56 protein-coding genes and 1 riboswitch (1 of these 57 running past the window's edge) are annotated in these 55,910 nt (G+C 61.8%); of the genes, 34 read left to right on the plus strand and 22 right to left on the minus strand.

Translation table 11 applies throughout. The annotated features are described in order from the left end of the window. Both DT23_RS05790 and DT23_RS05795 read right to left on the minus strand, forming a co-directional pair. Positions 1–663 (minus strand): endonuclease/exonuclease/phosphatase family protein (locus DT23_RS05790; RefSeq protein ID WP_038129305.1); only part of this gene is annotated, 663 nt, incomplete at its 3' end. Positions 664–689: 26 nt separating this feature from the next. Next, positions 690–2,120 (minus strand): protein adenylyltransferase SelO, encoded by a 1,431-nt coding sequence (locus tag DT23_RS05795; protein ID WP_038129308.1) that lies wholly within the window; start codon positions 2,118–2,120, stop codon positions 690–692. Positions 2,121–2,245: 125 nt separating this feature from the next. Between DT23_RS05795 and DT23_RS05800 the strand changes: the two genes are divergently transcribed. Further along, positions 2,246–2,608 (plus strand): hypothetical protein, encoded by a 363-nt coding sequence (locus DT23_RS05800; protein WP_038129312.1) that lies wholly within the window; start codon positions 2,246–2,248, stop codon positions 2,606–2,608. 26 nt (positions 2,609–2,634) lie between these two features. Here DT23_RS05800 and DT23_RS05805 read toward each other — a convergent pair whose 3' ends face one another. Then, complete coding sequence (locus DT23_RS05805) at positions 2,635–3,570, minus strand: nucleoside hydrolase (RefSeq protein ID WP_038129315.1); 936 nt, start codon at positions 3,568–3,570, stop codon at positions 2,635–2,637. Between the two features lie 140 nt (positions 3,571–3,710). On the opposite strand from DT23_RS05805, the gene DT23_RS05810 reads away from it, so the two are divergent. Then, positions 3,711–4,487, plus strand: a complete 777-nt coding sequence (locus DT23_RS05810) for a hypothetical protein (protein ID WP_038129350.1) — start codon at positions 3,711–3,713, stop codon at positions 4,485–4,487. Positions 4,488–4,493: 6 nt separating this feature from the next. Here DT23_RS05810 and DT23_RS05815 read toward each other — a convergent pair whose 3' ends face one another. Beyond that, positions 4,494–5,504 carry a Fe(3+) ABC transporter substrate-binding protein gene (locus DT23_RS05815; protein ID WP_038129352.1) on the minus strand — a complete coding sequence of 337 codons (1,011 nt, stop codon included), beginning with the start codon at positions 5,502–5,504 and terminating at the stop codon, positions 4,494–4,496. Positions 5,505–5,669: 165 nt separating this feature from the next. Then, positions 5,670–7,559 carry an ABC-F family ATP-binding cassette domain-containing protein gene (locus tag DT23_RS05820; RefSeq protein WP_038129442.1) on the minus strand — a complete coding sequence of 630 codons (1,890 nt, stop codon included), beginning with the start codon at positions 7,557–7,559 and terminating at the stop codon, positions 5,670–5,672. A gap of 231 nt (positions 7,560–7,790) precedes the next feature. On the opposite strand from DT23_RS05820, the gene ndk reads away from it, so the two are divergent. Next, the gene (gene ndk, locus DT23_RS05825; protein WP_038129353.1) at positions 7,791–8,213 is read left to right on the plus strand and encodes a nucleoside-diphosphate kinase; all 423 of its coding nucleotides are present in this window, start codon (positions 7,791–7,793) and stop codon (positions 8,211–8,213) included. Here the strand turns inward: ndk and DT23_RS05830 are convergent, their stop codons facing one another. The 3 genes from DT23_RS05830 to DT23_RS05835 all read right to left on the minus strand — a co-directional run bounded on the left by DT23_RS05830 (position 8,214) and on the right by DT23_RS05835 (position 9,562). Next, positions 8,214–8,561, minus strand: a complete 348-nt coding sequence (locus DT23_RS05830) for a TfoX/Sxy family DNA transformation protein (protein ID WP_038129354.1) — start codon at positions 8,559–8,561, stop codon at positions 8,214–8,216. It abuts the gene before it with no gap. A 151-nt stretch (positions 8,562–8,712) separates the two neighbouring features. After that, positions 8,713–8,847 carry a hypothetical protein gene (locus tag DT23_RS20150; protein ID WP_276202212.1) on the minus strand — a complete coding sequence of 45 codons (135 nt, stop codon included), beginning with the start codon at positions 8,845–8,847 and terminating at the stop codon, positions 8,713–8,715. A 226-nt stretch (positions 8,848–9,073) separates the two neighbouring features. Beyond that, complete coding sequence (locus DT23_RS05835; RefSeq protein ID WP_038129355.1) at positions 9,074–9,562, minus strand: RrF2 family transcriptional regulator; 489 nt, start codon at positions 9,560–9,562, stop codon at positions 9,074–9,076. A 180-nt stretch (positions 9,563–9,742) separates the two neighbouring features. On the opposite strand from DT23_RS05835, the gene DT23_RS05840 reads away from it, so the two are divergent. From DT23_RS05840 to DT23_RS05850, 3 genes are read left to right on the plus strand one after another with little or no spacing between them, the layout of a single operon-like run. After that, a complete protein-coding gene (locus DT23_RS05840) occupies positions 9,743–11,104 on the plus strand; it encodes an NAD(P)/FAD-dependent oxidoreductase (RefSeq protein ID WP_038129356.1) in 1,362 nt (453 codons plus the stop codon). Positions 11,105–11,114: 10 nt separating this feature from the next. Next, complete coding sequence (locus tag DT23_RS05845; protein ID WP_038129357.1) at positions 11,115–11,489, plus strand: DUF5368 domain-containing protein; 375 nt, start codon at positions 11,115–11,117, stop codon at positions 11,487–11,489. Then, positions 11,486–12,499 carry an SLAC1 anion channel family protein gene (locus DT23_RS05850; protein WP_051697075.1) on the plus strand — a complete coding sequence of 338 codons (1,014 nt, stop codon included), beginning with the start codon at positions 11,486–11,488 and terminating at the stop codon, positions 12,497–12,499. The genes DT23_RS05845 and DT23_RS05850 overlap by 4 nt, the downstream gene beginning before the upstream one ends. 159 nt (positions 12,500–12,658) lie before the next feature. On the opposite strand, the gene DT23_RS05855 is transcribed toward DT23_RS05850, so the two are convergent. Then, positions 12,659–13,714: a cytochrome-c peroxidase gene (locus tag DT23_RS05855; RefSeq protein WP_038129358.1), complete on the minus strand. Its 1,056-nt coding sequence runs from the start codon at positions 13,712–13,714 to the stop codon at positions 12,659–12,661. Between the two features lie 192 nt (positions 13,715–13,906). On the opposite strand from DT23_RS05855, the gene speB reads away from it, so the two are divergent. The 10 genes from speB (at position 13,907) to DT23_RS05905 (ending at position 24,735) form a co-directional block, all read left to right on the plus strand. Further along, complete coding sequence (speB, locus tag DT23_RS05860; RefSeq protein WP_038129359.1) at positions 13,907–14,878, plus strand: agmatinase; 972 nt, start codon at positions 13,907–13,909, stop codon at positions 14,876–14,878. Then, complete coding sequence (locus DT23_RS05865) at positions 14,875–15,300, plus strand: DUF1499 domain-containing protein (RefSeq protein WP_038129363.1); 426 nt, start codon at positions 14,875–14,877, stop codon at positions 15,298–15,300. Before speB ends, DT23_RS05865 begins: the two co-directional genes overlap by 4 nt. Positions 15,301–15,411: 111 nt before the next feature. Further along, positions 15,412–16,458 carry a DUF475 domain-containing protein gene (locus DT23_RS05870; RefSeq protein WP_038129365.1) on the plus strand — a complete coding sequence of 349 codons (1,047 nt, stop codon included), beginning with the start codon at positions 15,412–15,414 and terminating at the stop codon, positions 16,456–16,458. A gap of 29 nt (positions 16,459–16,487) precedes the next feature. Beyond that, positions 16,488–16,688, plus strand: a riboswitch (cobalamin riboswitch). 137 nt (positions 16,689–16,825) lie between these two features. Beyond that, positions 16,826–18,769 (plus strand): TonB-dependent receptor plug domain-containing protein, encoded by a 1,944-nt coding sequence (locus DT23_RS05875; protein ID WP_038129367.1) that lies wholly within the window; start codon positions 16,826–16,828, stop codon positions 18,767–18,769. Further along, positions 18,756–19,625, plus strand: coding sequence for an ABC transporter substrate-binding protein (locus DT23_RS05880; protein WP_162177184.1), 870 nt, complete (start codon positions 18,756–18,758; stop codon positions 19,623–19,625). The genes DT23_RS05875 and DT23_RS05880 overlap by 14 nt, the downstream gene beginning before the upstream one ends. Beyond that, entirely contained in the window at positions 19,622–20,605 is a 984-nt protein-coding gene (locus tag DT23_RS05885; RefSeq protein WP_038129376.1) for a FecCD family ABC transporter permease, read from the plus strand. The genes DT23_RS05880 and DT23_RS05885 overlap by 4 nt, the downstream gene beginning before the upstream one ends. Beyond that, positions 20,605–21,351 carry an ABC transporter ATP-binding protein gene (locus tag DT23_RS05890; RefSeq protein ID WP_081846952.1) on the plus strand — a complete coding sequence of 249 codons (747 nt, stop codon included), beginning with the start codon at positions 20,605–20,607 and terminating at the stop codon, positions 21,349–21,351. The genes DT23_RS05885 and DT23_RS05890 overlap by 1 nt, the downstream gene beginning before the upstream one ends. Then, complete coding sequence (locus DT23_RS05895; RefSeq protein ID WP_038129381.1) at positions 21,351–22,133, plus strand: cobalamin-binding protein; 783 nt, start codon at positions 21,351–21,353, stop codon at positions 22,131–22,133. Before DT23_RS05890 ends, DT23_RS05895 begins: the two co-directional genes overlap by 1 nt. Before the next feature lie 69 nt (positions 22,134–22,202). Continuing rightward, complete coding sequence (locus DT23_RS05900; RefSeq protein ID WP_038129385.1) at positions 22,203–23,816, plus strand: FMN-binding glutamate synthase family protein; 1,614 nt, start codon at positions 22,203–22,205, stop codon at positions 23,814–23,816. A 274-nt stretch (positions 23,817–24,090) separates the two neighbouring features. Continuing rightward, positions 24,091–24,735, plus strand: coding sequence for a hypothetical protein (locus DT23_RS05905; RefSeq protein ID WP_051697076.1), 645 nt, complete (start codon positions 24,091–24,093; stop codon positions 24,733–24,735). 166 nt (positions 24,736–24,901) lie between these two features. Here DT23_RS05905 and DT23_RS05910 read toward each other — a convergent pair whose 3' ends face one another. Together DT23_RS05910 and DT23_RS05915 are read right to left on the minus strand one after the other, a co-directional pair. Further along, positions 24,902–26,116, minus strand: coding sequence for a DUF1501 domain-containing protein (locus DT23_RS05910; RefSeq protein WP_038129386.1), 1,215 nt, complete (start codon positions 26,114–26,116; stop codon positions 24,902–24,904). A gap of 10 nt (positions 26,117–26,126) precedes the next feature. Next, positions 26,127–27,506, minus strand: a complete 1,380-nt coding sequence (locus DT23_RS05915; RefSeq protein ID WP_038129388.1) for a DUF1800 domain-containing protein — start codon at positions 27,504–27,506, stop codon at positions 26,127–26,129. Between the two features lie 230 nt (positions 27,507–27,736). On the opposite strand from DT23_RS05915, the gene DT23_RS05920 reads away from it, so the two are divergent. The 4 genes from DT23_RS05920 (at position 27,737) to DT23_RS05940 (ending at position 30,574) form a co-directional block, all read left to right on the plus strand. Further along, on the plus strand, positions 27,737–28,252 hold the full coding sequence (locus DT23_RS05920) for a YeeE/YedE thiosulfate transporter family protein (protein WP_038129392.1): 516 nt from the start codon (positions 27,737–27,739) through the stop codon (positions 28,250–28,252). Then, positions 28,249–28,893, plus strand: a complete 645-nt coding sequence (locus DT23_RS05925) for a DUF6691 family protein (protein WP_051697077.1) — start codon at positions 28,249–28,251, stop codon at positions 28,891–28,893. Before DT23_RS05920 ends, DT23_RS05925 begins: the two co-directional genes overlap by 4 nt. A gap of 48 nt (positions 28,894–28,941) precedes the next feature. Then, on the plus strand, positions 28,942–29,742 hold the full coding sequence (locus DT23_RS18445; protein WP_051697078.1) for a protein tyrosine phosphatase family protein: 801 nt from the start codon (positions 28,942–28,944) through the stop codon (positions 29,740–29,742). Positions 29,743–29,827: 85 nt separating this feature from the next. Next, positions 29,828–30,574, plus strand: coding sequence for a DUF6969 family protein (locus DT23_RS05940; RefSeq protein ID WP_038129393.1), 747 nt, complete (start codon positions 29,828–29,830; stop codon positions 30,572–30,574). Here the strand turns inward: DT23_RS05940 and DT23_RS05945 are convergent. Next, positions 30,571–30,885 carry a TM2 domain-containing protein gene (locus DT23_RS05945; RefSeq protein WP_038129394.1) on the minus strand — a complete coding sequence of 105 codons (315 nt, stop codon included), beginning with the start codon at positions 30,883–30,885 and terminating at the stop codon, positions 30,571–30,573. The two genes, DT23_RS05940 and DT23_RS05945, sit on opposite strands and share 4 nt — an antisense overlap. Before the next feature lie 114 nt (positions 30,886–30,999). Between DT23_RS05945 and DT23_RS05950 the strand changes: the two genes are divergently transcribed. Continuing rightward, positions 31,000–31,800, plus strand: a complete 801-nt coding sequence (locus DT23_RS05950) for a heme-dependent oxidative N-demethylase family protein (protein WP_051697079.1) — start codon at positions 31,000–31,002, stop codon at positions 31,798–31,800. A gap of 628 nt (positions 31,801–32,428) precedes the next feature. Here the strand turns inward: DT23_RS05950 and acnA are convergent. Further along, complete coding sequence (gene acnA / locus DT23_RS05955) at positions 32,429–35,179, minus strand: aconitate hydratase AcnA (protein ID WP_038129450.1); 2,751 nt, start codon at positions 35,177–35,179, stop codon at positions 32,429–32,431. A gap of 268 nt (positions 35,180–35,447) precedes the next feature. Here acnA and DT23_RS05960 point away from each other — a divergent pair, with 268 nt between their 5' ends. Then, positions 35,448–36,320 carry a DUF1223 domain-containing protein gene (locus tag DT23_RS05960; RefSeq protein ID WP_240473557.1) on the plus strand — a complete coding sequence of 291 codons (873 nt, stop codon included), beginning with the start codon at positions 35,448–35,450 and terminating at the stop codon, positions 36,318–36,320. A gap of 6 nt (positions 36,321–36,326) precedes the next feature. Here the strand turns inward: DT23_RS05960 and DT23_RS05965 are convergent, their stop codons facing one another. The 3 genes from DT23_RS05965 to tkt are packed head-to-tail and all read right to left on the minus strand — an operon-like array spanning position 36,327 to position 40,143. Then, positions 36,327–37,196 carry a lysophospholipid acyltransferase family protein gene (locus DT23_RS05965; protein WP_038129398.1) on the minus strand — a complete coding sequence of 290 codons (870 nt, stop codon included), beginning with the start codon at positions 37,194–37,196 and terminating at the stop codon, positions 36,327–36,329. Beyond that, positions 37,193–38,083 (minus strand): DMT family transporter, encoded by an 891-nt coding sequence (locus DT23_RS05970; protein ID WP_162177186.1) that lies wholly within the window; start codon positions 38,081–38,083, stop codon positions 37,193–37,195. The genes DT23_RS05965 and DT23_RS05970 overlap by 4 nt, the downstream gene beginning before the upstream one ends. A gap of 41 nt (positions 38,084–38,124) precedes the next feature. Continuing rightward, positions 38,125–40,143, minus strand: a complete 2,019-nt coding sequence (gene tkt, locus DT23_RS05975; protein ID WP_038129400.1) for a transketolase — start codon at positions 40,141–40,143, stop codon at positions 38,125–38,127. 196 nt (positions 40,144–40,339) lie between these two features. Between tkt and DT23_RS05980 the strand changes: the two genes are divergently transcribed. The 3 genes from DT23_RS05980 to DT23_RS05990 are packed head-to-tail and all read left to right on the plus strand — an operon-like array spanning position 40,340 to position 41,698. Further along, entirely contained in the window at positions 40,340–40,933 is a 594-nt protein-coding gene (locus tag DT23_RS05980) for a hypothetical protein (RefSeq protein WP_156023869.1), read from the plus strand. Beyond that, positions 40,926–41,303 (plus strand): cell division protein ZapA, encoded by a 378-nt coding sequence (locus tag DT23_RS05985; protein WP_038129406.1) that lies wholly within the window; start codon positions 40,926–40,928, stop codon positions 41,301–41,303. Before DT23_RS05980 ends, DT23_RS05985 begins: the two co-directional genes overlap by 8 nt. After that, positions 41,300–41,698 carry an MliC family protein gene (locus tag DT23_RS05990; RefSeq protein ID WP_051697081.1) on the plus strand — a complete coding sequence of 133 codons (399 nt, stop codon included), beginning with the start codon at positions 41,300–41,302 and terminating at the stop codon, positions 41,696–41,698. The genes DT23_RS05985 and DT23_RS05990 overlap by 4 nt, the downstream gene beginning before the upstream one ends. Positions 41,699–42,032: 334 nt before the next feature. On the opposite strand, the gene purF is transcribed toward DT23_RS05990, so the two are convergent. The 5 genes from purF to DT23_RS06015 all read right to left on the minus strand — a co-directional run bounded on the left by purF (position 42,033) and on the right by DT23_RS06015 (position 47,062). Next, entirely contained in the window at positions 42,033–43,511 is a 1,479-nt protein-coding gene (gene purF, locus DT23_RS05995; protein WP_038129409.1) for an amidophosphoribosyltransferase, read from the minus strand. Positions 43,512–43,618: 107 nt separating this feature from the next. Further along, positions 43,619–44,233 carry a CvpA family protein gene (locus DT23_RS06000; RefSeq protein ID WP_038129411.1) on the minus strand — a complete coding sequence of 205 codons (615 nt, stop codon included), beginning with the start codon at positions 44,231–44,233 and terminating at the stop codon, positions 43,619–43,621. A gap of 22 nt (positions 44,234–44,255) precedes the next feature. Continuing rightward, entirely contained in the window at positions 44,256–45,620 is a 1,365-nt protein-coding gene (gene radA, locus DT23_RS06005) for a DNA repair protein RadA (RefSeq protein WP_038129412.1), read from the minus strand. A gap of 27 nt (positions 45,621–45,647) precedes the next feature. Next, complete coding sequence (locus tag DT23_RS06010) at positions 45,648–46,463, minus strand: alpha/beta fold hydrolase (RefSeq protein ID WP_051697082.1); 816 nt, start codon at positions 46,461–46,463, stop codon at positions 45,648–45,650. Next, the gene (locus DT23_RS06015) at positions 46,463–47,062 is read right to left on the minus strand and encodes a 2-hydroxychromene-2-carboxylate isomerase (protein ID WP_038129414.1); all 600 of its coding nucleotides are present in this window, start codon (positions 47,060–47,062) and stop codon (positions 46,463–46,465) included. Before DT23_RS06015 ends, DT23_RS06010 begins: the two co-directional genes overlap by 1 nt. 114 nt (positions 47,063–47,176) lie before the next feature. On the opposite strand from DT23_RS06015, the gene DT23_RS06020 reads away from it, so the two are divergent. The 6 genes from DT23_RS06020 (at position 47,177) to DT23_RS06045 (ending at position 52,759) form a co-directional block, all read left to right on the plus strand. Next, positions 47,177–48,196, plus strand: coding sequence for a ribose-phosphate pyrophosphokinase (locus DT23_RS06020; protein ID WP_038129416.1), 1,020 nt, complete (start codon positions 47,177–47,179; stop codon positions 48,194–48,196). 385 nt (positions 48,197–48,581) lie between these two features. After that, complete coding sequence (locus DT23_RS06025) at positions 48,582–48,908, plus strand: hypothetical protein (protein WP_156023870.1); 327 nt, start codon at positions 48,582–48,584, stop codon at positions 48,906–48,908. 31 nt (positions 48,909–48,939) lie between these two features. Then, entirely contained in the window at positions 48,940–49,797 is an 858-nt protein-coding gene (locus DT23_RS06030; RefSeq protein WP_038129418.1) for a DMT family transporter, read from the plus strand. A gap of 156 nt (positions 49,798–49,953) precedes the next feature. Then, the gene (gene rpsD, locus DT23_RS06035; RefSeq protein WP_038129419.1) at positions 49,954–50,574 is read left to right on the plus strand and encodes a 30S ribosomal protein S4; all 621 of its coding nucleotides are present in this window, start codon (positions 49,954–49,956) and stop codon (positions 50,572–50,574) included. 164 nt (positions 50,575–50,738) lie between these two features. Next, a complete protein-coding gene (hisC, locus tag DT23_RS06040) occupies positions 50,739–51,839 on the plus strand; it encodes a histidinol-phosphate transaminase (protein WP_038129427.1) in 1,101 nt (366 codons plus the stop codon). Further along, complete coding sequence (locus DT23_RS06045; protein WP_038129430.1) at positions 51,836–52,759, plus strand: prephenate/arogenate dehydrogenase family protein; 924 nt, start codon at positions 51,836–51,838, stop codon at positions 52,757–52,759. Before hisC ends, DT23_RS06045 begins: the two co-directional genes overlap by 4 nt. 44 nt (positions 52,760–52,803) lie before the next feature. Here DT23_RS06045 and DT23_RS06050 read toward each other — a convergent pair whose 3' ends face one another. Next, the gene (locus DT23_RS06050; RefSeq protein WP_038129433.1) at positions 52,804–53,859 is read right to left on the minus strand and encodes a DUF2125 domain-containing protein; all 1,056 of its coding nucleotides are present in this window, start codon (positions 53,857–53,859) and stop codon (positions 52,804–52,806) included. Between the two features lie 51 nt (positions 53,860–53,910). Here DT23_RS06050 and DT23_RS06055 point away from each other — a divergent pair, with 51 nt between their 5' ends. The 3 genes in view from DT23_RS06055 to DT23_RS06065 are tightly spaced (at most 59 nt apart) and all read left to right on the plus strand, a layout consistent with a single transcriptional unit that may run on beyond the window. Continuing rightward, positions 53,911–54,459, plus strand: coding sequence for a gamma-glutamylcyclotransferase (locus DT23_RS06055; protein WP_038129436.1), 549 nt, complete (start codon positions 53,911–53,913; stop codon positions 54,457–54,459). A gap of 59 nt (positions 54,460–54,518) precedes the next feature. Further along, positions 54,519–55,715 (plus strand): hypothetical protein, encoded by a 1,197-nt coding sequence (locus DT23_RS06060; protein WP_038129438.1) that lies wholly within the window; start codon positions 54,519–54,521, stop codon positions 55,713–55,715. 3 nt (positions 55,716–55,718) lie between these two features. After that, on the plus strand, positions 55,719–55,910 hold the 5' portion of the coding sequence (locus DT23_RS06065) for a peptidoglycan -binding protein (protein WP_038129439.1). It continues 1,200 nt past the right edge of the window; only the first 192 of its 1,392 coding nucleotides appear in the window; it begins with the start codon at positions 55,719–55,721; its stop codon lies off the right edge, out of view.

Here is a 55,910-nt window from a genome sequence, read left to right on the forward strand (position 1 = left end):
ATGATCCGAGGCCACGCGCGCCAGAGGCGTATCCAGCACCCCCGCACGCACGACAAGCAAGCCCGGTGCTGTGACGACCCTGTCCAGCCGCCCGAACGGTGCGCGCGCGGGATAGCTTGCACCGGGGGCGTGGACGTGAAAGCCGGTCAGCGTCTCAAAGCCGCGCTCGTTGCGCCATTCGTTAAAGTCGCCAATCGCCAGCGCGGGATGAGGGTGCGCGGCCCGCATCAGCTGCGCGATGCGCGTCCATTGCGCGCGCCGATCCGTGCGCCTTAAGCCCAGATGTGCCCCTACCAGCGTGAACGGCCCGCCATTATCAGGGGCGATTTTCACCGCCAGCGCGCCGCGCGGCTCCAGACCAGGCAGGGTGATTGCCTCGACCCCCAGCACCCGCGTGCCGCGCCGCACCAGCACGACCTGACCATGCCAGCCCAAACTGTCGGGGCCGGTGCGGGGCATATCGTGACGCTCGAAATCGGTCTCGGTGTCAATCAGCTTTTGCGCCAGCGCGGCGGGGCGCGTGCCCATGCGGCGATCCACCTCTTGCAGCGCGATCACGTCGGCTTGCAGGGCGTTGATCACGGCGATGATGCGCTCGGGATCGCGCCGCCCATCCGAGCCGACGCATTTGTGCAGATTATATGAGGCGATACGAAGTGTCATTTTATCAATACGTTACAAGTTAAATCTCAGGTGCCGCAGAAGGTGCGCGAGACGCGTTCTTTAGGGCGTGGCGCGGTTTCATATTTCAGGAAACGCGCATCGGAGACAAACGGGTCCGCAAGGGCGGCGTTGAGATTGTGAAAGGGGTCGTAGTCTCCGGCTAATGCAGCCTCGATCATCGCCTCCACCTGATGATTGCGCGCAATGCGTTGCGGGTTGGCGCGCGCCATTACGGCTCGGGGATCAGGTTCATCTTGCAACCGTGCGCGCCAGTCCTCGGCCCATTGATCAAAGGCAAGGCTTTCGGTGAACTCAGTACGGGCTGCATCAGGATCGCGCCACAATGCGCTGAAAACACGCGTGAAATCGGCCTGCTCTGTCGCCATGCGTTCCAGCAGGGAATGGATCAGCGGCAGGTCGTCTTCGCTTGCATCGGCCAGCCCGATCTTGGCCCCGAACCGCTTCAGCCAAGCCGCCTGATAGATCGGAATAAAGCTGTCAACGGCGGCACTGGCGGCCTCAATCGCGGCGTCTTTCTCGCCCATCAGCGGCAGCAGGCTGGTGGCCAGTTGCGCGAGGTTCCAGATCGCGATTTGGGGTTGCTGGCCAAAGGCATAGCGCCCGAACTGGTCGATCGAGGAAAACACCTTGCGCGGATGGTATTCATCGAGAAAGGCGCAGGGGCCATAGTCAATCGTCTCACCGGAAATCGCCATATTATCGGTGTTCATCACGCCATGCACGAAGCCAAACGACATCCACGCCGCGATCAGTTCGCCTTGCGCCGCCGCGACTGCGCGCAATAGGCCAAGTGGTCCGTCCGCGTCAGGATAATGGCGCGTTATCGCATAGTTACACAGCGTCTCTAATGCATCCGTATCGCCGCGCGCGGCGAAATACTGGAACGTGCCGACGCGCATATGGCTTGCCGCGACGCGCGTCAGAATTGCGCCGGGGCGCTGCCGGCCATCGCGCGACACGGTTGCGCCCGTGGTCACGGCAGCCAGCGCGCGGGTGGTGGGCACGCCAAGCGCGGCCATCGCCTCGGACAGCACGTATTCGCGCAGAACCGGCCCGATCCACGCCCGCCCATCCGAGCGCCCGCGTGAGAACGCCGTGCGCCCCGAGCCCTTGAGCGCGAGATCAAAGCGCGCCCCGTCCGGTGCCACGACCTCGCCTAGCAGTACCGCGCGCCCATCGCCAAGACGCGGCACGAAGCCGCCGAACTGGTGCCCCGCATAGGCCTGCGCAATCGGCTCGGCCCCCTCAGGCATCGCGTTGCCCGCCAGCATTGCCAGCCCCTCGGGGCCTGCCAGCCAATCGCCATCCAGCCCCAGCCGCGCCGCCAGATCCCGGTTCAACGCGACAAGCGCGGGGTCGGGCACCGGATCGGCGGGTTGGGGTTCGAAAAATCCGGCAGGCAGTCGGGCGTAGCTATTGTCGAAACTGAGGGTCATGCGCGCTCCTTTCTCCAGATATAGGTCGGGCGCGGGATGATCCCAATCCCTCTTTGCCCTGCCATGTCATCTTTAACCTTCCGTGCCCCGTCGCAAGGAACGGGGTTGCGTGCTAGGGTGGATGCATGTCCCGTCGCACGCTCAAAAGGTTTCGCCAGATCACGCCGCCCCTTTTTGCGTCGCTGGTTCTGGCCGGTTGCACCGAAGCAAACCATATCGGCAACCCGCTGACGCTGCCCATTCGCGCCATAGCGTCGGGGGCCGAGAACGCGGCTTACAGCCACAAGCGCGGTGTTGTGAAAACGTGGATCACCCGGAATGAGGCGGGGATGCGGGCAGAGAGGTTTGACGGCCCCGTCACGCAATCCTTGCTGGAAACGCTGCCCGCTGCCGCCCGCAATCAAGCGCGCCAAGACCTGAAAGAGGCCGCCCCGCATGCCGATTTCCCCGAGCGCGCCACCGTAATCATCATGGTGCATCGCGACTGAGCTGGACGGTGCCCGCCCGCGCGATCTCACAACCGCCCGATGCGTTCAACCAGCAGCGCGTAAAACCCCGCCGCGTCGATATCGCCGATGAACAAAGCGTTGGGCGCACGGTCGGTGACGCGCCACCAATCGGCCACTGTCATGCCCATCGTTAACTCGGACTGGGTTTCGATCTCGACATTGATATGGCGCCCGGTGAACAGATCGGGGGCGAGCAGATAGGCGATCACGCAAGGGTCATGCAGCGGCGCGCCCTCGGATCCGTATTTCGCCATATCGAAGCGCTCGAAGAAATCGGTCCAGCTTGCAACCGCGTGCCCCACCTGCGTGCCCATCGCGCGAAACGCCTCGACACGGGCGCGCGAGGTCAGCGCCTTATGCGTCACATCCAGCGGCATCACCACAATCGGAACGCCTGATTTAAACACGATGTCAGCGGCTTGTGGGTCGACGTGAATATTGAATTCTGCCGCTGGCGTGGTGTTGCCGACCTCGAAATAAGCCCCGCCCATCAGCACGATCTCGGCCACGCGGTCCTTGATGTCGGGGGCGCGTTCAAAGGCGGTCGCGATATTGGTCAGCGGTCCAAGCGGGCATAATGTGACCGTGCCTGCAGGGGCCTCGCGCAGGGTCTCGATCAGGAAATCGACGGCGTGTTGATCTTGCAATGCCATCGCAGGCTCGGGCAGTTCGATCCCGTCCAACCCGCTTTTGCCATGCACATTTTCGGCGGTGACCAACATGCGCGCCATCGGGCGATCACAGCCGGCAAAGACGCGCATATCGGGCCGCCCGGCCAGTTCGCACACCTTGCGCGCATTCAGCGAAGTCAGCGCCAGCGGCACATTGCCCGCCACGCAGGTAATGCCAAGCACCTCCAGCTCGGGGCTGGCCAGTGCCAGCAAAATAGCGACCGCGTCGTCTTGGCCGGGATCGGTGTCGATGATGATCTTGCGCGTCATGATGTCCCTCTCGATTTCGCGCCAAGATGGGACAGGGCGCGGGCGTTGTCCATCCGCCGTGAAAGCAACCTTAAGGGGGCACGTTTTCGCCATATTGCGCCGCTAATTTTAAAGCCAACCAGACAAACTGGAGGCAGAGCATGACCCGTCGCCATCATCTTTTCATCGCATCCCCCGCCTCGGGCGCGCTCGGGGCGCATGTTGCGCGCACCTTGGCAAGCGGGCAGAAAGACCTGGCCAAAGCGGGCTATGGCGCGGCCGTGCTGGGGCCGCACCGGAGCGGGCAGATTCATCTGGACGCTGCGCTGATTGGTCAGGCGGAATGCGGGCTGTTTCACTTCTTTGGCGATGCGCGCGCGCGGGCGACGCGGTTTGCGCAGCGGCTAAGCGCGCCGGTTGGGCGTGTCGTGATCCAGACCCTGCCTTACGATCAATATTACCCGATGATGTGGCGCCAACTGGCCGTGACGCGCGCGCTCAATCCCTTTGCGGGGGCGACAACGCGGTTGGTCGAACGTCCGCGCGGTTGGGCGCAGGTTATCGAGGATCTGCATGCCGCGCTACAGCCGCAAGAGATCGTTGTGCTGCCCGCGCCCGTTCTTGTCGATGAGGCGCTGGCCGCCCTCGTTCCCGGCGCGCGCCTTGATGCGCGCACGCCCGCGCTGGCTGATCACTCCGATAGCGAAATTGCTATGATGCAGCGCTTGTTGCGCGCCAATGTCACACTGGCCCCGCAGCAGATGCACCGCCTCAGCAAGTTTCACGCCCGCCAACCCCAAGGCGCGCCGCTGGCCGGGTTTGACGTGCTGGAGACGATGAAACTGCGCCAACGTTATAGCTGCGATATGGACCAGATCGCCGCGATGGCGCGCACGCGCATCGGCGCCGATCTGGAGTTTGCAATCGCTGCGCAATAACGCGCTTTAGCCGTCGAAATCGACCTGATCGATCAGTTTCAGCGCGGCGGGACGAAGCTGCGCGATCTCTTCAAGCGACAGGGTATCGGGGGTCAATTCGCCCCAGCTTGCCACCAGATCCGAGCGTTTCACATCAGCCTTGACCGGGAATTCGTGATTGGTCTCGGCATAGATCTCCTGCGCTGCGTCCGAGACCAGAAATTCCATCAATTTCAACGCGTCGGCCTTATTCGGCGCGGATTGCGTCATCGCCACGCCCGAGATGTTGACATGCGTGCCACCGCCCTCAAACACCGGGAATTCAAGGCGCACCGCGTTGGCCCATTCCTGCTGTTCGGGATCGGCCAGCATCTGGCCCATGTAATAGGTATTGCCCAGCGAGATATCGCATTCGCCTGCCCAGATCGACTTGACCTGCGCGCGATCATTGCCCTCGGGCTTCTTGGCGAGATTGGCCTTGAGGCCTTCGAGCCAAGTCTTGGTCGCCTCCTCGCCGTGATGGGCCAGATAGGCCGCGGTGAGGGCGACGTTGTAATCATTGGTGAAAGAGCGGGTGCAGATCCGGCCCTTCCATTTCGGATCGGCGAGATCCTCATAGGTGGTCACCTCGCCCGGCGCGACGCGATCCTTCGAGGCATAGACGATGCGCGCCCGCGTGCTCAGCGCGAACCACTGGTTGTTCGGATCGCGCAGATTGGCGGGGATTGCCGCGATCAGGACAGGGTCGTCGACGGGCTGGGTCACGCCCGCATCCACCACCTCTTTGACGCGCGCGATATCGACCGTCAGCACCAGATCGGCGGGGCTGCGTTTGCCCTCGGCGCGCAGGCGTTCCAGCATGCCCTTATCAACGAAGGCGGTGTTCACCTTGATGCCGGTTTGCGCGGTGAAGGCGTCAAACAGCGGGGCGATCAGCTCGGGTTGGCGATGCGAATAGACGTTCACATCTGCCAGCGCGGGGCTGGCGATCAGGGCAGCCAAAGGCAGGGTCAAAGTCAGGGGTAGGGGCGTTTTCATGTCTCTCTCCTGTGACGTGGTTCGCGGTCAGAGGTAAAAGGCGATCACGGTTTCGTCAATAGTTGAGCGAAACAATCGGAAATAAATTTTGGATACGAAAAAACGCCCGGCGCGCAAGGGGCGTCGGGCGTGAACTGGTGTTTTGAAGGCAAGGCGGCTGCGCGGTCAGCTTTTCTCCGCTGCCTCGAAGTTTTCCAGCGCTTCAAGCCATAGCGCCTCGGCGCGGGTCATCGCGGTGCGCAGCTCGGCGTGTTTCTTTGACCAACGCTCGGCCTCGGCTGCGCGGGCGGTGGCGTAAAGCTTGGGATCGGCCATGATCGCGTCCAGCTTTTCCATCATCTCGGCTAGCTTGGCCACGCGCGCCTCGCTTTCGCGCAGCGCCTTTTTCAGGTTTTGACGTGCATCGCGCGCGGGCTTTGGCGCGCTTGGCGTGGGCGCTGCGGCGGGCGTGGCTTTCTGCGTCTGTTTGGCCGGTTTCTGTTTGCCTGCCGGGGCGGGCGGGGCCAGCAATTCGGCGCGATAGCTGTCAAGATCGCCACTATAAGGTGCGACGCCGCCATCTTTGACCAGCCACAGCCGATCCGCCACCAAGCTAAGCAAATGCATGTCGTGGCTGACCAAAATCACCGCGCCGGAATATTCGGTCAACGCCGAGACCAGCGCCTCGCGGCTTTCGATATCAAGGTGGTTGGTCGGCTCGTCCAAAATCAGCAGATGGGGCGCATCAAGCGTCGCCAGCAGCAGCGACAGCCGCGCCTTTTGCCCGCCCGAGAGCTTGCCCACGGCGGTTTCCGCCTGATCGGCGCGCAGACCAAAGCCCGCCAGCCGCGCGCGCAGTTTCGCTTGCGCCTCATCCGGGCGCTGGCTGCGCAGGTGCTGCAGGGGCGTTTCATCAAGATGCAACTCGTCCACCTGATGCTGCGCGAAATAGCCGATGCGCAGCTTGGACGACCGGGTGATCTTGCCCTCCATCGCCGTCAGCTTATCGGCCAGAAATTTAGAAAGCGTTGATTTGCCCTCGCCATTGCGCCCGAGCAGCGCGATGCGGTCGTCCTGATCGATGCGCAGATCCAGCCGCTTGAGGATCGCAGGGCCACCATAGCCGACCGCCGCGCCCTCCATCGTGATGATCGGCGGGCTCAGCTGTTCGGGCTCGGGGAAGCTGAACACCTGTTGCGCGGCTTCTTCGGGCGCGGTGATCGGCACCATCTTTTCGAGCATCTTCACGCGGGCTTGGGCCTGTTTGGCCTTGCTGGCCTTGGCGCGAAAGCGATCCACGAAGCTTTGCAGATGGGCGCGCCGGGTGTCTTGTTTCTTGGCCTGTGCGGCTTGGGCCTCACGGCGAAGCGCACGGGTGCGCGCAAACGTGTCATAGCCGCCCTGATACAGCGTGAGCTGGCGCTCTTCGAGATGCAGGATCGCGCCGACCGCGCGGTTGAGCAAATCGCGGTCGTGCGAAATCACGATGACGGTGTGGGGGTAGCGGGCGAGATATTGCTCCAGCCAAAGCGCACCTTCCAGATCGAGATAGTTCGTCGGTTCGTCCAGTAGCAGCAGGTCAGGCTGGGCAAACAGCACCCCCGCCAGCGCCACGCGCATCCGCCAACCGCCCGAGAAATCGGAACAGGGGCGGGCCTGGGCCTCGTTGTCAAAGCCAAGACCGCGCAGGATCGAACTGGCGCGCGCCTCACCCGACCACGCGTCAATATCGACCAGACGGGTCTGGATATCGGCGATGCGATGAGCGTCGGTGGCGGTTTCGGATTCCGCCAGAAGGCTGGCGCGTTCCTCATCTGCTGCAAGAACCGTATCGAGCAGCGAGGTTGAGGATGAGGGCACTTCCTGCGCCACACCGCCAACCTTGGCACGCGAGGGCAGGGTGATTTCCCCGCCATCCAGCGTCAACTCGCCCCGGATCAGGCGAAACAGCGTGGTTTTGCCCGCGCCATTTGGCCCGACAAGGCCGACCTTATGGCCCTCGGGGATGGTGGCAGAGGCGCCTGCAAACAGCGGGCGGCCTTCGATCGAATAGGATATATCTTTGATGCGCAACATGCGCCCTCCCTTGCAGCAGGCGGGCGGGCGCGTCAATCGGCGCTGCGCGGATGGGGCGAATTTGTTGCCCATAAAAGGCGTGCGCCCCTTCATCAAATCGCAACGAAGCTGTGCCATATCGGGGCGCAACAGACGCGTGAGGGCTTTTCAAGTCTTAAGCTGCATGATAGCAGGCGCGTGATATTCAGGACCGGATCGACCGGCCAAGAAGCATGAAAGAAAGGGTCTCACATGGCCATCGAACGCACGTTCAGCATCATCAAGCCCGATGCAACCAAGCGCAACCTCACCGGTAAAATCAACGCCAAGTTTGAGGAAGCGGGTCTGCGCATCGTCGCGCAAAAACGCATCCAGATGACGTTGGAACAAGCCGGTCAGTTCTACGCAGTCCACAAAGAGCGCCCGTTTTATGGCGAACTGTGCGAGTTCATGGTCTCCGAGCCGGTCGTCGTGCAGGTGCTTGAGGGCGAAGGCGCGATCCTGAAAAACCGCGAAGTGATGGGCGCGACCAACCCCGCCGACGCCGAAGACGGCACGATCCGCAAGGAATTCGCCCTGTCGGTTGGTGAGAACTCGGTGCACGGCTCGGACGCGCCCGAAACCGCGGCAGAAGAAATCGCTTTCTTCTTCTCGGGTCTCGAAATCGTCGGCTAATCAGCGTTTTTCGCGCAAACCAATCTCATCAAGGGCCGCATCCAATCGGGTGCGGCCTTTGTCTGTTGCGGGTGGGTCGGTTTTCACCTCGGCGCAGAGCGCGTCAAAGGATTTGCGCAGCTTTGCTTTCTCCGCGCCCCGGCAATCGTTCCAAGGGCGACCTTGCAACGCCATATGCAGCGCGTAATAGCTGATGAAATGTGCGTAATTGCCCACCGCTAACCAGGCGCGATAGGCCTCATGGGCACCAAGCGCGCGCAACTGCTGCGCGCTGGTGATACCGGCACGGGCAAAGCCCTGCTCACTGGCAGGGCCAAGACCGGAAATTGAGGTAATCTCGTCACTCATCTGACACCTGCACGCAATCGCGAGGGGGGTAGAGTGACGTGCGGCGCAAGATTGCGCAAGTCTGTCCGGAAAGAGGGGCAAGATTGCGAAAAATAGCGTCGCTCAGGGCAGGCGACTCGCGCCCCCGTGAGGACGCGTCGCCAAGGCGATCCTAGATCGACGCCCAGTCGTTAAAGACGGTGCCGCCCTGTTGCTGCGCGCCGCCGCCTTGGCCTTGTTGCTGGCTGGGACGGGGCGATCCGCCCTGTTGTTGTTGGCCCGATTGGCCGCCCGATTGCTGTTGCATGACACTTGCCTCATCATGAGTCGCGTTTGCGGGGTGAGTCCCGCTTGTAGTGCGACAATTAGGCTCAGGCTTGGGCGGTTTAAAGGGGGGGTCAAGTAAAACTGAATTCTGAGCGCATTCGCGTGATCGCGCGTCAGGAAACTGTGACGCAAGCGACACGAAACGCGCTGCTGGCCGATGATTCGGGCTTTTTTGTGGCACGGTGTTTGGGGAGCGCTGAACTTTGCTAGGAGGCCCTGTTTGCTGTGCTACCTACGGCACAGATACGCCCGCGCGCGCCCTTATCCATATGCAAAATCGCCTCAAGGGCTGCGTTATCCTCAATCAGATCGGCGAGCGTCCTGCGATCCAGCGAGGTATAGAACGCCTCCAACGCATCTATCAACGCCTCGCGCAACAAGCAGGCCTGCGACAGCGGGCAAGTGTTTGTCTTCGCGTCAAAACATTCCGCGAAGGGCAAAATCCCCTCAAAGCTGCGCAGCACATCTCCGACCCCGATTTTCGCGGGGGCGCGTGCCAGTTCCAAGCCGCCCGCGCGACCGCGATGTGTCTGAATAAACCCCGTCTGGGCCAGCGTGTTCACAACCTGGGCAAGATGGTTTTCCGAGGCATTGCAGGCCACGGCGATCTCGTGTTTGCGCACGATCCGGTTTGGATTTACCGCGCAAAACATCAGCACACGCATCGCAAGGTTGCTTCGAGTGGTCAGCCGCATCTATGCCTCCGAGGCTTGGGTGACTTTACCCATACGCGATTATTTTTGCGCCCGGTTTGATTTGTATCAGATCACGGTCCGATAAATAATACATCACAGATGCGTCATTATGTCAGCGCCCGTCGCGGTACACGATGGAATACATGCAGGCCAACGAATATGTTTTTGGAGGTAGCCCGCATGACAGATTTCAACTTCAAGCCATCCCGGCGTGGATTTCTTGGCTTGGCAGGCGGTGCGGCGGCCCTTGGCGCGTTTGGCCGTGCGGCCAATGCTCAGGCGATGGTGCAGACCAAGGCGAAGATTGTGATTGTTGGGTCGGGGGCTGCGGGGACGGGGCTGGTCAATCGGCTGGTGCAACGTCTTGAGGGCGCGCAGATCACGCTGATCGACGGGCGCAAGGATCACTATTATCAGCCCGGCTTTACGCTGATCGCGGCGGGTCTGAAACCGGCCGACTATTCGGTCAGCGGCACGGGCGACTGGCTGCCCTCGGGCGTGACATGGATCGAGGATTACGCCGCCGCCATCGACCCCGAAGCGCAGCGCATCACCACGCAAGGTGGCGAGGCGGTCGATTACGATTATCTGGTCGTAGCCACGGGGCTCAAGCTGGATTGGGACGCGGTCGAGGGGTTCTCTCTCGATCAGGTCGGCGAGAACGGGATCGGCGCGGTTTATGCCGGACCCGAGTACGCCGCGCGCACCTGGAAGGCGATGGACCAGTTCACCGATAAAGGCGGTGTGGCGCTGTTTGGCCGCCCCGCGACCGAGATGAAATGCGCCGGTGCGCCGCTGAAATACACGTTCCTGACGGATGATTATCTGCGCCGTAAAGGCACGCGCGAAAATGCGCAGGTGATCTATACGGCCCATAATGCCACGTTGTTCTCGGTTCCGGTGGTGGATGAAAAGGTCAAGCTGCTGTTTGGCGAGCATGATTTCGACACGCGTTACAATCACATTCTTACGGGTATCGATACCGCCACGCGCGAGGCCTATTACCGCGTTCCCGAAAGCAAGAAAATCAATCCCGACAATACCGTTTCCGTGACCCCCGAACGGGTCGAGAAGATCACCTATGATTTCACCAATGTCATCCCGCCCCAACGCGCGCCTGACGTGGTGCGCGAGTCCGGGCTGGCTTGGGCGGATAAGTGGATCGGGCAGGATTGGCTGGAGGTTGATCAGGAAACCCTGCGCCATCACCGCTATCCCAATGTCTTTGGCATTGGCGATATTGCGGGCGTGCCCAAGGGCAAAACCGCAGCGTCGGTGAAATGGCAAATTCCGGTGGTCGAGGATCATCTGGTCGCCGCCGTGCAGGGCCGTGAGGGCAGCGCGATTTACAACGGTTATACCTCGTGCCCGCTGATCACCAAGGTGGGGCGCGCCATGCTGGTCGAGTTCGACTATGAGAACCGTCTGACCCCGTCATTCCCCGGTGTGATCTCGCCGCTCGAAGAGCTGTGGATTTCGTGGCTGATGAAGGAAGTCGCCCTGAAACCGACCTATAACGCCATGCTGCGCGGCAAAGCCTGAGGAGGCCATCATGCAAGAACTGACCTTGGAAACCCTGATCGCGGTGTTCGAAGAAATCTTCGGGCGCGCCTTGTTCTGGTCGATGGTAGGCGCGGCGGTGCTGATCACGGCGGGGTATCTCTATGTGCTGATCCGCGACCGTCACCTCTCGGCGCGCAAATTCCTGCTGGCGCAGATGTTTATGCCATTCGGCGCGGTCGCGGCGGTGGTGTTCGTGCAATGGGCGACCCATTCCAGCCTGTCCGATATCGGCGGCCCGATTGACTGGATCGTGCTTCTTGGTGTCGCAGGCGCGGGGGCTATCGGCACGGCGATCCTTGTCTATACTGTTCAATCTTTGACCAAGGGTCGCCAAAGCGCGGCCCAACTGGAGAGCGCAAAATGAGCACGACTGAAATGGCGCCAAGCGAGGCGCATAACCGGCTCGAACATTTCCCGATCACGTTTTTTGCCACAACGATGGGGCTGGGCGGGTTCACGCTGGCGCTGCGCGCGGCGGCCAAGCCGATGGGGCTGGGGCCGCTGCCCTATCAGGTGATGTTTGCCTTTACTGCACTCGTCTTTGTGCTGATCTCGGTGTTTTACCTCGCCAAGGCCGCCAAATACCCCCACGCGGTGAAAGAAGAGTGGCACCACCCGATCCGGCTGGCCTTTTTCCCTACCATCGCGGTGTCGCTGCTGCTGTTGGCAATCATCGCGATGAGCGTGTCACAGCCCTTGGCGCTAGCGCTTTGGATCTTGGGCACTCTGGCGCAAGGGGTGCTGACGCTGGCGGTTGTGACGAACTGGATTGGCACGCGGTCCTTCATGCATGGGCAGTTGAACCCGGCATGGTTTATCCCGGCGGTGGGTAATGTGATTGTGCCAATCGCAGGGGCGCAACTGGGCTTTGTCGAGATCAGTTGGCTGTTCTTCTCGGCGGGGCTGATCTTTTGGGTGATCTTGCTGACGCTGGTGTTCAACCGTCTGGTGTTTCACGACCCAATGCCGGGCAAGTTGCAGCCGACCTTGGTGATCATGATCGCGCCGCCCGCGATTGCCTTTATCTCTTGGCTGCGTTTGACGGGCGAACCGGTCACGCCGGGCGCGGTGATCGGCCACGGGGTTGATCCGTTCGCCCATATCCTGCTGTCGCTGGCCTATGTGTTTGCCGCTCTCGTGGCGGTGCAGATCCCGCGCATCTTGCGTCTGCCCTTCGCCATGAGCTTCTGGGCGCTTAGTTTTCCGCTGGCCGCGCTGACCATCGCGACGTTCCTGCATGGCGAACATGCTCATTCTGTCGCGCATGCACGGCTGGGAATGGGGTTCCTCGTGGCGCTGACGATCCTGATCGTTGTGCTTGTCTGGCGCACCATTCTTGGGATTATGCGCGGCGAGATTTGCCAGCCCGAGTGATCAGACCGACATTATAAAGCGTTGAAGGGTGGGCCTGTGCCCGCCCTTTTTCATGCGCTAGTGGCGGCGCGCTGTTTCTTGAGGATCGGGCCGCCGAACATAAAAACAGCGCGCGAGGTTGCCCCCGCGCGCCTAGATGTTTCAGCCGTTCAGCCCCGCTTATTGCTCGGTGAGCATCGTGTAGGGCTTGGGCGTGGCTTTCGTGCGCGCAGGCAGGATCGGGTGCACGATCTCGGGTTGCTCGCCGGTCAGCGCGCCAAGGAAGGCGGTGATGTCGTCGATCTGCTCGTCGCTGAGATCGGACCCAAGCTGCGAGTCGACCATAATCGCCACCGCATCGCGCAATTCCCAAACCGTGCCGGAGTGGAAGTAAGGCGCGGTCAGCGCGATATTGCGCAGTGGCCCGGCGCGGAAGACATATTCGTCATCGGCCGTTTCGGTCACAGCAAAGCGACCGTGATCACCCTCGGGCAGCACGTCTGCGCCGGGTTTTTCCACCAGACCGAAGGGGTAGTAGTCTTGACCACCCACGTTGATGCCTTGGTGACAGGCCGCACAGCCCTCATCCATGAACAGGGCCAGACCGCGCTTTTCCTGATCGGTCATGGCCGCGTCCTGGCCCATCAGGAACTTGTCAAAGGCCGAATTGGGCGTGATTAACGTGGCTTCAAACGCCTCAATTGCCTTGGCGAAATTGTCAAAGCTTACCGGGTCTTCTTCACCGGGGAACGAGGTCTTGAATTCATCGACATAGGGTTGCATCGAGTTCAGCGTTGCCAGCAGGTTTTCGGGCGTGTTGTTCATCTCGACGCTGGCTTGCAGCGGGCCTTTGGCCTGCTCGGCGAGATCGGGGGCGCGGCCATCCCAGAACTGGGCGACGTTGAACACGGCGTTCAGCATGGTCGGGGCGTTACGCGGACCTTTCTGCCAGCCATGCCCGATCGAGGTTTCCAGCCCGTCCACGCCGCCGATACCGACATTGTGGCACGACTGGCACGAAAACAGACCCGAGCGCGACATGCGCGGATCAAAGAACAGCTTTTTACCGAGTTCGATGCGATCGCGTGACAGCACGTTGCCCTCAAGCATCGGGGCCTGAAGCGGGATCGCCTCAAAGTAACCCTTGGCTTCGGCGCGCAATTCGGCGTCATCCGCAAATGCGGCATTTGCGAGTGCCGTGCTGGCAGCAAGCGCGGTGACGAGTAACTTTTTCATGGCTGTGGTCCTCCGTAGCTCGGAAAAGTATAATCGTTCTAAGGTAACGAAACTGTGAACAGATTGATGTGGATCAATTAAAAGTGTCAATTTTGAATTCTGACGGTGTGGCAGGGTGTCGCTGGGAACGGCGGTGCGCGCTTGACCCGACCTGCGCATCGCGTCACATCTGAGGCTTGCAAAGGGGGCGTTATGGCACTTGAAGATGCAAAGACACAGATAGATCAGGCTTTCACACGCGCCGAGCTGCGCGGCTTGAGTTTCGAGAACGCCTTCGGCGGGGCGACCAGTTTCCTGCGCCGTCGCTACAGCAAAGACCTGAGCGGGGCGCAGATTGCGGTGACGGGCATCCCGTTCGATCAGGCGGTGACCAACCGTCCCGGCACACGGTTTGGCCCGCGCGCGATCCGTGAGGCAAGCAGCTTGCAGGCGTTCGATGCGCCCTATGGTTGGGGCTATGATCCGCTAAGCGAGCTGGCCATCGTCGACTACGGCGATATGGCGTTTGATTACGCCAATGTGCCCGAGGTGCCCGCCCGGATCGAGGCGCATCTGGCGGGTATCATCAACGCCGGCGTGGTGCCGATCACGCTGGGGGGCGATCATTTCATCACGCTGCCGATCCTGCGCGCGGTGGCGGCCAAACACGGCCCGGTGGCGCTGATCCAGATCGATGCGCATTCCGACACTTGGGCGGATGACGACATGAGCCGGATCGATCATGGCACGTTTCTCTATAAGGCGCTCAAACTGGGGTTGGTCGCGCCCGAGACGACGGTCTCGGTCGGCATCCGCACCGATAACCCCGATACGCTGGGTGTCACGATCTTGGATGCGCCCTCGGTGCATCAGGACGGAATCGACGCGACTCTGGCGCGCATCCGTGACGTGGTGGGGGACCGGCCCACCTATGTCACCTTTGATATCGACGGTCTTGATCCGGCCTTTGCGCCGGGCACGGGCACGCCGGTTTGGGGCGGTCTGGCAAGCTGGCAGGCGGCGGCACTGCTGCGCGGGCTTAAGGGGATCAACATGATCGGCGGTGACGTGGTCGAGGTCTCGCCCCCTTATGATCCGACCGGGGTGACGGCCGTCGCGGGCGCGCATGTCGCGACGGAATTGCTGGCGCTGGCAGGGTGGGGCTTGCGCAAGGAGGGGGTATGAAAGTGTTGATGTGGGGGATTGTCATTGTCGTGGTGCTGATCGCGGCGGGCGATGCCTATGTGCGGCGGGCCCCGATTGATCCTGCGCGTTATGCGGTGGACGGGCTGTCCAAGCCCCCCGGAGACTACCCCGAAACCGGCGGTTTTCAGGGCGCGCGCAAGCCAAGCGACCCGGCTGCATCCATGAGCGCGCTGGACCGCATCATTCGCGCCACCGCACGCACCCAACAGGTGGCTGGAAGCGTTGCAGCAGGTCATGCCAGCTATGTCACCCGCTCGTCCTTTTGGGGCTTTCCCGATGTCACCAATGTCTGGATCTCAGGCGATACGCTGCAAATTCGCGGCCATCTGGTGTTTGGCTCATCCGATCTTGGCGTGAACGCCAAACGCATCAAAGGCTGGCTGGACGAGGCAGGCCTTTAGGGCGGCAGGCATTCCTGCCACAGCGAATCCCTCTCGCAGCGTCATGCCTTGTGTGAACGTCCGCGGCTTCTTATTTGCGCATCATGCGATCAGGGGACAGCGGGAGCCAGCATGACCAGCGCGATGCGATATTTTACATGGGCTTTCGTAGTGACCATCGCGGGCCTCATCGGGGCATTCGCGCTTGGCTATTATCATTCCGGCGGTTGGGGCGGGGCGGTGTCCTTTCTGCTGATTGCAGCGGTGCTGGCAGTGTTGGAAATCTCGCTGAGTTTCGACAATGCCATCGTGAACGCCAACAAGCTCAAGACCATGAGCCCGATCTGGCAAAAGCGGTTCCTGACATGGGGCATCCTGATCGCGGTGTTCGGGATGCGTGTCTTGTTTCCGCTGCTGATCGTGGTGATCGCCGCCGGGATCGGGCCGTGGCAGGCGATCCAACTGGCTGCGCAACAGCCCGCCGAATATGCCCGCATCATCGACGGTGCGCATCTGTCGATTGCCGGATTTGGCGGCGCGTTCCTGATGATGGTCGCGCTGAATTACTTCATCGACGAGGGCAAGGAAATCCATTGGATTCATACGCTTGAATGCCGGATGCGGGCCTGTGCCTCGGTGCGCGGGCTAGAGATCGGCTTTGTGCTGCTGGTGATCCTTGGCTTTACCTGGATCCTGCCCGAGGGGCGTGAGGGCGACTTTATGTTTGCCTCGATCGCGGGGCTGGCAACGTTTCTGGCCGTTGAGGTGTTGGGGCAGGTGCTTGATCGCGCAAGCCTTGCCACCGAGGCCGCGCGCGCCGGGTTGGGGGCGTTTCTTTATCTCGAAGTGCTGGATGCCTCGTTCAGCTTCGATGGCGTGATCGGGGCGTTTGCGCTGACGCAAAACCTGTTCCTGATCGCCATCGGTCTGGGCGTGGGGGCGATGTATGTGCGCTCGATGACGCTGATGCTGGTGGAGCGCAACACGCTCTCGGAATTTCGCTATCTCGAACATGGCGCATTTTGGTCAATCCTGATCCTGTCGATGGTGATGTTTGCCCAAACCCTCGTGCATGTCCCCGAGGCAATTACCGGGCTGGTGGGCGCGGGGTTGATCGGGTTTGCTCTGTTGTCCTCGATCCGGTTCAACCGGCGCCTTGGCGTGCCTCACGAGGATTGAATTTTTCTTGACTCGCGGCGCTGGGCGCGGCATCCCGAGCGCACTTCGGTTCCGCACCTGCGGATCAAAAGGGAACCCGGTGACGCGCGCATTGCGCTTATTCCGGGGCTGCCCCCGCAACTGTGAGCGGTGAGTGACGGCTGACTTTAGCCACTGGGTCGATGATCCGGGAAGGCCAGCCCGAGCGACGACCCGCAAGCCAGGAGACCTGCCGAGGCGCTCATCCTTTCTGCCTGCGCGGGGCGTGCGGGAGAGGCGGTGTTCCGCTCGTGGTGACACTCTCACCGTCGGCGGAAATTTTATTTTTCCAAAGACTTATAACGCGAAGTTCACGCAAGCTAAGCGCTGCGTTTCGAGGGATTTGGATATGAAAACCACCCATCTGACAGCCGCCCTGCTGCTGTCCACCACACTCACAACCCCCGCCTTGGCGCAAGACAGCCAACCTTATGCGCTGGATGAGATTGTGGTCTATTATGGCGCGCTCGAACCGCGTTCGGACAGCAAAACGGCGCAATCGGTAACCGTTCTGTCAAAGGCCGATTTGGAACGCTCGGGCGATACGCGACTGACCTCGATCTTTGCGATGACCCCGGGGGTTAGCATATTGACGCGCGGTCCGATCGGCACGCAGACGGGGCTGTCGATCCGCGGCGTTTCGCAAAACTATATTAAGGTGCGTGTCGACGGGATTGACGTGTCCGATCCTTCGGGCCCCCAGACCGCCTTTGATTTTGGTCGTCTCAATTCGCTAAACTACGAGCGGGTCGAGATTTTGCGCGGGTCGCAATCGGCGCTTTATGGCGGTCAGGCGGTGGGAGGGGTAATCAGCCTCGATACGCCCCGCCCAAGCCGTGAGGGGATCAGTCAGGGCTACACGCTTGAGGCGGGTTCGCGCGCATCGCTGAATGCGGCTTACAACCTAGGCTGGAAGCGCGGCGAGGATGAGTTGTCGATGCAATTGTCGAAAATTCGCACCTCCGGGTATTCGATCGCCGAGGCGCGCGACGGCAATTCCGAAGCCGATGGTTATCATTCCGAGCGAATTTCGGCGCGCGGACAGACCCGGCTCGAAAACGGCGTGCTGATCGGCTTTTCGGCGTTTGCCCAGAACTCTTATGGCGAACTTGACCCGCAGTATGTCTTTGAGAGTCTCGCATCGCCCTCGGTGAACATTGCAGATGGCATCAGTTACGACGATTTCGGAAAGTCGCAGCAGCGCGGAGCGCGGGTTTTTGCGCAATTTGATGCCGCTGGCTGGAATCACAAGATCGATGCCAGCTATTACACGATCGAACGGCAGACCTATTTCCACAATCTCGGTGCCGACTACGATCCGGTCACCTATGCAGTCATCGGTTCAAGTGACAAATATTCCAACTATTTGTTCTCAGGCAAACGCCGCACCGCATCTTGGGTGGCCGCGCGCGATCTGGCGGCGGGGCGGCTCAGTCTTGGTCTTGATTATCGCCATGAGGAATTTTCGCAAGGTGGCTATAGCGCCTACGGCCCAATTAGTGCTGGCGCGACCCAGGAAACCACGGGCGTTTTCGGCGAATATGATGTCACGCTTGCGCCTCGGGCCGATTTAGTCGTTTCTTTGCGCCACGATCACAACAGCCGCTATGGTGACTTCACGACCGGACGGATGGGGCTGACTTGGAAACTCGCGGACGACCTGCTGCTGCGCGGTGCGATCGGCACCGGCTATCGCGGGCCTTCAGGCTACGAGCTATACGGCCCCTATGGCGACACGACGCTGCATCCCGAAAAATCTGTCAGTTACGATTTGGGCTTGCAAAAGAACTGGGGCGAGACCTCGTTGCGTGGCACGTTGTTCCGTGTCGAGACACGCGATCTGATCGTCTATAACGGGATGAATTATCTTCAGACCTCGGGCAAAACGGTGCGTCAGGGGATTGAGCTGGAGGCCAAGGGCAAAATCTCGCCGCGTTTCGGCTACACGCTGTCCTACACCTACATTGACCCGCAGAACCCGACCGATCTGGGTTACGGTTCCAGTTGGAGCCAGACTTTCGGGCGCAACAATTTCAGCGCGTCGCTCGATGCAGAGATCAGCAATCGTCTGAACGGTGCGATGGTGCTGCGACATGTGGCCGATCGGGCACCAATCAATGGCACCGCGATGGAAGATTACACTTTGGTCGATGCAAAGCTGAATTACGATTTAGGCGAGGGCAAGCAGCTGTATTTGCGCGTCGAAAACCTGTTGGATGAGCAATACCAGCAGTTTCCGGGTTATGGTACCGCCGGACGCACCGCTTATGTGGGGCTGCGTGCGGCGTTCTGATCGCCTTGGCGCGGCGTTTATCGCGCTGATCTCTGCGGGCTTTTTGCTTGCAGTTCCGGCGCGGGGGGAGACCTCCGCGCCGGTTGCGCCCGCCCGTGTGGTGTCGATGAACCTGTGCACCGATCAGCTGGCGCTGGCGCTGGCCGATCAGGGGCAGATTGTTAGTCTTAGCCATTTCGCGACCGACCCGAACATGTCGGTGCGCTGGAAGCAGGCTGAGGAATACCCAGAAAACTATGGCCGTGCCGAGGAAATCTCGATTCTGCATCCCGATCTGGTGCTGGCGGATACGTGGTCAAATCCCGATACGATTGCGATGCTGAAAACGCTTGGTCTGCGGGTTGAGCAACTGCCGCCGGGCACCTCGTTGCCCGAAATCCGCGCGCGTATCACGACGATGGGTGCGTTGCTGGGCCACCCTGATCGCGCGGCGAAAATGCTGACGGGGTTTGACGCGCGATTGGCTGCGATCAAGCGGCCCGCGCCGGGGCTGCGCGCGGCGGTAATCGGGCCGTCGGGCTATGGCTACGGGCCGCGCACGCTGGAGGGGCAGATCCTTGCGATGGCGGGGTTTGACAATGTCGTCAGCGGGCCGGGGCTGGATTGGGGCGGGCGCTTGCCGCTGGAAGATTTGGTGATGGATCGCCCCGACCTCGTGATCATGGGCGGCTCTCAGGGCAAGATGGGCACGAGCCGCGCGCAAGCGGTGCTGGAGCATCCGGTGTTGCGCGATCTGCCCACGGTGCAAGGCCTGCGTGATGCGCGCTGGACCTGTGGCGGGCCTGCGATGCTGGGGGCTGTCGCTGATCTGGCCGCGTTCGGGCGCAAGATCGAACGAAACAAGGCAACACAATGAGTTATCGCGCGATCCTCATCTACCTGACGCTGTTGGTTGTGGCGCTGTTCACCGCCTCGCTGCTGATCGGGCCGTCGGGGATCGGCCCGATTGAGGGGCTGCGCGCGCTGGTCACGGGCCAAGGCGCGCCGGGGCTGGTGATGCGCGAGTTGCGCCTGCCACGCGCGATTTTGGGTGTCGGTGTAGGCGCGGCTTTGGGGTTGTCGGGTGCCGCGATGCAGGGCTTTTTGCGCAACCCGTTGGCCGAGCCGGGGCTGATTGGCACGTCGGCGGGGGCGGCCCTTGGGGCAGTGATTGCGATCCAGACGGGGCTTTATGCGAGTTTCGCGCTGGCGCTGCCTTTGGCCGCTTTGGCAGGCGCAGGCGTGGCGGTGGCGCTGATCCTGACGCTGGCGGGGCGCGAGGCGCGCGCGCTGGTGCTGATCCTCGCGGGGATCGCGGTGTCGGCGCTGGCGGGGGCGGCGACGGCGCTGGTGTTAAACCTTGCGCCATCGCCCTATGCCGCGGCTGAAATTGTGTTTTGGATGATGGGCTCGCTCGCGGATCGCTCGATGAACCATGTCGCGCTGGCAGCCCCCTTCCTGATGCTCGGCGCGGTGATTTTACTGCGCTCGGGTGCGGGGCTGGATGCGCTGAGCTTGGGCGAGGACGCCGCTGCCTCGATGGGCGTGTCGCTAAAACGGCTGCGCCTGCAGATCGTGTTTGGCAGCGCGCTGATGGTGGGGGCGGCGACGGCGGTGGCGGGCGCGGTCGGCTTTGTTGGCCTTGTCGTGCCCCATCTGCTGCGCCGCGCGGTAGGGTCGCGCCCGTCGCGACTGTTGCCAACTTCGGCGCTTGGCGGGGCGGCGATGTTGCTGGCGGCCGATATCGCGACGCGCGTGATTGCGCCCGAACGTGACCTTAAACTGGGGGTGCTGACGGCCATCGTGGGCGCGCCGTTCTTCCTTGCGATGATCCGCAAGATGGGGCGCGAGTCATGATGTTGACCTTGAAAAACCTGACCGTGTTGCGCGGGCAATGCCCGGTGGTGGATGATGTGAGCGCCAGCATCGGTCCCGGCGAATTTATCGGCCTGATCGGCCCGAATGGCGCAGGCAAAACCACGTTGATGCGCGCCGCTTTGGGGCTGATCGCGCATCGCGGCGAAAGTTCTCTGGCGCAGCTTGATCCGATGGCGCGGGCGCGCGCGGCTGCGTGGTTGCCGCAAGCGCGCGAGATCGCTTGGGGGCTGTCGGTGGCCGAGTTGGTGGCGCTGGGGCGGCTGCCCCACGGGCGCGATCAGGCCACACGCGGGGCGGGCGCAGTTAACGAGGCTCTTGCGCGCATGGGGCTGGAAACCTACCGCGACAGGGCCGCCACGCAGCTATCGGGCGGCGAGCAGGCCCGCGTTCTGATCGCGCGCGCATTGGCGCAGGAAAGCCCGCTGATCCTTGCCGATGAGCCGATCGCGGGGCTTGATCCGGCAGCCCAAATCGACACGATGGAGGTGTTTTCTGCCCACGCCCGCGCAGGCGGTGCTGTGCTGTGCTCGCTGCATGATCTGGGGCTGGCGGCGCGTCATTGCTCGCGCGTTTGGGTGATGGATCGCGGGCGGCTGGTGGCGGATGGTGCGCTTGCCGATGTGCTAAGCGAGGCGCTGCTGGCCGAGGTCTTTCACATCCGGGCCCACTTCAAGATGACACTAGAAGGCCCTGTTTTTCAACCGCTTTCAACTATGGATCACTAATGGCTTTTCCCCCCGAACGCATCGTCTGTCTCACTGAGGAGACCGTCGAGACGCTCTATCTACTGGGCGCGCAGGACCGGATCGTGGGCGTGTCGGGCTATGCGGTGCGCCCCAAACAGGTGCGCCGTGAAAAGCCGCGCGTGTCGGCCTTTATCAGCGCCGATCTGCCCAAGATCCTTGCGCTGAAACCCGATCTGGTGCTGACATTTTCCGATCTGCAAGCCGATATCGTGGCGGGCCTCGTGCGTGAGGGCGTGGCGGTGCATGCCTTTAACCAGCGCGATATCGCGGGCATTCTGGATATGATCTGCACGCTGGGCGCGTTGGTCGGCTGCACCGAGCGGGCGGAGCTTCTGGCGGCGAAATATCAGGCCCGGCTTGAGCAGATCGCCGCGAAACCGCGCCCCTCTCGCCCGCGCGTCTGGTTCGAGGAATGGGACGAGCCGCTGATTTCGGCGGTGGGTTGGGTGTCGGAACTGATCGAGATTGCAGGCGGACAGGATGTGTTCGCCAATCTCGCGCTTGAGGGCAAAGCCAAGCATCGCATCGTCACCCCCGAACAAGTGATTGCTGCTGCGCCCGAGGTTATTATCGGCTCGTGGTGTGGCAAGAAATTCCGCCCCGAGAAAGTTTCTTGCCGTGAGGGCTGGCAGAACGTGCCCGCTATTGCGCAAAACCGCCTCCATGAGGTCAAATCGACCTTGATCCTGCAACCCGGACCCGCCGCGCTTGGCGACGGGCTGGATGCGCTGGAGCGCGCGATCTGGGGCGCGCAAGGCTAAGCTCTCGACTTCGCGCAGAGCCGCGTTAGAGTGTCAGCGAGGCTTTGAAACTAACCCCGGGGAGGGGGCATGTACACGCGTTTTATCAGATTTTCGCCGCTCGCCATCTGTCTTCTGCTGACGTTTATCGCTGTGATCGGGCTGTTTTTCAGCGATTGGTTTTTGCTGGTCGCGCTGATCTTCGGGGCGCTGTCGCTGGTGGGTATTTATGACCTGGTCCAGACGCGCCATGCGATCACGCGCAATTACCCGATTTTGGCGCATCTGCGGTTTTTATTCGAGGAAATCCGCCCCGAGATCCGGCAGTATCTGATCGAGAGCGATGATGACGAGGTGCCGTTCTCGCGTGCCACGCGGACTATCGTTTATCAGCGCGCCAAGGATATCGAAGATGCCAAGCCGTTCGGGACGCGCATGCGGGTGTCGGAATCGGGCTATCAGTGGATCACCCATTCGGTCAAACCGCGCCATATCGAGAACAGCGATTTCCGCGTCGAGATCGGCGGCCCCGATTGCACGCAGCCCTATAGCGCCTCGATCTACAACATTTCGGCGATGAGTTTCGGCGCGCTGTCGGCCAATGCGATCATGGCGCTTAACCGCGGTGCCAAGGCGGGCGGTTTTGCCCATGACACGGGCGAGGGCGGTATCTCGCGCTATCACCGCGAGGGCGGGGGCGATCTGATCTGGGAGATTGGCTCGGGCTATTTCGGCTGTCGCAACCATGATGGCAGTTTCAACCCCGAGAAATTTGCCGAGCGTGCCAAGGGCGATCAAGTCAAGATGATCGAAATCAAGCTGAGCCAAGGGGCCAAGCCCGGCCATGGTGGCATGCTGCCCGCCGCCAAGATCACGCCCGAAATCGCCGAGGCGCGCGATGTGCCGATGGGGGTGGATTGTATCTCGCCCGCCTCGCATTCCGCCTTTGATACGCCCATCGAGATGATGCATTTCATCGCCAAACTGCGGGAATTGTCGGGCGGCAAGCCGGTTGGTTTCAAGCTGTGCGTCGGGCATCGGCGCGAATTTATGTGCATGGTCAAGGCGATGCTGGAAACCGGGATTACGCCCGACTTCATCGTCGTGGACGGCAAAGAGGGCGGCACTGGCGCGGCCCCTCTGGAATTCGCCAACCACATGGGATTCCCGCTGGTTGAGGGGCTGGTGTTTGTGCACAACGCGCTGCGCGGCGCGGGACTGCGCGACAAGATCAAGATCGGCGCAGGTGGCAAGCTGGTCACCGCCTTTCATATCGCCAAGACGCTGGCGATTGGGGCGGATTGGGTGAACTCGGCGCGCGGCTTTATGTTTTCGGTGGGCTGTATTCAGGCGCAATCGTGCCACACCAACCGCTGCCCGACCGGGGTGACCACGCAAGATCCGATCCGCCAGCGCGCGCTGGTGGTGCCCGATAAGGCCACACGGGTCGCCAATTTTCACCGCAACACGATGAAAGCGCTGGCGGAAATGACGGGGGCGGCGGGGCTGATCCATCCGGGGGATTTCTTGCCCCATCACCTGCTGGTGCGCGTGACCGACCGCGATTTCAAGGTCGGCGACGAGGTCTTTCCCTACATGCCCGAGGGCTTTTTGCTGCGCGAGGACGATGACCGCTTTGGGTATCTCAACCGCTGGCAGCGCGCCCGCGCCGAGGCGTTCGAGCCGATCGACAGCGGAGTGTGAGGGGGGCGCGACCGGCTGGGGTATGAAATCGGGGCGCGCAAGCGAGCGCGTCCCGGGCGTGGCGACCGTCGGCTTAGAGCCCTTCTCGCAATTTTTCGGTTATGCAACGAATGTCGGGTTCTGCGTCGGGAATACGATTTAAGCGGTCCATTAGTGAAGTAGGTAGTTATGCCCGGTGCTACGACAGCCCATCAACGGTTCACGGGGCTATCTGGCCGCCAAATATCTAATGGGGTCTCTTGAGCGATCCTAGGGGTCAGGGAAGGGTTGAAGTATGGCACTTGAATGGCTGACAGGCAGTTTGATATATAGCTTTGCCAAGGACTTGGTTGGCAACACCATTCGCATCTTCAAGCCCATGCCTCCTCAGCAGAAGATCGAGCTACGGCAAAAGTGGAAACCCCGGTTTGAGGAACACATCAGAGATCACTTTGCCAGAGAACTCAGATCAGATGTGATTATCCGTGATGTGAAGCGCGTTGATCAATACCCAGACTCCAAAGAGAATGAAAAGGGCATCTCTGCATGGTTTCGCCTTGGTTTGGTTGGCACTTACCATCGCGGCATATTGGTCGCTTTTCATTGGAATGAACTTGTTGAAGTTGGGGAGGGTAAATTCCGTTTTCTTGATCACAAAAGCGACAATCAAGAGACCAAGGACGATGCCCTCAAGGTACTACAGATCGGAATGATACCGTTTGAAAACATCCAAGACGTCGACTTTGAGGGTGACGAGTACTACAACTATCCGCACATATATTGCCATTTTTCCAATAAGGGAGAACCCTACGAGCGTGTTGCGTACTTCACACAAAATCAGCTGTTTAAAGACTCCTTGCCGTACCATACCGAAGTTGCGGAAGCGAAAGCTGTTCGAGACACAAGCCGAAAGCTCGGCGTGAAAAGTCCTTATATTTGATCCAAGCAGCCTTACCGAGGGCTCATGGTGACACCGAGGCTTTCTGCACGGTGCAGCAGCATACCGCTGGCCCTATTGCTGACATTTGGCTGGCTGTAGCAAGAGCCCGCTCCGTCCCGCAAACCAACCCCAGAAGTTACCTCAGCAGTCCCGCAGCTCTGCCCACTCATGAGATAATCTTGGGATCATCTCCCATATCCAGACTGGGAAAGACGGTGCTTTCCAGCAGACCCTTCTCAAAGCCGAACATGCCCCGCATCGCCCAGGCGGCATAGGCGCGCACATCGGCGGTGGGCATCAGGTCGCGCTGCTCGAATAGCGCGTGATCGGCCAGATCGGGCCAGTGGCCATAGACCTGCCCGCCGCGAATGGCACCGCCCGCCATGATCAGCGCCCCCCCGGTGCCGTGATCGGTGCCTCCAGTGCCATTTTCGCGCGCGGTGCGGCCGAACTCGGTCATCGCCAGCACCGTCGTTTTCCCCCAGTCGCGCCCCAGCCCGGATTTCAGCGCAAGGATCGCGCCCGACAGATCGCCCAAGCGCCCGGCCAACACGTTACGCTGGTTGCGATGGGTGTCCCAGCCGCCAATCGAGAAGGTGGCAATCTGGGTGTCTTCGCGCAGCCGACTCGCCGCAAAACCCGCCAGTTGCGCCGCCTGTCCCTTGATCGCGGGGCGGGCCATGCCGGTCGCTTGCGCTTCTTTTTCGGCCTCCAGACGCGCGGAGATCTCGATCGCCTCTTGGGAGGCTGCGTGAAACAGCGGGTCGTCTTCGTAGATGCGTTCCAGCAGGCGCTGGCTTTGATCGCTCAGGCGCAGTTGCGTCTTTGGCGCCCAGCTCATCGAGGGGGCGCTGCCCTCGATCACCTTCATCTCATCGCGCCCGACCGCGTAAGCGGTGTCGGATTGCAGATCGGGCATCGCCTGCAGCATCCGGTTGAGCCAGCCATCGCGCACCTGCGGCTGGGGCACATCCAGCCCGGTTCCGGCCTCAAGAATATCCTGCCCGTCGAAATGGCTGCGCTTGTCGCGATAGGGCGTGGCGACGGCATGGGCAAAGCCCAGCTCGCCCGCTTTCCACAGCGGCATCAGATCCGCCATCGCGGGGTGAAGCGCGTAGAAATCATTGAGCGCCGGGTCGGTCTTCCCATTGGTCAGGCTGGCGTGGCGGTAGGTGGCGTAGTCAGGATCGCCAATCGGGCGCACCACATCCAGCCCATCCATCGCGCCGCGCAGGATGATGACGACCAGGCGCGCATCTCCGGGGGCCGACGCGAAGGTCACGGGGCTGAGCAGCGGCCAAGCGGCAGCCGAGCACCCGATCAGCGAGGCAGAGCGCAAAAACAGGCGGCGAGAGAGCGGGCGGGCAGGTTTCTGTGTCATCGCGAGCCCCCTAGCGGCGGTTGAAATCGGCAGAGGCAAGGATCAGGCCGATCCCCTCGGATTTGCTTTCGGCGCGTGCGGCAGCTTGGATCAGCGTGGGGCTGGCAGCCGCGCCCAAGGCGCTTTGGACGAAGTCCCGCGGATCGGGCAGGTGGCGGTCATACAGCGCCGCGATGCGCATTGCCCAACTGATCCGCGTAGCCAGCCCTTGCGGCGTGATCCACGCGCTGGCCTCTTCGGCCCAGCCATTGGGGCCAAGCGGCTTTTGATAGGGCTGGCCCATCGCGCGCAGCGGGGCGATGATCCATGAGCGGGTCTTTTTCTGATCCAGATCGGCAATCAAGCCGGCGGGCGGGGCGATGGCGCGCAGCGACGCGGCCATGAAATCCCAAGGCTGGCGCGCCTTGCCCCCAAGCGGAGCCCAAGCGGCGGGGTGTTCGAGCATTGCCGCGTAGGTGGCGCGCAGGTCGCTTTGATGGGCGAGATAGGCGCTTGCGATGTGATCCACCAGATCGGGGTCGGGTTGATCGGCCACGAAATGCACCGCCAGTTTATGCGCCAGATGATGCGCGGTGGCAGGGTGGAGCGCGATGTCATCAAGGGCTGCGTAGATGTCGCTGATATTGGCCGGGGTCTCGCCGCCATAGCGCTGCCCCAGCACCAATTCGGCCCCCGGCTGCGCCCAGTTGGGATGAAAGACAAAGCCCTTACCAGCGTTAAACCCAAGCCCGGTCAGCAGCTTGGCGAATTGGCGCACGTCCTCTTGGGTGTAGGGCGCGTCGACGCCCAATGTGTGCAGCTCTAGCACTTCGCGGCCCAGATTTTCGTTCAGCCCGACATTCTCGCGCTTTTTGGCATAGGCGCTTTGCGGCCCGATCGAGCGGGTCTGATCGAGATATAGCAACATCGCCGGGTGGGTCACAGCGGCGCGCAGCATTTGCGCGAATGTGGTGGCCAGATGGGGGCGGATCGCCTCTTGGGCAAAGGCGTCGGGGGCGGTCGCGGTCACGCCTGACTTGCTGGTCACGGTGAAGTGATCGCACCAAAAGAACTGCAACCGCTCGCGAAATCCCTGCGGCGAAAGACTGGCGCGGGCAAGCTGGGCGCGCAGCCCGATAAGCACCTGATTATTGAGGCGCTTGCGAACCGCTTTGATGCGTTTCTGGCCCGTCTCGTCGCCTGCGCGCTTTGCTTTGCGCGCGCCTTGCATGTCGCGCATTTGCTGGCGCATGAAATCGGTGCCGCTTAGCGGCCAGAGCGTCGCGGCGGTATCGGGCGCGTCAAGCTGGTCAAGCAGCGCTTGCGCATTCACAGGGGCTGGCTGATCGGGGCTCAGCCCGTAGCCATAGCGGATCGCCGCAATCGTAGAGACGTCTTTCGTCCCGGCCATGTCTGGCTCCCTTTGCAATAGCTGGCGCGGGCGCATCGGCCCGATTGCGCGGCTCTCGCAGCTATAGATAAGCGCGCGAAACACGCTTGCCTAGCGCACAGGTGTGCGCTTCGCTCAAACGTGGCGACGCAACGTGATGCTGCGCTGCGGCGTGTAAAGCCGTTGAATGCCTCACGCGTTCTTGTATCATTATGTTTGAATATGTTCTCACGGGAGAAAGGGAGACTGCCATGCGAGAGGCTCCAAAGCCATTTTGGTCACCGCTCAGCGCAGGAATTGTGCTGGGTCTGGCCTTGCTTTTAACGTTTGTGATTACCGGCCACGGGCTGGGCGCATCCGGGTTTGTCACGCGACTCGCAGCACAAGCCAATGACTGGGTCGCACCGACCGCGACCACTGAAAACGCTTATTTCGGACCGTTCATGAAGGCGGGCAATCCGCTGATGTCCTGGATCACCTGGGAAGTCGTGGGCGTTCTGATCGGTGCGTTTCTGGGCGCCAAAGGGGCGGGCCGGATTGCCGTTAAGGTCGAACGCGGCCCGTCAACCTCGGGCGGTAGCCGCCTTATGTATGCGCTGATCGGTGGCGTGCTGGTGGGCTTTGGCGCGCGTCTGGCGCGGGGCTGCACCTCGGGTGTGGGCCTGTCGGGCGGGGCAACGCTTGCGGTCGCAGGTTTCGTGTTCCTGATCGGGTTTTTCGCGGCAGGCTTTGCCGTGTCCTTTCTTATGCGGAGGGTCTGGCAATGAGCATTCCGTTTTATGATGGCGGTGTGGCCGCAGGTCTGCTGTCGGGTGTGTTGTTTGGCTACGCGCTTGAGGCCGCCGGTTTTGGCAGCCCGCGCAAGCTGACGGCGCAGTTTTCGCTGCGCGATTTCTCGGTGTTCAAGGTGATGTTTACCGCCGTTCTGGTTGCCGCAATCGGGATGTATATCCTGCGCACGATGGGGCTGATGGCGGGTAATGCGGTGTTCATTCCGACGCTGTTTTTCTGGGCGATCCTTGCGGGTGGTCTGCTGATCGGGGCCGGGTTCGCATTGGGCGGTTATTGTCCGGGCACATCCGTGGTCGGCGTGGCCTCGGGGCGCATCGACGCGGTGGTGTTTGGCGTCGGCATGGTGCTGGGCACCTCGGCTTTCGCGTGGGTCTATGAGCCGCTGATCGGCTTTTACATGGCTGGACAAGGCCCGGCGGCGCAAACTTTGCCCCAGCTATTTGGCCTGCCCGAATGGGTCGTGCTGCTGGTGCTGGTGATCCTTGCCGCAGTCGGGTTCCGCCTTGGCACGATGATGGAGCGCGCGCGGGGGGGGCCGCTGACCGCAGCCGAAGTCTGCGCGCCTGATGACGAGGCCGATGACATGACCATGACCGCCGCCACGCGCCAAGCCTGAGCGTGAAATGATATATAATTCAAAGCCTACTTCAGGGAGGAGTGTTCGATGAGAACCCACAAAACCAAGACTCGTAAAAGCCTGCTGCGCGCGGCGATGGTGCCGGTAACGGCGCTGGCGATGGGGGCTGCTGTGCCGACGAGTGCTTCGGCGCAGGCAACCAATCCCTGCGCGCCTGCCGCAGCGGTCAATCCCTGCGCGCCAGCCGCCATGCCAAGCAATCCTTGCGCTCCGGCTGCGGCTAATCCTTGCGCACCGGGGGCTGCGGCTGCCAACCCCTGCGCACCGGGCGCGGCCAATCCTTGTGCGCCGGGGGCTGCGCCTGCGGCCAAGGCTGCGGATGCCAGTGCGCTGCCCAAAGGTCCTTACGACACCACCGTCAAGGCGACCCAAGCGCCCTATGGCAACGAGATGCCCAATATTGTGGATAATTACCTGCGCGCCTCGCCCTATATCGGCACGGGCGGGTTTATCGACCCGACGGGTATTCCGATGCTGAAAATGCTGGGTTTCAAGACGGTTGTCAGCCTGCTTAAACCCGATGAGGGTGCGCCCAACGAAGGCGATCTGGTGAAAAAGTCGGGAATGAACTACATTCAAATCTCTGTGCCGACGATGGCCCCGACAGCCGATCAGGTCGCGGAATTTGCCAAGATTGCGGACGATCCGGCGAATTACCCGATCTTGCTGCATTGCGAAAGCTCCAACCGGGTGGGCGCGATGTGGGCGCTTTATCGGGCCTCCAAGGGCGTGCCCGCTGAAATCGCGGTGGAAGAGGGGCGTCAAGTTGGCCTCAAGACCTCACGTGAACCGCAAGTGCGACAAGATCTGGGCTTGCCGCCGCTGTGATGGGTTGATCTTATGACACAGGCGGGGCCGGTCGGTTGGCCGGTCCCGTTTGTATTTCGCAGGCTGTAATCAGTGAGGGGGTCGCATGGGTCATTTCGCGAAGGGCAGCAATCAAAGCGCGCTGCCAGCGTTTAACAAACTTCCCCGCGCGCGGCTGGAAGAGATGCATGACGCAGCCGAAACGGTGATCGAATGCGAAACCGTTTTGCGCAAATCCGGCATGAGCGTGGTGTCCGAAGTGCTGCGCGATCAGGGCACTTTCACCACATGGGAGCGCTATCCCAAGGGCGACATTTTCGATCCCGAAACCCATTGCCAGTATTTTTACCACGCCCATACCACTGATGAGATGCTGACGGGCGAGAACGGCCATTTCCACCTGTTCGTGCGCCCTGATGCACTGGTTCCGGGCCTTGCGCCTTGGGCCTTGCCCGGCGCGCAAATCCCCGATGATCCCGCCGCGCGCTTTGCCCATATCGGCGCGATCAGTGTGGATGCCAAGGGCAACCCGCTGCGCATTTTCACGACCAATCGCTGGGTCACGGATGAGACGTTTTATCACGCAAGCGATGTGATCGCGCTGCTCGATCAGTTCACCATTGAACTGGCGCATCCCAACTGGGCGGTGAACCTGTGGCTAAGTGCGATGGTCGCGCTGTATCGCCCGCAATTTGAGGCGCTATTGCGCGCGCGCGATACCCGGATCGAGGCATGGCTGGGCGAGCATCCCGACAGTGCGGTGCTCGAAGATCGCGGCTTGCAAAACACCTCGGAGATGGCGATCGACCCGCATTGGCAGATCACCGCGATTGAGGCGGAGCTCGATCTTTAGCCTTCCTGCATAAGACGCCAGCGGGTCTCGGCCATCCCCTGCGCGATCATACCGGGGATCAGCAGCGCATCGATCAGCCACCACAACCCGACCAGCGCCAGCGGGATATAGCCAATCAGGATCGGCGCCAGCAGCGTGCCAATTCCCGTCATCAACAGCATGATCACGCCAGAGCCGACGCGGCCCAGATACATCCGGTGCACGCCGAGCATCGGCAGGAAGAACCAAAGCGCATAGGCGGCCAGCGCAGATTTCTTTTCATTGGCGACGCGCTGTTCCACATAAAGGGCGCGGGTGTCGTCTCGTGTCATGTTAATCCTCGTTACATTGTCTTGGCTCGATATGGGAACGGTTACGCGTGATGCAAGCCCGCGCGCGCAAAAAGGTGGCTTGTCGGGGCGGGGATTGCGCGCCAATCTGGCGGGATGGAACCGATCTTGCAGACCTCGCTTAGCTTCGCCCCGTGGGTGGATGCGCGCACGCGCGGGCTGCCCGGCGTGGTGCCGTTTGCGCTTGACGACTGGCTTGAGGTGGATAGCGCTTACGCTGCGCAGATGGCACTGCGCGAGAGGCTGCTGGCTGAGGCGCCCGAGCAGGTGCATGCCCTTGCGCCCTGTGCGCAGGCGGCGGCGGTTGAGCTGTATGACATGATCTTGGCGCTCCTGCCGGGGCTTGGGTTTGATCTGCAAAGCGACGTGGCGATCTGCCCCGACGGGCGGGCGGTGACGCCGGCGCGCGATCAGCCGCTGATGACGCTGGGGCGACTGGTGCAAGCGGATCTGTGCCTGCTGCAACCCGATCCTGACGGGGGCGGGCAGGGCGAGCATGTACTGACCGGCGGTGTGTTGTGTTTCCCCTCGGGCTGGCGTCTGCGCGAGAAATTCATGCGCGCGATGATGCGCATTCACGCCCCGATCGAGGTTTATACCGACGATCTGGGGCGACGTGTGCAACGGCTGATGGACGGGGTGCAGCCGGGGCGCGGGCTGATGCGCGGCACGGCGTCCCATTCCGACGCCTATCTCGCCGATCCGCGCTCGGAATACGAATACGACCATGGCAGCGTCGCCTCGCCCTTCATTCGCGTCGAGCGTCAGGGATTGGTGCGCTTGCCGCAAACACGCGCGGTGGTGTTTTCCATCCACACCCAAATCGTGCGCCCCGAGGCGCTGAGTGCAGAGCAGGCGGCGACGTTGAAGGAGTTTCCGATCCGCGTGGCGGATTGATAGGGGCGGGACGAAGATGTTATCCGGCACGGCAACGGCAGAGTTATTGCACGTTGCGGACATTGCAGAAATTCTGGCAATGACCGCTTCAAGGCTCAGGTTGTCGTCGGCACAAGCTCCCAGAGCTGATACTTTTCCAGAAAAATATGGTAAACTGCACCATGTTTCTTGAAAAGGAGCTTCCCAATGACTTGCAGTGACCGTGAACAACTTACCAGAGAAGATGTCTCAAGGATCCGGAGATTGGAAGAAGAGATATTTGGCCGTGTATGCGAAATTGGCCGGATCATGAAGAGGAAAGAAAATCTAGACGGCGTCGGGTCCGCTGCCATCAAGCAGTTCACCGTGACACCTCGAGGTGCGAGCGAACTTGATCCGAACGTTGCTCAGATTGAGGTTGTTTTCAAAGACGGCAGCGCAGGATGCGTAAAGGATCCACCCGGAGTTTCCTGTAATACCAAATGCGAAGACTGCTAAGCAGCTTTCTTGGAAGCAATTAGTCGCAGCTACGCCAGACACAAGTGCCCCTATCGCGAAGCGATTTAGTGCTTGGACGCATTCCTGCCCTCCGCCCAAATAGCAAAGGCCCCGCAATCGCGGGGCCTCTCCATTTCTCTCAACTCTGAAATCAGGCCTTGGCGAGGTTGCGCAGCACGTAGTGCAGCACGCCGCCATTGCGCAGGTATTCGATCTCGACCGCGGTATCGATCCGGCTTTTCAGCTTGATCTCTTTGGTCGAACCATCGGCGTATTTGATGGTGCAGGGCACGATCGACTGCGGCTTGATATCGCCCTCCAGCCCGGTGATCGTGACCTCTTCCTCGCCCGTCAGGTTCAGATCCTTGCGGGTCTGGCCTTCGGTGAACTCGAACGGGATCACGCCCATACCAACAAGGTTGGAGCGGTGGATACGCTCGAAGCTTTCCGCGATCACGGCCTTGACGCCCAGCAGGTTGGTGCCCTTTGCCGCCCAGTCACGCGACGAGCCTGCGCCGTATTGCTCACCGCCAAAGATCACCAGCGGCTTGCCCAGTTTCTCATAGGCCATCGCAGCGTCATAGATCGAGGTCTGCTTGCCATCGGGGCCTTTGGTGTAGCCGCCCTCGACGCCATCGAGCATCTCGTTCTTGATACGGATGTTGGCAAACGTGCCGCGCATCATGACTTCGTGGTTGCCACGACGCGAGCCGTAGGAGTTGAAGTCTTTCGGTGCGACTTGACGCTCGACCAGATATTTGCCCGCGGGCGTATCGGGTTTGAACGAACCCGCCGGCGAGATGTGGTCGGTGGTGACGAAATCGCCCAGCACGGCCAGAATGCCAGCGCCTTTGACATCCGAGATCGTGCCAGCTTCAGCCGACATGCCTTGGAAATAGGGCGGGTTCTGGATGTAGGTCGATTGCGGCGGCCAGTCATAGGTTTCCCCACCCGACACTTCGACGCCCTGCCATTTCTCGTCGCCCTTAAAGACATCGGCGTATTTCTCGATGAACTTGTCGCGGGTGACGACCTGCTGCACGAGATCGGCGATTTCCTTGTCGGTGGGCCAGACATCCTTGAGGTAGACGTCTTTGCCATCGGGCGTTTGTGCCAGCGGCTCGGAGGTCAGGTCGATATTCATGTCGCCCGCCAGCGCATAGGCCACCACGAGCGGCGGAGATGCGAGGTAGTTGGCACGCACATCGGGGCTGATACGGCCCTCAAAGTTGCGGTTGCCCGACAGAACCGAGGTCGCGATCAGGTCGTTGTCGTTGATCGCCTTGGAGATCTCGGGCTGCAGCGGACCGGAGTTGCCGATGCAGGTGGTGCAGCCGTAACCCACAAGGTCAAAGCCGATTGCATCCAGATCGTCTTGCAGGTTTGCGGCCTCAAGATATTCCGACACAACCTGCGATCCGGGCGCGAGCGAGGTTTTCACCCACGGCTTGCGGTTCAGACCCAGCGCGTGGGCTTTGCGCGCCACCAGACCGGCGGCGATCATCACGTAGGGGTTGGAAGTGTTGGTGCAGGACGTAATCGAGGCGATCACGACCGAGCCATCGCGCAGCTCGTAATCTTCGCCCTCGACTTTGGCGGTCTTGCCGATGGTGACCGATTTTGTCGCGACCGGGCCTTCATCGGCCATGTCCTTGGCGTCGGCCGAGATGTCGATGCCGCGATACTCGGCGACAACATCCTCGAACGCATCGGCTGCGGTGGTGAGGGGCAGGTAATCTTGCGGGCGTTTGGGCCCCGAGATTGCCGGCACGATCGTGCCCATGTCGAGTTCGAGCGTGGACGAATAGATCGGTGCGTAATCGGCACCGCGCCACATGCCGTTCTCCTTGGCATAGGCCTCGACCAGCGCGATGCGATCCTTGTCGCGACCGGTCTGTTCCAGATAGCGCAGGGTTTCGCTATCGACCGGGAAGAAGCCGCAGGTTGCGCCATATTCCGGTGCCATGTTGGCGATGGTGGCACGTTGTGCCAGCGGCAGGTGATCCAGACCCTCGCCGTAGAACTCGACGAATTTGCCAACCACGCCATGGGCGCGCAGCATTTCGACGACTTTCAGCACGAGGTCGGTGCCGGTGGTGCCTTCGACCATTGCGCCCGTCAGCTTGAAGCCGACAACTTCGGGGATCAGCATCGAGATCGGCTGGCCGAGCATACCGGCTTCGGCCTCAATCCCGCCAACGCCCCAGCCCAGAACGGCCGCGCCGTTGACCATGGTGGTGTGGGAATCGGTGCCTACCAGCGTATCGGGATAGGCGACTTCGGAGCCGGTCTGGTCTTTGTCGGTCCAGACGGTTTGCGCCAGATATTCCAGGTTCACCTGGTGGCAGATGCCGGTGCCGGGCGGCACAACGCGGAAGTTTTCAAACGCAGTTTGCCCCCATTTGAGGAACTGGTAGCGCTCGATGTTGCGCTCGTATTCGCGATCCACGTTCATCTGGAAGGCACGCGGGGTGCCGAATTCGTCGATCATCACAGAGTGGTCGATGACCAGATCCACGGGGACCAGCGGGTTGATCTTTTGCGCATCGCCGCCAAGGCCCTTGATGCCATCGCGCATTGCGGCCAGATCGACCACGGCGGGAACGCCGGTGAAATCCTGCATCAAAACGCGGGCAGGGCGGTAGGCGATCTCGCGCGGGTTTTTGCCGCCCTTTTGCGCCCATTCGCCAAACGCCTTGATGTCATCAAGCGAGACGGTGAACCCGTCATCCTCAAAGCGCAGCAGGTTTTCCAGCACCACTTTCAGCGAAGCGGGCAGCTTGGAAAAATCGCCCAAGCCTGCCTCGGTGGCGGCGGGAATCGAATAATAGGTGAATTTTTTCGCGCCGACGTTTAGCTCGCGGCGTGTCTTGGCAGAGTCTTTACCGGTGACGATGGGCATGAGATGGCCTCCCTTCATGGGGTCTAAGGGTGTCGCTGCAATAGTGTTTGCCCCAAGCAGCGCGCGCGTTCAAGAGGTTCGCGCTATTTTTTGTATACCATTGCACACAAAGACGGATGGATCAGGCGGAAAACCGCATAAAACAGGGGTTGTGCGTGGTTTCGCCCATGTGTGTCACAGTTGTGCAAAGAAATCTCGCAAAACCTTGATTGGCTCTGGTGCGAACCTCAACGCTAGATATAACAACGGGAGTTTTGGAAGGGTTACAATGGTACGCGTCGGGATCAGCGCTTCGGTAACGGTCTGTCTTGCTTTGGCAGTCGGCGGTTTTTCCTTGCCCGGTGATGGTTTCGCGCAATCGACCCCCGCAGGCCCCTCCGCGCAAGCGCCCGAAACGCACACCGCAACACCCGATTCTCCGCCCGAAATGAAGCGCCGCGCCTCGCAGGCGATTGTGGGCACGATGGCGGGCAATAGCGCGCCCACCCATAGCCCCGTCGTGGTCGAGCTGTTCACCTCGCAGGGCTGTTCGTCTTGCCCGCCCGCAGATGCGCTGTTTCAGACCTTTGCCGATCGTGACGACGTGATCGCGCTCGCGCTGCATGTCGATTACTGGGATTATCTGGGCTGGAAAGACCCCTTTGGCAAAGCCGAATTCACCGCGCGCCAAAAAGCCTATGCCCGCGCCGCCCGAGAGCGCACCGTTTATACGCCCCAGATGATCGTGGGTGGCACAACGGCGCTGATTGGCGTGCAAAAAGACGAGTTGAACGCCGCGATTGCCAAGCAAAGCGGTGAGGCCGAACCGGTTGATCTGAAAATCAGCGGCTCGGACGGGAAGTATCAGGTTGTGCTGTCGGCGGATCCGCCGCTCAGCGCGCCTGCCGTGGTGCAGATCGTGCGCTACATGCCCGAGGCGCGCATCGCCATTCTGCGCGGCGAGAACGCGGGTCAGACGATTGATTACCGCAATATCGTGACCGAATGGCATGCGATTGCAGAATGGGACGGCAAGTCGAAAACCCAGATCAAGGTTGATCTGGATGGCGATGATCCGGGCGTTGTGATCGTGCAGGCGGCGCAACCGGGGCAGGGCGTGCCGCTGCCGGGCAAGATCCTGGCCGCCGGTCGGCTGGACTAAGCGCGCTTATCGCTGCTTCCAGCGGCGATGTATCCAGAACCACTGATCCATATTCTCGCGCACCCGCGCCTCGAGCGCATCGTTGAGCGCCTGCGTCATGGTTTCGGCGTCGCTATGGGGAATGGGGGCTTCGACCACAATGCGAAAACTCAGCCCGTCTTTCTGGCGGATCGCATAGACCGGAATCAGATCGGCCTTCATCTTGAGCGCCATTTCCGCTGCCGAAAGCGGCGTGCGCGCAGGCTGGCCGAAAAACGTCAGGTCGGCCCCGCGTTTGAAATATTGATCAAAGCCGAAAGCGACCATCCCGCCATCGCGCAGGAATTTCATCATCTCGGCCAGACCGCGTCGCGAGCGCGAAAACAGCGGCTCGGCAATCGCGGAAATTGCGGCGACATATTGCTCGTTAAAGGCGGCGTTGTTCATCGGGCGATAGATCGCGCCCACGCGGTAGCCCCGCGCCGATAGCGCCGCGCGCCACGCGTCGTAATTGCCAAAATGCCCGACCGCCAGAACCACCGGGCGACCCTCGGTATGGGCCAGCGCCAGCGCCTCGGCACCGGGGCCTTCGATGGGCAGGTCGCGCACGCGCGCCAGAAATTCCTCGCCCGAATAAATCTCGGCCAGCACCCGGCCAAGCCGGTCAGGCACCGCGCGTTCAAGGCGTTTGACCTCAGCCTCGGGCAGATCGGGGCAGGTCAGCGCAAGGTTTTCGCGCACCCGGCGGGTAAAGCCCAGCAAGGGGGCGGCGCGCGACACCAGACGCCCGGCCAGCGGAATACGCCGCTCATAGGGCAGCATTTGCACCAGCTTCATCACCGTTACGAAAACGGCGTTGGACAGGCGATCTGAAAGGGAAGGCGTGTCGTTTTTCATCGCGGGCTGACTGTTGAAAGGCGCGCCGCGCGGCGCTCACGCGACCAGACATAAAGCCCCGCGCCGATGATCACAAGCGCCCCGAGGATCGTCGCGCCATCGGGAAGCTGGTCAAACATCAGCCAGCCCCAGAACGAGGCAAAGATCAGCCCCGAATAGCCAAAGGGGGCCAAGGTGCCCGCCTCGCCCAGTGAAAACGCGCGGATCAGCAGGAACTGGCTCAGGCTGCCCGCAAGGCCAAGGGCAACGAAAATCCACAGATCGGCCAGCGCGATGGGTTGCCAAAAGAACGGCAGCGCCAGCGATGACAGCACCAGCCCGACGCCCGAGGACCAAAGCTGCGAGGTCGCCGCACTATCCCCGCGCACCTTCCGCGTCAGCAAAATGGCACCTGCAAAGCTGAACGCTGTCGCCAGCGCCAGCAGGGCTGCGGGGTGAAACATACCCGTGCCGGGGCGCAGAATGATCATCGCGCCTACAAAGGCCGCAGCGATGCCAAAGATACGATGCACGCCCAGCCGCTCACCCAAGAACAGCGCCGCGCCCAGCGTCACGATTACCGGATTGAGATCGCCCAAGGCGGTGGCCTGCGCCAAGCCGATATAGCGCAGCGCGAAAAAGAAGGCGACAATCGCGCCCATCTGGAACAGCGCGCGCCCGGCCTGCAAACCGGGCTGTCGGGTGCGCAACCGGCGCGGCACCGAGCGCCCGAAAATCGCCCCCAACACCAGCGCATTCACCGCGAACCGCGCCCAGACGATCAGCAGCGGATGATAGCCCTGACCCAGCAGCTTGGCGAAGGCATCCATCAGGGTCAGCATGGAAAACGCGCCCAGCATGAAGACCACCGCCAGACCGGGCCGGTCGGGATGAAAAGAGGGGGCCACGGCGGGCCCCCTCGCAATAGTCTTGGTGGTGGGCTGCGCCATCAGAGGAGGGCTTTGACCTTGTCGGCCACGGCCTCGGGGGTGATGCCGAACTTTTCATATAGCTCGGGCGCGGGGGCAGAGGCGCCAAAGCGATCCATGCCGACAAACCCGGCCTTGGCCTCGCGGCCCCGCTCGCCCAGAAGCCAGCGATCCCAAGGTTGACGCACGGCGGCCTCAACGGCGACACGCACCGAATTGGGCGGCAGGACGCGCTTGCGGTAGCTTTCGTCTTGGGCGGCGAACAGCTCCATGCAGGGCATCGACACGACCCGCGTGCCAATCGCTTGGGCTTGCAGAATTTCGCGGGCCTTCAGCGCGATTTCCACTTCGGAACCCGTCGCCATCAGGATCGCCTGACGCTTGCCATCGGCCTCGGCGATGACATAAGCGCCTTTTGCCGTGAGGTTCTGCGGTTTGTATTCGGTGCGTAGCGTGGGCAGCCCCTGCCGGCTCAGCGCCAGAATCGAGGGCGTGCCCTCTTGGCTCATCGCGATTTCCCACGCCTCGGCGGTCTCCACCACATCGGCGGGGCGGAAGGTCAGCGTGTTGGGCGTGGCGCGGCAGATTGCGAGATGCTCGACGGGCTGGTGGGTCGGGCCATCTTCGCCCAGACCGATGCTGTCATGGGTCATGACGTAAACGGTGGGCACTTTCATCAGCGCAGACAGGCGCATCGCGCCGCGCGCGTAATCGGTGAAGCAGAAGAACGTCCCGCCATAGGCGCGCACGCCGCCATGCAGGAACAGCCCGTTCATCGCCGCCGCCATACCGTGTTCACGGATGCCGTAATTGATGTAGCGGCCCTTGCGGTTCTCAGGGTTGAAAACCGACATTTCCTTGGATTTTGTCAGGTTCGAGCCGGTCAGATCCGCCGAGCCGCCCAGCGTTTCGGGGCAGATCGGGTTGATCACGTTCAGCACCATTTCGCTGGCCTTGCGGGTGGCGACTTTGGGGGCGGTCTCGGCCTGCTCTTTCTTGAACTTGCGGATCGCGCCGACCAGTTTTTTCGACACCGTGCCGGTCATGATGCGGGTAAACTCGCCGCGCTTGCTGTCGGAAAGGGCTGCAAACCGCTCTTCCCATTCGGCGCGCTCGGTAGCTCCCCGGCTGCCAATCGCTTCCCAAGCCGATTTGACGTCGGCGGGGATCTCAAACGGGCCGTGATCCCAGCCGTAAATCGCCTTGGTGCGCGCGATTTCCTCATCGCCAAGGGGCGCGCCGTGTGCGGCGTAGCTGTCGGATTTATTGGGCGCGCCAAAGCCGATGATGGTTTTGCAATCCACCAGAACCGGACCTTTGGCTTGCTTGGCTTCCGTTAGCGCACGGTCGATATCGTCGGGATCATGGCCATCGCAATGCAGAACCGTCCAGCCCGAGGCGGCAAAGCGCGCGCGCTGATCGGTTTTGTCCGAAATCGAGACACGCCCGTCGATGGTGATGTCATTGTTGTCCCACAGCACGATCAGGTTGCTCAGCTCTTGCATGCCGGCAAGACCGATTGCCTCTTGGGAAATCCCCTCCATCAGGCAGCCATCGCCAACGATGACCCAAGTGCGGTGATCGACCAGCTTCTTGCCCCAATGCGCACGCAGCGATTCTTCGGCAATTGCCATGCCCACAGCGGTCGCAATGCCCTGACCCAGCGGGCCGGTGGTGGTTTCCACCGCATCAAGCAGGAAGTTTTCCGGGTGGCCCGCTGTCAGCGCGCCCATCTGGCGGAAATTCTTGATCTGCTCGAGCGTGACCTGTTCGTCGCCTGCCAGATGCAGCAGCGAATAGACCAGCATCGAGGCATGGCCCGCCGACAGCACAAAGCGGTCGCGATCGGCCCATTTCGGGGCGGAAGCGTCAAACTTCAGGTGCTTGGAAAACAGCACGGTGGCCACATCGGCCAGCCCCATCGGCGCGCCGGGATGCCCGGAATTGGCGGCTTGCACCGCATCCATCGTCAGCGCGCGGATCGCTGAGGCCAGTTTCCAGTGTTCGGGATGGGCCTTGCGCAGCTCTTCGATTTCCATGGCGGTTCCTTTCAGGCAACTGAGGGGCGTTTGCGCCCTCTGATAGCAGGGATCGGGGCAAGATCAAGCTTGGCCCCCAAGTGCTTGAGGCAAAAGGGTGGGCTTGGATCACGCAACAGGGTTAAACTGTGCGAAATCCTGCCCTCGAATGCGATTCGGGACAAAAGCGGGACAGCAGACCGATGAGGAGGCGCGTATGAGCGAGATTGCCGAATACGAACGCCGCATCTCTTTTGCGCTCGAACGGATCGGGCGCGGGGTTGAGGTGCTGGCGCAAAAACGGGCGACACCGCCCGAGCCAGAGGCTGCGTTTGAGCCCGATTCCACGCCGCCCGAAGCCGAGATCGAGATGCCGCAAGAGGCGCCGGTAGAGGGTGCTGAACCAGTTGCGCCTGCTGATCCGGTTGCGCCGAATGCCGAGGTCGCGCAGCTACAAGCCGCGCTTGACGCCGAGCGCGAGGCCAATGCGCAACTCTCCGAGCGCGTACGTGCGATCCGCGAGAAACAGGACACCACGCTGAACGCGATGGAGCGCAAATACGGGGCCGCCGTGCGCGCCCAAGAGGCTGCGTTCAAAGAGGTGGCCGCGCTGAAGGCTGCAAACTCCGCGCTGATCGCGTCCAATCGCAAGCTGATGGATGAGGGCGTGGCGTTTTCCGAGGAGGGGTTGATGGCCGAGTTGACCGCCTTGCGCGCCGCGCGTGCGAGCGAAATCAATGAGTTGGGCGATATCCTTGACGGGCTCGCCCCGATCCTCGCGCCGGATGAAGAGGAGTCGCACGATGCCTGATCTGACCATTTCTATCGGGGGCCGCGATTTTCAGGTGGCCTGCCAGCAAGGCGAAGAGCATTTCCTGCGCACCGCCGCCTTGATGCTGAATAACGAGGCGCAGGTGCTGCTGGGCCAGATCGGGCGGATGCCCGAGACGCGAATGTTGCTGATGGCGGGGCTGATGCTGGCCGATAAGGCGGCGGGGATCGAGGATCAGCTGCGCGAGGCGCAAAACAAGGCGGGCGAGTTGCAAGCCAAGATCGACGAGTTGCAGTCCAATCCTGCGCAGGTCGAAGTGGCGGTGGTGCCCTCGGAAGTGACCGACTCGCTGGCCGAGATCGCCGCGCGCGCCGAGGCTATGGCTGATCGCGTCGAGGAGCAGGTATGAGGGCCGCCGCTTTTGCGATCGGCCTGCTGCTGGCCGCGCCTGTTTTTGCCCAAGATACACCGTCCGCGCCAGCTCCCGCGCCCGAGCGACTGGCTCCGCTCACCAATTCCTCGGCCGCAGATGGCGTGATCACCCGCATCTATAGTTGCGAGCGCGGTGCACGTGTGCCTGCAGCCTATCTCAACGACAGCAACCCGCAGCGCGTCGTGCTGATGCTTGAGGGGCGGATGGTCGTGATGAGCCATATCCGCTCGGCAGATGGTGCGAAATACGCCGAGGATGGCGAAGGCGAGGCGGGCTATGTCTGGTGGACCAAAGGCTCTGGCGCGACGCTGGCCTGGATCTCTGAGGACGGCGAGTCCCAAAGCCTGCTAAGCGGGTGCCAGGAGGAGTGAGCCACGGTCCGCGCGCAAAGCGCGCGGATTGAACGCTCCAGTGGAGCGTTCAAAGTGGCGAACGCCCGAAGCGCAAGCGCAGGGCAGCCGGTGAGTGGCGAACGCCCGAAGCGCAAGCGCAGGGCAGCCGGTGAGTGGCGAACGCCCGAAGCGCAAGCGCAGGGCAGCCGCTTAGGTGCGAACGCCCGAAGCGCTAGCACAGGGCTGGCGCGGGTTGTGAGCGCGCTCTTTTCTGATAAGGGTTGCGATTACTCGCACCTGCCGGAGCCTCCGGCGGGAGTATTTTCAGCTAGATGAAATGCGACACTTCTAAAAGTCTAGCGCGATGAAAGCCTTACTCGGCGGCTTTCATCTCGAAACCCTTCTCGATCTGATCCGTAGGTGTCACCGGATATTCGCCCGAGAAGCAGGCATCGCAATATTGCGGGCAGGAATTATTGCGCCCGCCAGATTCGCCCACGGCGCGGTAAAGCCCGTCGAGCGAGATGAATTTGAGCGAATCCACGCCGACCCATTCGCGCATCTCTTCCTCGGTCATTTGGGCGGCCAACAGTTTGTCGCGATTGGGCGTATCGACGCCGTAGAAACAGGGCCAGGCCGTGGGCGGAGAGGCGATGCGGAAATGCACCTCTTTTGCGCCCGCATCCAGAATCATGTCCTTGATCTTGCGCGAGGTGGTGCCGCGCACGACGGAGTCGTCGACCAAGATCACCCGCTTGCCCTTGATCAGCGCCTTGTTGACGTTGAGCTTGAGGCGCACGCCCATGTTGCGGATCTGCTCGGTCGGCTCGATGAAAGTGCGGCCCATATATTGGTTGCGCGTGATGCCGAGGGCAAAGGGGATGCCGCTTTCGTGGGAAAACCCAATGGCTGCGGGGGTGCCGCTATCGGGCACCGGGCAGACCAGATCGGCATCAACGGGGGCCTCGCGGGCCAGTTCGACGCCGATATCGTGGCGCGTTTCGTAGATCGAGCGGCCGCCGATGATGGAATCGGGGCGCGAGAAATAGACATGTTCAAAGATGCAGAACCGTCCGGTAGACGGGCCGAAGGGACGGGAACTGTCGACGCGGCCGTCTTGAATGACGACCATTTCGCCCGGTTCGATCTCGCGCACGAACTCGGCGCCGATGATATCAAGCGCGCAGGTTTCCGAGGACAGGACATAGCCGCTCTCGCCGACTTTCCCCAGCACCAGCGGGCGCACGCCCAGCGGGTCGCGCACGCCGATCAGCTTGGTGCGCGTCATCGCGACGATGGAAAACGCGCCCTCAACCCGGCGCAGCGCATCTGCGATGCGGTCGGCATGTTTGCGCTGGATCGAACGCGCCATCAGGTGGATGATGCACTCGCTGTCTGAACTGGACTGAAAGATCGCGCCGCGTTCGATCAGCTCAAGGCGCAGCGAGTCGGCATTGGTCAGGTTGCCGTTATGGGCCACCGCGCAGCCGCCCATCGAGAACTCGCCAAAGAAGGGTTGGATGTCGCGGATCACAGCGCCTTTTGAACCCGCAGTGGAGTAGCGCACATGGCCGATGGCGACATCGCCGGGCAGCGTTTCCATCAGGCTCGATTTGGTGAAATTGTCGCGCACATAGCCGAAACGGTGCGCCGAGTTGAACCCGGTAGCCGCGTCATGGGCGACGATGCCGCCTGCCTCCTGGCCGCGATGTTGCAGCGCGTGCAGGCCGAGGGCGACGAAATTGGCCGCATCAGCGACCCCGACAACGCCGTAAACGCCGCATTCCTCGCGCAGCTTGTCGTCGTCGAAAGGATCGGCGTAATGGGTCTTGGCGGGTGCGGTGCAGGGCATGGCAGCAGCTCCGATGAACGCGAAAGGGTAGGGCGTTGAGGCCCGTTTAATGCGAAACGCGAGAGGTGTTAACCCCTCGCGCTATCAAAACCGTGATTCAGGCACCCTCAATTTGCCGGAGTGCTGGGCAATTCATCGATGCGCGCGGGATCTGTGCCATCGCCTTGCGGGGCGGTGCAGGTGGCGACGAGGGCCTCATAGCGCGCCACGATCCAGCCGGGTGCGTCGCTGGGCATGGTCTCATCCATCTGGCCCGACATGCGCGCAAACACCTTGGCCGAGCGCGAATTATCCACCATCGACACCGGGTCATTGCCCATCACGCGGTCATAAACCACAAAGGCAACCGCGACCAAAATCACGCCGCGCAGCACGCCGAACAAAAAGCCCAAGCCCTGATCAAGCCCGCCAAGGGCCGAGCGCTGCACTGCCGAGGCAAACAGCGGCGTGAGGATCGAAAACACCACCAAAGCAATGGCAAACACCACCGCAAAGCCGCCGATCATCCCCAATTCGCAGCTATTGCCGATGAATTTATCAAGCCCCGGGATTTGTTGCACCAGCGGGCGCGCCTGATTGGCAAAGGCGTAGGCGATCACAGCCGCCGCGATCCAGCCGACAATCGCCAGCCCTTCGCGCACGAAGCCGCGGGAATAGGCGAGGATCGCCGAGAGAATGATGACAATCGCCACGATGGCATCAACGATGGTGAACCCGTCCATTTGCGCTCCTGTGCTGTTCGCGCTAGCCCGCGCCGAACATCTCGCCCGTAAAAGTCACGAGATCCCCCAGCTTGCGCATGGACATCCCGGTTGTGCCGTCGGCTTTTGTGCCTGTCGGCGCGATGGCTTGTGAAAAACCAAGTTTTGCCGCTTCTTTCAACCTGTTTTCGGCCTGACCGACAGGTCTAAGCGCACCCGACAGGCTGATTTCCCCGAAAATAACCATATCTGCGGGCAAAGCTGTGTCTTCTCGGGCACTCAATAGCGCGGCGGCGGCGGCCAGATCGGCGGCAGGTTCGATGACTTTCATGCCGCCCGCGACGTTGAGAAACACATCCAGACCGGTAAACGGGATGCCACAGCGCGATTCCAGCACCGCCAGAATCGTCGAGATTCGCCCCGAATCAAGCCCGACCACCGTGCGCCTTGGCGAGGCGAGCGAGGAGGGGGCGACGAGGGCCTGAATTTCGGTCAGCACGGGGCGGGTGCCCTCGATGCCTGCGAAGACGGCGGAGCCGGGGGCGGCCTGACCGCGCTCGGATAGAAACAGCGCCGAGGGGTTGGCGACCTCGGCCAGCCCCGCGCCGGTCATTTCAAACACGCCGATTTCCGAGGCCGGACCAAAGCGGTTTTTCACCGCGCGCAGGATGCGGAACTGGTGGCCGCGCTCACCCTCGAAATAGAGCACCGTGTCGACCATATGCTCGATCACGCGCGGGCCTGCGATCTGGCCTTCTTTGGTGACATGGCCGACCAGAATCACCGCCGTGCCGCGCCGTTTGGCGAAACTCACCAATTCATGGGCGGCGGCGCGAAGCTGGCTGACAGAGCCGGGTGCGCTTTCGACGCGGTCTGACCACATCGTCTGAATGGAATCGATCACCACCAGATCGGGGCGTTCGGCCTCGAGCGTGGTCAGGATGTCGCGCAGCGAGGTTTCCGCGCCCAAGCCCACTGGCGCATCGGCCAGACCAAGACGCGCGGCGCGCATGCGCACCTGGCTGGCGGCCTCTTCGCCCGAGATATAGAGCGTTTTCAACCCCGTGCGGGCAAAAGCTGCGGCGGCTTGCAACAGCAGTGTCGATTTCCCGATGCCGGGATCACCGCCCACCAGAATCGCGCTGGCCGCGACCAGCCCACCACCCAACACGCGGTCCAGCTCGGGCATGCCCGCCAAGGCGCGTTTGGGCGGGGCCTCTTTGGTGTCAAGCGCGGAAAGCTGGATCAGCTTGCCCTTGGCGCCGCCCAGACCCGAACCGGGGGTTTTGGAGAGCGGGCTTTCCTCGACAAGGGAATTCCATGCGCCGCATGCCTCACAGCGCCCCGACCACTTGGCATGGGTGGCACCACATTCAGCGCAACGAAAAGAGGGGGCAGATTTGGCCATCGGGTCTTTCTATTCTAAGGGGCAGCACTACGAGCGTTCCAGATTGGCACCGATCAGATCGGCGCATTGTGCCGCATGGGTGGCGGGCAACATATGGCCTGCGTCGCGGATGCAGGCGACGCCGACATCAGACAGCCGCGCCGCGATTGCCTCGGCCACGCGGGGCATGGTGGGGGGCGAGCGGTCGCCGTGGATGATCATCACCGGCGCGTCGATCGCCTCGATGCCGCCGTCGCGCGCGATTCCTGCCGGATCTTCGAAATTCGCGCGGCTGATATTTTCCACCATCGGCATGGTCGCGATGAAGCGCGCGCGCTGGGACTCGGTGTAGCTCTCCCATGGCTGGCCGGTGCCCCAATCGCGCATGAAACCGCGCGCGGCGGCCTCGTGATCGCCTGCGGCCATCATCGCCTCGAAATGGTCCTGCTTTTTGCGCAGGGCGATCCATTCCGGGTCGCTTTCGGGCAGGGCGGCGAAGAGCACGGGTTCAATCAGCGTCAGCGAGCGCACCGCTTCGGGAGCGCCCACCGCGATGCGCAGCGCGACCGAAGCGCCAAAACTATGACCGATCAGATCGACCGGGCGCTCGATGAAGCTGGCCGCGATACGCGTCACCAGCGTCTGGAATGCGCCCGACTCCGCCGGATCGCCCCGCCACGGTGCAGATTGGCCGTGACCGGGCTGGTCGAAGCCGATGGCGTTGATCTGCGCGGCGAGCGGCATCAGCGCCTCGCTCCACAGTTTGGAATTGCCAAGCGTGCAATGGATCGCCAGCGCCGGGCGTTCGCCATGCCCAAAGGTCTGCCACGCGATATCGGCGCCTTGGCGTAGATCGCGCGCCATTACAGTTCCCCCAGATGATCGTCCAGAAGGGCGAGACGGTCTTGTCCCCAGAACCGTTCGTCACTGTCGGCCACGATATAAAAGGGCGAACCGAACGCGCCGCGATCCACGGCCTCTTGCAGGTTTCGCTCATAGGTAATTGCGCCCTCAAACATCCCCGAAGTCACCAGATCCCCCGAGAACCCGTTCGCCTCAAGGGCGGCGCGGATCACCTCGTCTTGCGCGATATCCTTGCCCTCGGCCCAGCAGGCGCGTGCAATCGCATGGGTCAGCCCGCCAAGATCGCCCCCGCCTGCCTGTTGCGCGGCGATGATCGCATAGGACGCCGGCGCGGGGTTGGTCGGGAAGAACGGCGGAGTGAAATCCATCGCCATGCCAAGACGCGCCGACCAGCGCTTGAGTTCCTGCATGCGATACTCCATCCGGCAAGCCGGACGCTGCGCCGGGGGCGTGCCGCCGGTGCGCGCAAACAGCGCAATCAGATCAAGCGGTTTATAGGCAATGCTGGCCCCGTGACGGGTGGCGATTTCCTCGAGTCGCTGGCCTGCGAGATAGGTCCAGGGGCTGAAAACGCCGAAAAAATAGTCGATCCGCGCCATTGATAACACTTTCTTGACGGTGGAAATTGCCGCCAAGCTACCTCGGTGCTAAGGCAGGCGCAATCAACCGAATCCTGTCGGGGTGACCCGGCGCTGCCCCGAGGACCTGCCCTGATGTCTGTTGTCACCGAACCCAAGCTGATTTCCGGAAATTCGAACCGCCCGCTGGCGCAATCCATCGCGCGGCGGATGTCGATGCATCGCGGAATGTCGGTGGGGCTGGTCGATACGCGGGTGGAGCGGTTCAACGATGGCGAGATCTTTGTCGAGGTCTATGAGAACGTGCGCGGCGAGGACATGTTCATCATCCAGTCGACCTCGAACCCGGCCAATGACAACCTGATGGAATTGCTGATCATGTCGGATGCGCTGCGCCGCTCGTCCGCCGATCGCATCACCGCCGTGATCCCCTATTTCGGCTATGCCCGTCAGGACCGGCGCACCAAGGCACGCACGCCGATCTCTGCCAAGCTGGTGGCGAACTTGCTGACCGAGTCCGGTGTTGATCGCATCCTGACACTGGATCTGCACGCGGCGCAAATTCAGGGCTTTTTCGATATTCCGGTGGACAACCTTTATGCCAGCCCGGTCTTCGCGCTGGATATTCTGCACCACTTCAAGGGCAAGATGAGTGATGTGATGGTCGTCTCGCCCGATGTCGGCGGCGTGGCGCGGGCGCGCGAGCTGGCCAAGCGGATCGAGGCCCCGCTGTCGATTGTTGACAAGCGGCGCGAGAAGGCGGGCGAGATCGCAGGGATGACGGTGATTGGGGATGTTTCGGGCAAGAAATGCATCATCGTGGACGACATTTGCGACACCGCAGGCACCTTGTGCAAAGCCGCCGAAGTGCTGATGGAGGCAGGCGCGACCGAGGTCCACGCCTATATCACCCACGGCGTGCTGTCTGGCCCGGCGGTCGAACGGGTCAGCAAATCTGTGATGAAATCGCTGGTGATTACGGATTCCATCGAGCCGAGCGACGCCGTCAAAGCCTGCCCCAATATCCGCATCGTGCCCACCGCGCCGATGTTTGCCCAGGCGATCTTGAACACATGGTCGGGCACGTCTGTGTCCTCGCTGTTTGAAACCGAGACCCTGACCCCGATTTACGAGGGCATGTATACCCGCGATTGAGCGGCGCGCGGCACCCCGACCTGAAGGCCCGGATCTTAGCGATCCGGGCTTTTTTGCTGCGCCGAGCCTGAACCAGTCGCCGCTGGGACGCCGTAACCGTAGAGAGGCAGCGTCACGGCGCGCTCGCGCGAAGGTGTTGGTGCAAAGGCGCTTGCTGCGCTGACGTTTCTTTACAGGATTTTTCCGGCACACTATCCCGAATAGGCGGATTTAGTCGGATTTTACCGTGACCGGGTTGGCGCTGGATCAAACAATGAGTGAGATACACATCATGTATTTGGGAAGATTTCTGATCGCTGCGACATTGATGATGGGCGCTACGGCCGCACAAGCTGGCGCGACTCTTTATAAATGCACGTTGAGCAACCGCCCCAGCAGGAGCTTTATGTCAAAGACGTTTGAGATCGTCTATAACGCCAAGACTGGCGAGGCGCGCGCGGTCGACGGGTTGATCTGGCGGACCTACGGTAAGGGGATTCCCGTCAAGGTCGTGGCGGACAATCCGGCGCGTACCACCTTGCGCTGGGAGGTGAAAAACGTGAACGTTGGTTCGCATGGCGTCGCCAGCAGCGGTCACACCGTGCGCGAGACGGTGACGCTGCTCAAGGATACGATGGACGTGCAGGTCCGGCAGATGCCGCTTGGCTACGATAACAGCTTTACGGGTTCGGGCCGTTGCACCGCCCAGCCCTACAATCCGCGGCGCAAATAGGGTCTCACCTGATCGCCATGTAAGGAGCCAGATGCGCCTGCTATCCCTCACCGCCCTTGTGATGATCGCCTTTGCGGCCAATTCGGTGCTCAACCGGATGGCGGTGCACGGGGCGGGCTGGGGGCCGGCTTTTACCGGGGTGGTGCGGTTGTCCTCGGGGGCGGCGGTGTTGCTGGTGATGGCGCTGGGCACAAAGGGCTGGCGCGGAATGCGGATGCTGCCCTCGGTGGCTGGCGCGGGCGTCGCGACGCTGTTTCTCTATATCTATGGGTTTTCTATCGCGAGCGGCTTGATTGATGCAGGCGTTGGCGCGTTGACGCTGTTTGGCATGGTGCAGATCACGATGTTTGGCGGCGCTTTGGTGCTGCGCGAGCCGATCTCGCTTTGGCGCTGGATTGGGGCGGGGCTGGCCTTTGCGGGGTTGGCGGTGCTGCTGGCGCCCGGCTCGGGCGGGCAGCACCTTGATCCGCTGGGCTTCGGGCTGATGGCGCTCGCGGGGGTCGGCTGGGGTCTGTATTCGCTCAACGGGCGGCGTGCGGGTGATCCGCTGGTGGCGAGCGCGTTGAATTTCGCGCTGGCGGTGCCGCTGGCGCTGATCTGGCTGGGCGTGGCGCGCGATGCGGGGCAGGGCGCGGCTTGGGGCTGGGGACCTGCTCTGGCTTCGGGGGCGATCACCTCGGGGCTGGGCTATGCGCTGTGGTATCGCGTGCTGCCGCAAATCCCTGCGAGTTTGGCTGCGATTGCCCAGTTGAGCGTGCCGATCCTTGCGGCGCTGGGCGGGGCGGTCCTGCTGGCCGAGACCCCAACGCTACGCTTCTGGATCGCCGCGGCGCTGGTTCTGGGGGGCATCGCGCTGTCACTGCGCAAAAACCGCCCGAAAGCGCGTTGACTCCGGGGGTGTGCCCTGTAATAAGCCCGCCATCCCGGTAGCCAAAGCTGCCGGGTCATTCATTGGTGTTGGTGGACCTTGCAAGAGGAAACCTGTCGCCGGGATCATACCCGGAGAAGGACAACGCCCTTCGAAACGCTAAGAAGGAGATCAGAGATGACCAAACGCACCTCTGCCAAGTACAAGATCGACCGCCGCATGGGCGAAAACATCTGGGGCCGCGCCAAATCGCCGGTCAACCGTCGCGAATACGGCCCCGGCCAGCACGGCCAGCGCCGCAAGGGCAAAATGTCCGATTTCGGCACCCAGCTGCGCGCCAAGCAAAAGCTCAAGGGCTATTACGGCGATCTGACCGAGAAACAATTCCGCCGCATCTACGCCGAAGCCGAGCGTGTGAAGGGCGACACCGGTGAAAACCTGGTGGGTCTGCTCGAGCGTCGTCTGGACGCACTGGTCTACCGCGCGAAATTCGTGCCGACCGTGTTTGCGGCGCGTCAGTTTGTGAACCACGGCCACGTCATGGTGAACGGCAAGAAAGTGAACATCCCGTCGTATCGCCTGAAAGAAGGCGATGTTGTGGAAGTGCGCGAGAAGTCCAAGCAGATGGCGCTGGTTCTGGAAGCCGTGCAATCGCCCGAGCGCGACGTGCCCGACTACCTTGACGTGGATCACAACAAAATGGTTGCGACCTTTGTGCGCACGCCCAAGCTGGGTGACGTGCCCTACGCGGTTCAAATGGAACCCAACCTCGTGGTCGAATTCTACGCGAAGAACTGATCTTTCAGTCTTCGCCGGTTTTTGCGAAAGGTCGCGCCCTCGGGTGCGGCCTTTTTCGTTGCATGCAGGCCGCGCATTGCGACGCGATGACTTTGGGGTGATCTTGAGACTAGCCCTGTCGCGCACACCCCGCTAGATATCAGGGGAATTTCGAGGAACAGGTCATGACGAGTCACATCCGCCCGCAACCCGGCATCATGGACATCGAGCTGTATCAGGGCGGGGCGGCCCATGTCGCTGGTCGCACTGATGCGATCAAGCTAAGCTCGAACGAGAACCCCTTTGGTCCATCTGATAAGGCCAAGGACGCGTTTACCAAATGCGCCCACACGATGCACCGCTACCCCTCGACTGATCACGCCAAGCTGCGTCTTGCGATTGGCGATGTGCACGCGCTGGACCCTGACCGCATCATCTGCGGCGTGGGCAGCGACGAGATCATCCATCTGCTGTGTCAGTCCTTTGTCGGTCCGCGCGACGAGGTAATTTTCACCGAGCACGGCTTTCTGATGTATCGCATCGCCACGCAAGCGGCGGGCGGCACCCCCGTTCAGGTCGCCGAGCGCGAGCGCACGACCGATGTCGATGCGATCCTTGCCGCCTGCACCAAGAAAACCAAGCTGGTGTTTTTGGCCAACCCCAACAACCCGACAGGCACGATGATCGGTCTGGCGGAGTTGGAGCGTCTGGCCAATGGTCTGCCCAAGGGCGCGCTGCTGGTGATCGACAGCGCTTATTCTGAGTATGTCGAGGGCTATGACGGTGGGGCCGAACTGGCCACGCGGCTGCCCAATGTCTTTATGACGCGCACGTTTTCCAAGATCTACGGTCTGGGGGGCTTGCGCGTGGGCTGGGGCTATGGTCCGCGTGAGATCATCGACATTCTCAACCGCATCCGTGGCCCGTTCAACCTTGCTACCGCGCAGCTTGAAACCGCAGAGGCCGCCGTGCGCGATCAGGATTGGATCAACAAATGCCGCGATGACAATACCCGTCTGCGCGCTTGGCTGGCTGAGGCGCTGGCAGAAAAGGGTGTTCCGTCAGATACTTCCACGGCGAACTTCATCTTGGCGCGGTTTGCCTCGGATCAAGAGGCCGAAGCCTGCGATGACTGGCTGAAATCCGAGGGCGTGATCGTGCGCCGCGTGGGCGGGTACAACCTGCCCAACTGCCTGCGCATCACTGTGGGCGATGAACCCTCATGCCGCCGCGTCGCGCATTTGATCGGCGTGTTCAAGGCTGGCGGCGCGAGCCAGGGCGCATGAGCGTGATGTATCAAAAGGTTGCGCTGATCGGGCTTGGGCTGATCGCTTCGTCGATGGCGCGCGCGATGCGTGAGCATGGGCTTGTCGGCACAATCACGGGGCATGCGCGCTCGGCCGAGACGCGCGAGACTGCGTTGGAGATCGGGCTGGTCGATAGCGTTCATGACACGGCCGCCGAAGCCGTGAAAGGCGCTGATCTGGTCGTGCTCTGCGTGCCGGTGGGGGCGATGGGCGTGATCGCGGCGGAAATCGCGCCGCATCTGGCATCGGGCGCGACTGTGACCGATGTAGGCTCGGTCAAGCGCGCGGTGATCGACGCGGTTGGCCCGCATATGCCCGAAGGCGTGCATTTCATCCCCGGCCACCCGCTGGCAGGGACCGAGCAATCGGGTCCGCGTGCGGGCTTTGCGACGCTGTTCACCAATCGCTGGTGGTTGTTCACGCCGCTTGAGAATACCGACCCCGAGGCGCTGGCACGGCTGAAATCGCTGGTCGAGGCGATGGGGGCCAATACCGACGACATGCCGCCCGATCACCATGATCTGGTGCTGGCCGTGGTGTCGCATACGCCCCACCTGATCGCCTATACGATGGTTGGCGTGGCAGATCATCTTCGCCGTGTAACCCACGAAGAAGTCATCAAATATTCTGCAACCGGCTTTCGCGATTTCACCCGGATCGCGGCGTCCGATCCGGTGATGTGGCGCGATGTGTTCCTGACCAACAAAGAGGCCACGCTGGATATTCTGGGCCGCTTTACCGAGGAGCTTTTCATGCTGCAACGCGCAATCCGGATGGGCGATGGTGAGGTGCTGGAGGATTACTTCTCGCGTACCCGCGCGATCCGGCGTGGCATCATTGAGGCCGGCCAAGACACCGACGCGCCCGATTTCGGGCGTGGGCCGAAGAAAGACGCCTGAGGCGCATACCGGCCCGCTATCGTGGCCGGCCCCCCGTCGTCAAATTAGCCCTGCTGTTGGGGAAATTGCGGTGCTGGCCCTAGCGGGATCGGCCCGAGGCTCATTTGACCGTTTTGAAAAATCAACGGAATTTCGAGCGCGTCTTGCGGGTCTTTCGCGGCCAGCATCGTCGCCACGCCGGAAATCAGATTGACCTGATCGCTGGCAATCAGCCCCGCCCCTTGCGCAATCGAAATCCAGTTGCGCCACGACGCCGAGCGGATCTGCAGCGTGCCTTCGGGATAGCCGCTGGCATCAATGCGCAGATTGCCTGCAACGGACAGATCATTGCCGCCCCAACTCAGCGACAGATCACTCAACGCAAATGTCATTAGCCCCGGCACACCGTGATCCGCCGCCTCTTTGGTGATCGGGTCGCGCAAGCCTGCAAGCGCGTCCAGATGGAGGCGCGCGACCGTGTCACCCAAGCCAGACTTGGGCGCGAGTTTGGCCACCAGCGCGGGGGGCAGCGTCAGGTTCACCGCCTCGGCGCCAAGGCGATAGGTGGCACCGGGCATGATCAACTGGCCCTTGTTTTGCGGATCGGGCAGCGCGCCCTGCGCCTTATCCTCGCGGGTGATGGCAAGGCGAAGCTGATCGGCGCTGAGCTCGGGGGCAGTGCCCGCGTCAGGCGTCAGCACCGGCTTTTGGATGACGGTGACGAGGTTTTCCAGCGGCAAGGTCGTGGAATAGCCCACCGTCACCGAGCTGCGCATATCGGCCAGATTCAGCGTATAGCTTTGATCGCCAAGGCTGATTTTCTGCCCCGAGGGGAGATAGGAAATCACCTTGTTGGGCGCGTATCCCAGCGCAAAGACCTGCGCATAGGGCGCTGACCACGACCACGCGCCGTCCGCGCCAAACAATTGGGGTTCTTCGTAGGTCAGATCAAAGCGCGACGGAAACCCCGCCATCGTGACGCCCTTGGCATCGCCCCAGCCGTCTTGGCGGGCCTGTGTCAGCATCGCTTTCGCGCCCGCCTCGATCTGGGAGGAGCCGTAAAACCAATAGCCCGCATAGCCGAGCGTCAAAATCACCACCAGCCAGATCAGCTTGCGCATTGCTCAATGCCTCTTTGCAATCATCCTGCGTCCCATGTAAGTCGCTTGGCCATGAACAACCAGCCCGACACGAACACGATCTGGATTTTCGGCTATGGCTCGCTGATCTGGAACCCCGGCTTTGATGCGGCCGAGCGCAGTCTGGCCCGCGCGCCGGGCTATGAACGCTCGTTCTGTCTGCGCTCGCTGGTGCATCGCGGCACGCCCGAAGCGCCGGGTCTGGTGCTGGCGCTGAATGCGGGGCAGGGCGGGTGTGACGGGGTAGCTTTTGCAGTGCGCGCAGGCCAAGAGACCGAGGTCATGGCCTATCTGCGCGCGCGCGAGCTGGTCACCTCGGCCTATCTGGAGCGTGAAATCTCATTGGAACTGGCGGACGGGCGGTGCGTGCAGGCCGTGACCTATGTGATCGACCGCCATCACGATCAGTATTGCGGGGCGCTCACGCTGGAAGAGCAGGCGCGCATTATCGCCCAAGCCACCGGCGGGCGTGGCCCCAACAGCGACTATCTGTTTAATACAGCGGCACATTTGCACGAATTGGGCATCCCCGACACGCTGCTCGATGCGCTTGTGGCGCGCGTGCGGGAATTGATGCGTTAACACTTGGCGAGGGGCGCACGCGCCGCTAGTCTGCGATCAAACAGGCAAAGGGGCAGGGTATGCACGAACCAGTGCGAATAAACCCGCAATTCTCGCAACCCGTGCGTCAGGTTCTCCTGATGCTGTTGGTTTTGGCGCTGGTGGGCACGGGCGGCTATTTCGCTTATGCGCGTATCTTCCCGATCTTTCTGGCAAATCCTTGGCTGAACGGGGTGATCGTCACGGTTTTCGGCTTTGGTATTCTGGCCTGTTTCTGGCAGGTGGCGCAGCTGGTCAAGGCGGTGAACTGGATCGAAAGTTTCGCCGCTGATCGCCCCGGACGCCCCGAGGTGAGCGCGCCCTCGATGTTGGCACCGCTGGCCTCGTTGCTTGGCTCGCGTGAGGCGCGTCGGGCGGTGTCGTCCAGTTCGGGGCGCTCGATCCTGGAATCGGTAGCCACGCGGATCGACGAGGCGCGCGACATCACGCGCTATATCACCTCATTGCTGATTTTCCTCGGGCTGCTGGGCACGTTTTACGGGCTTGCCACGACCGTGCCCGCTGTTGTGGAAACCATCCGCGCCCTGGCCCCGAAAGAGGGCGAAAGCGCGATGGGGGTGTTTGACAACCTCATGACCGGGCTTGAGGCACAGCTTGGCGGCATGGGCACGGCATTTTCCTCGTCGCTCTTGGGCCTTGCGGGCTCGCTGGTGGTGGGGCTGTTAGAGCTGTTTGCCAATCACGGTCAGAACCGGTTTTATCGCGAGTTGGAGGAATGGATCTCCTCGATCACGCGGCTGTCGTTCACGGCCCTTGAGGGCGGGGATGGCGAAAGCTCGATGGTGGCGGGCATCCTTGATCACATGTCCGAGCAGATGGAGCAAATCCAGACGCTGTTCGTGCGATCCGACGCCGGACGGGTGCAGACCGAGGCGCGCATCGCGCATCTCTCGAACGCGCTGCATGACCTGTCCGAACGCATGGGCGGCGAGATTGACGCGCGCGCGGTTCAGGCGCGTTCGTTGCAGCAAATGGCGGATGGGCAAGACCGGCTGATCGGCGCGCTTGACCAGTTGTCCGCGCGCACCGCCGAGGGCGCCCCCGAGGCCGAGGCAATGGCCGAAACTCGGATGCGCCTGCGCTCGATTGATCAGCAAATGATGCGGATGCTTGAAGAAATCTCGGCGGGGCGGCAGGAAAGCCTGGCGGATCTGCGCCATGATTTCGCAGCACTCACCCGCGCCATTCTGGGCTATAAACCCCCGCGCGAGGATTGATCCATGGCCTTGGCGCGGCGCAATAACAACCGGTTTTCGGCCAATATCTGGCCCGGTTTCGTCGATGCGATGACGGCGCTGTTGCTGGTGCTGATGTTCGTGCTGTCGATCTTTATGATCGTGCAATCGGTGTTGCGCGACACGCTGAGCACCAAAGAGGGTGAGCTGGTCGCGTTGAACGAACAGGTCAGCCAG

Origin of the sequence: Thioclava indica (genome assembly GCF_000714545.1) — a bacterium.
Lineage (GTDB): Bacteria > Pseudomonadota > Alphaproteobacteria > Rhodobacterales > Rhodobacteraceae > Thioclava > Thioclava indica.

Coding starts and splice junctions, on each gene's coding strand:
- DT23_RS05795 (WP_038129308.1), bottom strand. CDS start 2,120: ATGACCCTCAGTTTCGACAATAGCTACGCCCGACTGCCTGCCGGATTT.
- DT23_RS05800 (WP_038129312.1), top strand. CDS start 2,246: ATGTCCCGTCGCACGCTCAAAAGGTTTCGCCAGATCACGCCGCCCCTT.
- DT23_RS05805 (WP_038129315.1), bottom strand. CDS start 3,570: ATGACGCGCAAGATCATCATCGACACCGATCCCGGCCAAGACGACGCG.
- DT23_RS05810 (WP_038129350.1), top strand. CDS start 3,711: ATGACCCGTCGCCATCATCTTTTCATCGCATCCCCCGCCTCGGGCGCG.
- DT23_RS05815 (WP_038129352.1), bottom strand. CDS start 5,504: ATGAAAACGCCCCTACCCCTGACTTTGACCCTGCCTTTGGCTGCCCTG.
- DT23_RS05820 (WP_038129442.1), bottom strand. CDS start 7,559: ATGTTGCGCATCAAAGATATATCCTATTCGATCGAAGGCCGCCCGCTG.
- ndk (WP_038129353.1), top strand. CDS start 7,791: ATGGCCATCGAACGCACGTTCAGCATCATCAAGCCCGATGCAACCAAG.
- DT23_RS05830 (WP_038129354.1), bottom strand. CDS start 8,561: ATGAGTGACGAGATTACCTCAATTTCCGGTCTTGGCCCTGCCAGTGAG.
- DT23_RS20150 (WP_276202212.1), bottom strand. CDS start 8,847: ATGCAACAGCAATCGGGCGGCCAATCGGGCCAACAACAACAGGGCGGA.
- DT23_RS05835 (WP_038129355.1), bottom strand. CDS start 9,562: ATGCGGCTGACCACTCGAAGCAACCTTGCGATGCGTGTGCTGATGTTT.
- DT23_RS05840 (WP_038129356.1), top strand. CDS start 9,743: ATGACAGATTTCAACTTCAAGCCATCCCGGCGTGGATTTCTTGGCTTG.
- DT23_RS05845 (WP_038129357.1), top strand. CDS start 11,115: ATGCAAGAACTGACCTTGGAAACCCTGATCGCGGTGTTCGAAGAAATC.
- DT23_RS05850 (WP_051697075.1), top strand. CDS start 11,486: ATGAGCACGACTGAAATGGCGCCAAGCGAGGCGCATAACCGGCTCGAA.
- DT23_RS05855 (WP_038129358.1), bottom strand. CDS start 13,714: ATGAAAAAGTTACTCGTCACCGCGCTTGCTGCCAGCACGGCACTCGCA.
- speB (WP_038129359.1), top strand. CDS start 13,907: ATGGCACTTGAAGATGCAAAGACACAGATAGATCAGGCTTTCACACGC.
- DT23_RS05865 (WP_038129363.1), top strand. CDS start 14,875: ATGAAAGTGTTGATGTGGGGGATTGTCATTGTCGTGGTGCTGATCGCG.
- DT23_RS05870 (WP_038129365.1), top strand. CDS start 15,412: ATGACCAGCGCGATGCGATATTTTACATGGGCTTTCGTAGTGACCATC.
- DT23_RS05875 (WP_038129367.1), top strand. CDS start 16,826: ATGAAAACCACCCATCTGACAGCCGCCCTGCTGCTGTCCACCACACTC.
- DT23_RS05885 (WP_038129376.1), top strand. CDS start 19,622: ATGAGTTATCGCGCGATCCTCATCTACCTGACGCTGTTGGTTGTGGCG.
- DT23_RS05890 (WP_081846952.1), top strand. CDS start 20,605: ATGTTGACCTTGAAAAACCTGACCGTGTTGCGCGGGCAATGCCCGGTG.
- DT23_RS05895 (WP_038129381.1), top strand. CDS start 21,351: ATGGCTTTTCCCCCCGAACGCATCGTCTGTCTCACTGAGGAGACCGTC.
- DT23_RS05900 (WP_038129385.1), top strand. CDS start 22,203: ATGTACACGCGTTTTATCAGATTTTCGCCGCTCGCCATCTGTCTTCTG.
- DT23_RS05905 (WP_051697076.1), top strand. CDS start 24,091: ATGGCACTTGAATGGCTGACAGGCAGTTTGATATATAGCTTTGCCAAG.
- DT23_RS05910 (WP_038129386.1), bottom strand. CDS start 26,116: ATGACACAGAAACCTGCCCGCCCGCTCTCTCGCCGCCTGTTTTTGCGC.
- DT23_RS05915 (WP_038129388.1), bottom strand. CDS start 27,506: ATGGCCGGGACGAAAGACGTCTCTACGATTGCGGCGATCCGCTATGGC.
- DT23_RS05920 (WP_038129392.1), top strand. CDS start 27,737: ATGCGAGAGGCTCCAAAGCCATTTTGGTCACCGCTCAGCGCAGGAATT.
- DT23_RS05925 (WP_051697077.1), top strand. CDS start 28,249: ATGAGCATTCCGTTTTATGATGGCGGTGTGGCCGCAGGTCTGCTGTCG.
- DT23_RS18445 (WP_051697078.1), top strand. CDS start 28,942: ATGAGAACCCACAAAACCAAGACTCGTAAAAGCCTGCTGCGCGCGGCG.
- DT23_RS05940 (WP_038129393.1), top strand. CDS start 29,828: ATGGGTCATTTCGCGAAGGGCAGCAATCAAAGCGCGCTGCCAGCGTTT.
- DT23_RS05945 (WP_038129394.1), bottom strand. CDS start 30,885: ATGACACGAGACGACACCCGCGCCCTTTATGTGGAACAGCGCGTCGCC.
- DT23_RS05950 (WP_051697079.1), top strand. CDS start 31,000: ATGGAACCGATCTTGCAGACCTCGCTTAGCTTCGCCCCGTGGGTGGAT.
- acnA (WP_038129450.1), bottom strand. CDS start 35,179: ATGCCCATCGTCACCGGTAAAGACTCTGCCAAGACACGCCGCGAGCTA.
- DT23_RS05960 (WP_240473557.1), top strand. CDS start 35,448: ATGGTACGCGTCGGGATCAGCGCTTCGGTAACGGTCTGTCTTGCTTTG.
- DT23_RS05965 (WP_038129398.1), bottom strand. CDS start 37,196: ATGAAAAACGACACGCCTTCCCTTTCAGATCGCCTGTCCAACGCCGTT.
- tkt (WP_038129400.1), bottom strand. CDS start 40,143: ATGGAAATCGAAGAGCTGCGCAAGGCCCATCCCGAACACTGGAAACTG.
- DT23_RS05980 (WP_156023869.1), top strand. CDS start 40,340: ATGAGCGAGATTGCCGAATACGAACGCCGCATCTCTTTTGCGCTCGAA.
- DT23_RS05985 (WP_038129406.1), top strand. CDS start 40,926: ATGCCTGATCTGACCATTTCTATCGGGGGCCGCGATTTTCAGGTGGCC.
- DT23_RS05990 (WP_051697081.1), top strand. CDS start 41,300: ATGAGGGCCGCCGCTTTTGCGATCGGCCTGCTGCTGGCCGCGCCTGTT.
- purF (WP_038129409.1), bottom strand. CDS start 43,511: ATGCCCTGCACCGCACCCGCCAAGACCCATTACGCCGATCCTTTCGAC.
- DT23_RS06000 (WP_038129411.1), bottom strand. CDS start 44,233: ATGGACGGGTTCACCATCGTTGATGCCATCGTGGCGATTGTCATCATT.
- radA (WP_038129412.1), bottom strand. CDS start 45,620: ATGGCCAAATCTGCCCCCTCTTTTCGTTGCGCTGAATGTGGTGCCACC.
- DT23_RS06010 (WP_051697082.1), bottom strand. CDS start 46,463: ATGGCGCGCGATCTACGCCAAGGCGCCGATATCGCGTGGCAGACCTTT.
- DT23_RS06015 (WP_038129414.1), bottom strand. CDS start 47,062: ATGGCGCGGATCGACTATTTTTTCGGCGTTTTCAGCCCCTGGACCTAT.
- DT23_RS06020 (WP_038129416.1), top strand. CDS start 47,177: ATGTCTGTTGTCACCGAACCCAAGCTGATTTCCGGAAATTCGAACCGC.
- DT23_RS06025 (WP_156023870.1), top strand. CDS start 48,582: ATGTCAAAGACGTTTGAGATCGTCTATAACGCCAAGACTGGCGAGGCG.
- DT23_RS06030 (WP_038129418.1), top strand. CDS start 48,940: ATGCGCCTGCTATCCCTCACCGCCCTTGTGATGATCGCCTTTGCGGCC.
- rpsD (WP_038129419.1), top strand. CDS start 49,954: ATGACCAAACGCACCTCTGCCAAGTACAAGATCGACCGCCGCATGGGC.
- hisC (WP_038129427.1), top strand. CDS start 50,739: ATGACGAGTCACATCCGCCCGCAACCCGGCATCATGGACATCGAGCTG.
- DT23_RS06045 (WP_038129430.1), top strand. CDS start 51,836: ATGAGCGTGATGTATCAAAAGGTTGCGCTGATCGGGCTTGGGCTGATC.
- DT23_RS06050 (WP_038129433.1), bottom strand. CDS start 53,859: ATGCGCAAGCTGATCTGGCTGGTGGTGATTTTGACGCTCGGCTATGCG.
- DT23_RS06055 (WP_038129436.1), top strand. CDS start 53,911: ATGAACAACCAGCCCGACACGAACACGATCTGGATTTTCGGCTATGGC.
- DT23_RS06060 (WP_038129438.1), top strand. CDS start 54,519: ATGCACGAACCAGTGCGAATAAACCCGCAATTCTCGCAACCCGTGCGT.